The sequence below is a fragment of the Thermosporothrix hazakensis genome (genome assembly GCF_003253565.1).
In the GTDB taxonomy this organism is placed as follows: Bacteria; Chloroflexota; Ktedonobacteria; order Ktedonobacterales; family Ktedonobacteraceae; genus Thermosporothrix; species Thermosporothrix hazakensis.
Map to the genome: position 1 here is coordinate 57,672 of NZ_QKUF01000001.1, position 57,671 is coordinate 115,342.

A 57,671-nucleotide genomic window follows, 5' to 3' on the forward strand; every position below is an offset into this window, starting at 1 on the left:
AAAGCCCAGGCCCACTGGAAGAGCACCAGCACCCGATTACGAAATCCGATCAGATAAATGATATGCACAATCAGCCACAGCAGCCAGCCCGAAAAGCCCGCGAACTGGAGTTTCCCCAGATCCGCGATGCCAAACGAGCGCCCGACCGTTGCCAGACTTCCCTTGTTCCGATAGCGGAAGGGGCCCGGAAAGCGCTGTCCGGTTACTCTCCGCCGAATCACGTCGGCCACATAGCGCCCCTGCTGCATCGCTACTGGCGCGACACCCGGCAGCGGTTTTCCCTTCTGCAAGGCACAGGCCGTATCGCCGATCACAAAGACATTCGGATAATCGGGGAGCGTCAGGTTCGCCAGCACTTTGACGCGTCCGGCACGGTCTACCTCAGCGTTCAGCCACTTGCCAGCAGGCGAGGCTGAGACACCAGCCGTCCAGATCACATTGTGCGAAGGAATGCGCCCGCCGCCTGCAATCACCCCTTCCTCGTCGATCTTCTCGACCGGTGAGCTGGTTCTGACCTCTACCCCCAGATGGGTCAGTGCCTCCTGGGCCCGCTGCGCCAGATGCTCGGGGAAAGCTGGCAGGATACGCGGCAGCGCCTCAAGCAGGAGAATACGTGACTCACGGGGATCGAAATGTCTGAAATCGCCTGCCAGGACTTTGTGCGCCAGCTCAGCAATCGCGCCCGCCATCTCGACCCCGGTCGGTCCACCGCCAACCAGCACAAAGGTCAGCAGCGCCCGCCGTTTCTCCGGGTCGGGTTCCAACTCCGCCGCCTCAAAAGCCAGCAGCAGCCTGCGCCGAATGGAGGTCGCATTCACAATCGTCTTCAGGCCGGACGAGTACGCGCCCCATTCGTCGTGGCCAAAGTAGCTATGCGCCGCCCCGGTCGCGATAATCAGGTAGTCATACGAAATGCGGCGCTCATGGGTAATCACTTCCTGACGTTCAAGATCAACACCCGTAACTTCCGCCATCAACACCTCGGTGTTTCGCTGACGCCTGACCACCGCGCGGATCGGGGCCGAGATATCCGCCGGAGAAAGCACCGCAGTTGCCACCTGATACAGGAGAGGCTGGAAGAGATGATGATTATTGCGGTCGATCACCGTCACATCAACTGGTGCCTTACCAAGCGCACGAGCCGCCTGCAAACCGCCAAAACCAGCCCCGACGATGACGACATGAGGTCTTTTCCTTTGCAACGCTTTCATCATGAACCTCTACGAATTGTCTACGACTACTGCCAGGGGAAATATACCCCCGCTGCTACCTGTCACGCATGATTGCGCCTTGCTGATGACAGCGTACCGGAAGTGATCTCGGGGATTTCAGGCGAAAGCGGGCAATAAAAAACCGCGTCTCCTTTTCTTTCAGGAAGGAAACGCGGCTGCGGGTGGGCCCAGCAGGATTCGAACCTGCGACCAATCGGTTATGAGCCGACTGCTCTAACCGCTGAGCTATAGGCCCGCACTCTCTTCTGCCTCGCCATTGTACCATACTCAGCCCAACTTGGGAAGAGGGTACGGAAGCGAATTTGCCCGAGATACCGAAACAGGCCGCTCATTTGAACAGCCCGTTTCCCCTTCGTCATTGCTCTTCGTCAGGCTTCGATGGTCGTGCCTCTTCTTCTGACACCGACGGAGGCCGCACTTCAGGCTCCTGCTGATGATGGATCTCCATATAGGTTCTCAAAGCGGTTAACGCCTGCTCGCGCGTGATCTGGTCTGCCCGAAACGCATCAAGGATCGCCTCAAGCGTTGTCAGTTGCGGTGCAGATGGCGCGGGCTCCTTGTGGAAGACCAATAAGTGCTCGCGGTATCCTGCCAGGAAGTAGATGCAGAAAAGGATCAAGCCAATGAGAAACGCGGAAAGGCCCGCATGCATGACCTGCGTTCCGTTCTCCAACGCGGAACCAAGCACACTTGAGCCAAAGGCATAGAGCGCCGAAGCCGCGCCAATCACGCCCGCCAGGATACCCGCCCCAAGCAGGAACAGCACCACACCACGCCGTGGCCCCTGCGCGTTCTGGGGATCGCGTCGCACTCGCCACAGCAGGTAGAGATCCAATGGCACAAATGCCAGACCCGCCAGTATTATGGAAAGGCAATTGATCCAGGCTTTGACATCGGCAAGCTGAAGCGCGTTGTAGAGAGTCAGGCCACAGCCAACCCAGAAGGACCCGGCACTGACAATTGTCACGATCGCCACCAGGATCAGACGCCCAACAGGACGCTCAAGCAGCCCTTGCCGCATTCCACGCGCATAGAGCCAGACATAAACGCCCATCACGATCAGCGCCAGTACAAGGTACACCAGAAAGTTATGATTTGCCTCTCTGCCAAAGATCTCCTTAAGTGGCAAGGGGTGCCCGTATAGCGCCGAGAACAGCACATTCCCGAGCATATTCACTCCGTTGAGCAACAGCACTATCCCCCAGGCAAAGCCCAGACCATGCAGCAGAAAACGTGCCACTTTCCCCGTCTCGTTTCGGGTCAGCCAGGCATAAAAGAACCAGCAGGCAAGCGGCCAGAACATACTGACAATGACCCAGAAGAGCTGGTAGGTCTCACAGTACGAGTAACTGCCATAATAAGAACAGAGACGAGTACTGCCCTGCATCCCCATCTCCATCAGGGTACGGACTCCGTTATCCCACGGCCAGCCCACCGTGAGCAGAAGCACTGCTTGTACCCCAAAGAGGTGCAGACGCTCCCAGAAACGAGCGCCATTTGTGGCAGGAAGCGAGTGCTGTCGCTCCCATTGCAGCCAGCCCCAGAGCGCCAGGGTTGAGATTCCAGCCGCCAGCGACCACTGTACACCTGCACCGTTCGTCAAGGTCAGGATCTGGAACGCGAAGAGGAGTGTATAGAAGGCTGTCAGCGCGTTTGCTCCCTGAGCAAGATTCAAGAAGAAGTGTCGAATGGCGCTCCCTCGTGCCTCCGGGTGATTCTGGATATCTCGCCGAATCAGCCAGACATGCAGCACAATGAGCGCACCAGCCAGCACCCAGGAGACAACAGCGAAAATGGTAGCCTGTGTGAACTGCGTGGAGACATTCCCCTCATGAGGCAACACAAAGCGAAAAAGGGCTTCAAGAAACCGCGACGTCGCAAAAACGATATAATCCAATAAAGCAATATAGACCGCATAGAGGTAGACACGATACAAATTCCGAATCATTCCGCCCCTCCTTTCATAGACATCGATATGCACCGCTCTCAGTGTACTCGATCATACGCGCTCTGACATGGGTCATCTGCCCTATAGGCAACAGGCGTAACTCCGGAAGGAGAGGTGACCAGCCGCCCAAAAATATGCTATTTGATGGAATATCTTGAAACAGAGAAAAGCAAAAGAAATCAATCAAAGCAAGGAAGCAGTGCAACCCGATCAGAAGCCAGGATATTGCAGAGATTTTTTGTCGGAAAGGGGGAAAAAGATGGAGCTATGACAAGCGGGGCCCGGTTGTCTCTTTCGTCAGTGCTCAAGCCGCTGATCACGCTCCACACGCGACCTGAGAGCGTAGGGCAGGGCCACGAACCTCAAAAGAACCAGACCATTCCCGGAGGATGAGTTTTTTCCCTATTCTCTGACACTTCTGCTCAAGTATGCTATAATTACAAACAGTCATAAGTGAGGTTCTACTTTTAGAGCCTTATGTTCTTTGTATCAGGCATTATGTTTGTTTATAAACAAAAGCAGACAGGAAACGGAAACAGAGGAGGATAGCGGGCTCATCATCATGTTTCACTGCTGCTCAGCCGGAAGTAGCAACAAACATAAGACTCACTGCCAAATTTCCTCTTTGGTTGTGAAGCACTATACACAACCGCCTCTTGAGGTCAACTCCCCAAACAGGCGAAACCCGCTAGCACTTTTTTCAGCCGCGCTACACGGGATAGGGCGCGGTCTAACGTTTTTCTGAGGGAGATTTTCAGTGGAGAACGAAGTTACAATCCGAATCGGAGGCGAATCGGGTGAAGGTGTTATATCCGGAGGCGACATCCTGGCATTGGCTGCCGCCCGCTGGGGATACCATGTCTATACCTTCAGAACGTTCCCGGCCGAGATTCTCGGCGGCCCCTGTATGTTCCAGGTGCGCATCAGCGATCACCCGGTAAAATCTATGGGTGATTATGCCGACGTGCTCATCTGCTTGAACAAAGAGGCCTATGAACGCAATGTGAGCGATCTGCGCCACGGTGGCGTGCTGGTCTATGATCCAGCAGATTTTACTCCCGAGACAGGCGACTTCATCACCTACGCAATCCCGTTCAACCAGATTGCGCGTAAGGAAGTACAGCTCTTCCAGACCAAGAACGTCGTCATGCTTGGAGCGATCGCGACGCTGTTCGGGCCTCCGATTGAAGCGATTACCCAGGTGGTACAATCCAAGCTGTCTAAGTCGCGCAAAGCCAACCCGGTTCTGATGGAAAAGAACATGCTGGCACTGGACATTGCGCAGAAATACGTGCGGGAAAACATTTCCAAACATGACCCTTATCTGCTAGGCGCAGTCGAGAAGGCAGATCGAGTCGTGCTCAACGGAAATCAGGCAGTTGTCGCGGGCGCACTTGCCGCCAGATGCCGCTTCTTCGCAGGTTATCCAATCACACCCGCCAGCGATATCATGGAAGCGATGGCAAAAGAGCTTCCCCTTGTCGGAGGGACCTTCCTTCAGGCAGAAGACGAGATGGCCGCGCTGGCCGCGGTGCTTGGAGCCTCATTCGGTGGCGCACGCGCCATGACAGCGACCTCCGGCCCTGGTTTCTCGCTGATGACCGAGTTGATCGGCCTTTCCTCAATGGCCGAGCTTCCCGCCGTCATCGTCGACGCCCAGCGGGCTGGTCCAAGTACCGGCATGCCCACAAAAATGGAGCAATCAGACCTGAGCTTTGCCCTGCATGCAGGCCACGGCGATACCCCGCGCATGATCGTGGCACCGGCCGATGTTGCCGACTGCTATGAACTGATGATCCTGGCCTTTAATATGGCAGAGCGCTATCAGATGCCCGTCATTTTCCTGACTGACCAGTCTCTAACGGCCCGCGTTGAGAGCGTTGATAGACATATCTTTAAACCCGGAGAGATCTGGGAGCGCCTCAAACCTGAAGCCACCGAGGAGACAGAGGAAAAGACCCCTGTTGGCGCCCCTGGCTTTGCCCGCTTTGCCTATACTGCCAGCGGTGTTTCACCGATGACCGCGCCCGGAGCCGGAGCCGCCCCCTATGTCGCGACCGGTCTGGAGCACGATGAGTATGGGCACCCTGACTACGAACCAGAAGACCATACAGCCATGATGGAAAAGCGCTTCCGCAAGCTGCTGACTGCCGCCGAGGAGCTGCCCAAACCCGTACGCTATGGCGATGCAGATGCAACCATTGGACTGATCGGGTGGGGCTCAACCGAGGGCACCATTCAGGAGGCAGTGGATCGCGCACGTGCTAAGGGATATAAAGTGGCATCTCTGCATCTCAAGATTCTGTCACCATTGCCTGACCGCACGATCAAAGAGTTCATCCATTCGGTTCAGAAGGTGATTGTGCCCGAGTGTAACTACTCCGGTCAATTGGCGAATCTGCTCGGTGCAAAGTACGGTCTTCAGGCGACCCGCGTGAATAAGTTCGGTGGTATCCCCTTCACCGCTGGCGAAATTCTCCGGGCCATTGAGGAGGTTTGTTAAACAATGACGCAAACGATCATAAATCCCACCCCGAAGGACTATAAAAGCACGGTTAAACCGACATGGTGTCCGGGATGTGGAGACTTTGGTGTGCTGAACGCAACCCTGCGCGGTATTTCTGGCATGAAACTTGCTCCAGATCAGACCGTAGTGGTTTCCGGTATCGGCTGCTCAAGTCGCTTCCCGCACTTCATGAAGACCTTCGGCTTTCACAGCGTCCACGGTCGTGCCCTGCCTGTCGCTCAGGGATTGAAAATGGCGCGCCCGGATCTCACGGTTGTTGCCGTTGGCGGTGATGGAGACTTCTTCAGCATTGGCGCTGGTCATCTGGTTCACGCCGCCCTCCGCAACATTGACATCACAGTCGTCGTGATGGATAACGAGATCTACGGCCTGACCAAAGGGCAAACCTCTCCGACGTCGCCGCATGGCCATGTGACCAAATCGACGCCATACGGCCTGATGGCCTCGCAGTTCAATCCGCTGCTCACCGCACTCTCGCTCAACGTGAGCTTTGTGGCTCGCGGCTATTCCGCCAAGCCCAAAGAGCTGGCAGCATTGATCGAGCAGGGTATTCAGCACAAGGGCTTCTCCTTCATCCATGCGCTTAGCCCCTGCCCGACGTTCTACCATACCTTTGATGCCTGGGATGCCGCTGTTACCCCTGTACCAGAAGACCATGACCCGAGCGACCGTGCAAAGGCAATGGCCCTGGCAATGGAAACAGAAAAGCCATTTATTGGTCTCCTCTACCGTGAAGAGCGTCCGACGATGGACCAGGCAGCGCAACAGCTGGTTGAGAAAGCGAAAGAGTTCGACGTTGAGCAATATATCCAGCGTTTTGCATAGCAGCTAAAGAAATACAAGACGCAGAACAAGAAAGGCCAGCCTCATTCGGGTGAGTGCTGGCCTTTTGTTTTTCAGCATTGAGTATCTGGCTTTTCGAGGCGCAGCGGCTCAACAGAGACCATTCCCCTGTTCGCTAGACAGGGTTCAGGAAGGGAAAGAATAAAATTAGAAGTTTTCCAGTCCGGGTGTGATGGTTGTCATCGCAATTGAATTGATTACAGCCTGAGCGAATTGCTCCCCACACGAGCGACAAAAGGTTCCGCTCTCGTTATGGTAGGTTCCTCCGATAGCCGTCAGCTGCCTCTCCGCGGGCTTCCCGCACCACTCGCAACGGCTGCCGCTTGGGGCAAAATCAACAGAGACTGGACGGCGAAACTCGTTAAACTGCATGAGGTATCCTCCTTTTTTGTGCTGACCAGCGGAACTGTTCAAACACAGGTGAAATTGACAGCACTCAGGGGGATTCTCGTATCCGGGCGGGCTTTCGTGGAACAGCCACGGCGATACGGAATCACAATCACTCGCATCATCGCCATTGAGCAACGCTGCTCCCGCACTGGCAATGCTCTTTTCTCGGAGAAGGAAAGAGAGCCATAGTAGCATGTACAGAAACTATACCATAGATTTGACGAAAATACCAGACCCTGCCATACAAATCCCTACTATTGCATGACACGCCTGTTTCCAGGAAAAAGTTTCAACCCGAAACCTCTGCCCTTTTCCGTTGTCAAAAGCCGGGCTGAACACTCTCTATTGTCAACGCCTTCACGCCTGTTGTGCCGCGTCCTCGGCAGAATCAGAAGACGTTTCTTCGGGCTTCTGAGACTGAGCAAACCTGGGAGATATCCTGTCTCCGATAATCCAGCCTACCACCGCACATATCAGAGTCAGAATCAGCCAGAACAACGACGCGATTTGATAGTTCACTAAAAAGGCACCGGCCAGCACGCCGGCAATAATAATTCCAACAATCGTGCCAATCGTTAACCCGGTCAAACATCCCAGGTGCTTGAGGTTGCGCCCTCGCATTTGGTTCATCATCGCCAGTCACAAAATCCTTACAAAATGATTGATAAGCCTGTATAGGGATGATAGCGCGATCAAACCAGATCGTCAAGGTGAATGCCTTTTCTGCAAGCTCCTTGCAACCGCTCTCTCCTGTGCATACAATGGAAAGAGGAACACAATCGCAACAGATGAAGGTGCTGTAAAGCGGGCAGATTTGAAAGGAGAATCCATGAAAGCTGCACTTTTCCACGAACATGGTGATACAAGCGTGTTGCGCATTGAGGACGTACCGGAACCCACTCCGGGCCCCACAGATGTGATCGTCAAAGTGCATGCCTGTGGCATCAATCGGCTGGATATCTATTCACGCACCGGGCGCACCAAAGTAGCCCCCATGCCCCACATCGCTGGCTCAGAGGTCGCGGGCGAGATTGCGGCGCTGGGCAACGCGGTCAGCGGGCTGCAAATTGGACAGGCTGTCGTTGTTGCGCCCTATCTCTTTTGTGGTGTCTGCGAGTTCTGCCGCTCGGGCGAAGAATGTATCTGCTTGAGAGGCGACATTGTGGGGCTTGGCAACCAGGGCGGCTATGCAGAATATGTACGGGTACCTGCCACAAATATTGTGCCTCTGCCCGAGGGCGTCGATACGCTTTCAGCGGCAGCGGTCGGCCTGGCAGCTATTACCGCCTGGCATATGCTGACGAAACGCGTGACTCTGCACCCCGGGCAGGATGTGCTGATTCTCTCGGGAGGAAGCGGTGTCGGAAGCGCGGCTATCCAATTCGCCAAGCTGAGCGGGGCCCGCGTGATTACCACGGTCAGCACCGAAGAGAAACGCGCCCGGGCCCTTGAACTAGGCGCCGATGAGGTGATTCATTACCATGAGCTGGACTTTCTCAAGGAAGTGCGTCGCCTCACCAATAAGCGTGGCGTAGATGTCGTGATCGAGCACGTCGGCGCGGAAACCTGGGAAAAGAGCGTCGCCTGCCTGAGCCGTAACGGCAAGCTGGTCACCTGCGGCGCGACGACCGGCAACGAGAGCACGCTGAATATCTGGAATCTGTTCGCGAAAGAAATGACGCTGATCGGCTCCTATGGCGGCACCCGGCAAGATCTGGCCGAAGTCCTGAAACTGGTCGCGGCAAAAGTGTTTGAACCGGTGATCGATAGCACCTATCCGCTGGAAGAGATTGCCCGGGCTCACAGCCGCCTGGAAAGCCGCCAGAGCTTTGGGAAGATTCTTGTGACACCCCGAGTATAATAGAAGTGATGCACGCGTGCATCAGCGCACTCCGTATTTGAAAGGAAACGACGTTCATGGTTGATCCAGCAAAGGAAGCAAACGACAGACCAGTTGAGATTGTTGACCCGGCAGAAGAGCCAGAGCACACCGGTTCCAACATCAATATCCTTCTTCCACTGGTCCTGGCACTTGTGGCCCTTGTTGTCTTTCTAGCCCTGCGCCGCGAGTCGGAACAGAGCGAGGAATAATCGTTTCTTCCGTGGCAGGGTTGGCCGCGCTCCGGTCAATCCTGCTTACAGGCGATAGCGCAACACCAGCATATCGAGCATCGGGATCCCATCTTCCACAATTGGCGGCTGGATATAGGCAAAGAAATCCCGGCGCACATGATCCATACGAAAGCCACACTTCTGATAGAACGCGATATTCTCCCATGAGCTATTAGCCGTCCCGACCAGCAGCGAGCCCACCTTACGCCTGCGACCCTCCTCAACCACCTGCGCGATGATCTCCTTACCATAGCCGCGCCCTCGGGCCTCTGGCACCACAGCGACATACTCAATCTCGCTCTCATCCTCCTGCCAGCGCACCGTGACTGCGCCAACGACCTGTTCTCCAACCAGCGCCACCGCAGACATATACGCGGGATTGGTCAGCGTCGTGCGAATGCGCGCATCATCCTCATCGGCATCATGCAGCAACGTTACCAGTAGCTCAATATCATCACTTGCTTGCAAGCGAACTGTCATAGATTGCTCCGATCTCTCAACAATGTTCAGATAGAATTCAGCTCTTTGCTGTACTGTCACACCATAGCATACTCAGGTTCCTCTTGACAGCCTGCTTCAGATATGAGATGGTAGCACTGAAACGTTGTTTCCTGTAGAAGCGGGAAAAGCTGGCATGAAAAACACATATGACACACCCTTCACCCCTCGGATACTGATTGTTGATGACGAGAGCCGCGTGATCAGCGCTCTCCGTCGTGGCCTGAGCTATGAAGGCTATCAGATCTCGTGTGCCTTCACGGGAGAGCAGGCCCTGCACCTGATTCGTTCGCAGACACCAGATCTGGTCATTCTGGATATCATGCTCCCGGACCTCAGCGGGCTTGAGGTCTGTCGGCGCCTGCGCACCGAAAAAAATGACGTCGCGCTTCTGATGCTGTCCGCCCGTGACACTATTCCTGATCGTGTACGCGGGCTGGAACTGGGCGCTGATGATTATCTGGTCAAGCCGTTTGCCCTTGAAGAGCTGTTGGCCAGGGTCAAGGCGCTGTTGCGGCGGAAGCAACCAGCAGGCATCAATCGCGAGCTGCTTCGTTTTGAAGATCTGGAGCTGGACACCGCGACCAGACAGGGACACCGGGGCGGGCGCACCTTCCACCTGAGCACAACAGAGTATGAGCTACTGACGCTCTTTCTGCGCAACCCACACATCGTCTTACCCCGCGGGGTGATTATGCAGCGAATCTGGGGGGACGACTTTGAGGGTGGCCCGAACGTCCTTGAGGTCTACATCCGCCATTTGCGCAACAAGCTGGAACAGAATGGAGAGCCACGCCTGTTGCAGACTGTGCGCGGAACTGGCTATGTGCTGCGTATTCAGGAGCCCTGATGTGTTCAAGGCATCACGTTATGCGTTGCCGCTTCACTGGCGCTTGACATTATTCTACACGCTGATTCTTGTACTTGCGCTCTGGCTCTTCAGCGCCTTCCTGCTGAATCGTACCGAGCAAGAGGGCTACACCAGTATCGATCGAGAGCTACAAACCCGTGCCCTGAGCGTGCGCCTGGGTAAGATGCTCTTTATGCAAGCCACCCCACCCGTTGAAACCATTCCCGCGCTCAATGGTCTGGGAGATGAGGCCATCGCAATCGAGGTCTTGCGCTATGAGCACTCCAGCTTTACGCTGCTTGCAACCACTGCTACCGTCTCCGAGCAGGATATCCTGAACACCGGGATCCAGGCGCAGGCGCCGCCACCGGTTCCCTGGGATGCAGCAAGCGCAAGCCTCGTTGTTCAGGGAAAGGGTGAGCACTGCAATCAGCGAGAGATGGGAGCACTTTGCCGCTACAGCACCATCACCTTTCATAGTGAGCGTATCCGCGTTTTTACCTATAAAAGCCCCGATTCGCTCCATATTATTCAGACCGCCCAAAGCTATCGCCTGCTTGAACGGCGACTGGACGAGCTGCGGCGCATGTATCTGCTACAGGGACTGTTCCTTGTTGGGCTGGCGCTCCTCGGCAATAGCCTGATCGGTCGAGGACTGCTCGGAACCGTGCGCCGCATCACCAACTCAGCCCGCACGATTAGCGAGACACGCGACTTTGGCAAGCGTCTCCCCGAGAGGCCCGGCCTGGTGCGCGATGAGTTCACGACACTCACCGAAACCTTTAACCGCATGCTCGATGCGCTTGAAAGGCTCTATCGCGAGCAGCAACGCTTTATCGCCGATGCCTCCCACGAACTTCGCGCACCAATTACTGCCATTCGCTGCAATCTCGATCTGCTTGCGAAGGCGCGGGATCTGCCGCCAGAGGAGCAACAGGAAGCGCTGGCTGATGTCCAGGCAGAGGCCGAACGGATGAGTCGCCTCGTGAACGACCTTCTCTGGCTGGCGCGTTCGGACAGCCTGGCAGCACCGCCACAGCACCGTCAGGTCAAGCTTGATAGCCTGCTGCTCGACGTTTTTCGCCAGTATCATCGTGTTAAAGAGAGCAACAGGCCGCGCCTGCGTTTACAGGAAACGGAACCGGTGTGTGTCCTGGGCGACGCGGATCAGCTCAAGCAGGCTCTGGTCGCGCTAATAGACAATGCACTGAAATATACACCGCCCGAGGGGATAGTCTCCCTCTCGCTCACCGTGCAGGGACAACAGGCGCTGCTTCGCGTCAGTGATACCGGGCCAGGGATTGCCGCACACGATATTCCTCTGCTCTTTGAGCGCTTCTACCGCACAGCCGAGGCCCGCGCCCACCGGGATGGAAGCGGCCTGGGGCTGGCAATCGTTCAGCGAATCGTGCAGGATCACAAAGGAACAGTAACAGTAGCCAGTGAATGGGGAAAAGGGAGTACCTTTACAATACAGGTACCACTTACAACACCGTGAAATAAGGATAGACAGGTAGCACCATTCTCTCCCATAGTGTCTACATGAAAGCTATCGGGCCTTTCATCTCGCTCTAAATCTCTGGATCCAATTTTACTAATTTACGGCCTGAGTTTGCGTCATATGCCCTCGATATACTATAATCAAAGGAAGGATGGTTGCTTCTTTACTGAAAAAATCATCAGGGAGGTTCGCTATCATTTACACACAGGTGAAAACAAAAACCGATATCCGCTTTAACATGGCACCATCCGAGCGGCACAGATTGGAGAAGTTGCCCTGGCATGCCCCGCTGAGCGAGTGGGATAGTCAGGGTGTAGACCTGCTGATTATTCGGCGGGGCGAGTCCCGGCACCCGGTCGTTTTTGTCGAGTGTCAGGGAATGCGCTATGCCATTAAGGAGACAACCCCTCATATGGCGGAGCGCGAAATCCGCAACCTGCGCGAAATCGAGCGGAGAGGCATTCCAGCCCTCAGCCCGGTTGGAAGCGTGGCCGTTGCCGCACCACCAATTCCGATTGAGATTCCGGGGATCCCGGGCGCCAGAGACTATATCAAAGGGGATAGAGGCTATACTGTAACCCGTCTGGCCCCCCGCGTGATCCCGCATGTGCTGCTCTATCGCTTGCCACTCAAAAAGCGCTCAAAACAGCGGATTCTTTCAGCGGTTGCTGTCCTTATGGTTGAGCTCCATGAGCACGGCATCTACTGGGGAGACCCTTCACTGGCGAACGTCCTGATACGTATTGATGGTCGACGAATTCTCGCGATTCTATCCGATGCAGAGACAGCGGAACTGTTCCCCGATTCGGTCAATGACGAGCTGAGGGAGCAGGATTTAGCCCTGTTCGGGGAGTCTCTGGCCTGGCAGGCGGAAGATCTACGCCAGGCAAAAGGCTTGCCGGAAGACAAGAAAGTGCTGGATGACCGCGATTACCGCTACTTCGAGCGGCGCTATCGCTGGCTCCGGCGCGAACATGCCCGGATTACCCATAGCAAGGGCTTTGACACGCTGCTGCAAGCGCAACGCTTCTTGCGCACCCTCCATCGTTGGGGGTTTTCACTGGCCGAAGCGACGGAACGTGTTTTCAAGCGCTTCCAGGTAACAACCGTTCTGCCCGGCTGGTATCAGCGCAGATTGTATGAGCTGCTTCATATCTCGATGCCGCCTCTGTATGCACCGCGTCTCTATCAGATGATTCTGGGGCATCAGATTATGAGCAGCCAACGCGAGAAACGGCCCATCAGCATCGAAGAAGCTGCACGTGACTGGTACGAACGATATCACTTACCGACGATCCTTATGCTTCGCCGTAACCTGTCCAGTGATCAGGAACCGATGGATGCCTACTTTGACATCATGGATCATAAATGGAAGCTCAGCCAGAAAGCCGGCTATGAGGTTTCCATTGAAGATGCCATTCTTGATTGGTCAATGGAGGCCGCGGAGACAGGCGAGTTAGGCAAAGTTGACCCGGCAAAGATTGCTACATGGTGGCGCGAACGACAACCCGTTGCGAAGGCATTGGAGCCACCTCTGATTGAAAGTGAAGAGCTTGAACCTCTGCTCTCAACCGGGGAAAAGCCACTTGTACGACTCAACGAAGAACAGCTAGAACAGAAGCTCCCGGAAATCCTGGAAAAAGGGAAAAAGGCGCGCTAATCGCCAGTTCAAAGGGACAAAAAAGAGGGAAGGTTTCAAAAAGCCTTCCCTCCATTTGTGTGCAGTCTGGTCGAAGGACCGCTTAGATCTCGCCCTCTTCTTCCAGAGTCAGCGGCTCTTCTTCCGGGGTCTCCATTACCTCGGTCGTCTCAACCCCATCCTCCTCGTTGTTACCGAAGATGGTCATATTGCTGCGGATCTGCTCCTCGAGCGCGGCAGCGACATCGGAATTCTGGCGCAGGAACTCTTTCGCGTTCTCGCGGCCCTGACCCAGGCGGATATCACCGACGGTGAACCATGTACCGCTGCGTTTCACAAGACCCATCTCCAGACCGACATCAAGCAGGCCACCCTCACGAGAGATGCCCTCGCTGTACATAATGTCGAACTCTGCGGACTTGAACGGAGGCGCAACCTTGTTCTTCAGCACGCGCACGCGAGTGCGGTTACCAGTTACTTCCTGCCCCTGCTTGATTGAGTCGATACGGCGGATATCCAGACGCAGCGAGGCATAGAACTTCAGCGCTTTACCACCGGCAGTGGTTTCAGGGTTACCGAACATCACACCGATCTTATCGCGCAACTGGTTCGTAAAGATAACGGCGCAATTGGAATTGCTGATCGCCGCGGTCAGCTTACGAAGCGCCTGGCTCATCAGACGAGCCTGCAAGCCAACGTGGGAGTCACCCATCTCGCCCTCGATTTCCGCGCGTGGCACCAGTGCGGCAACCGAGTCGACCACAATCACATCAACGGCATTACTGCGTACCAGCGAGTCCACAATTTCAAGCGCCTGCTCGCCGGTATCTGGCTGTGAAATGAGCAAGGTCTGTGTATCAACGCCACAGCGAGCCGCATACGTTCGGTCGAACGCATGCTCGGCATCAATAAAGGCCGCATAGCCACCGGCCTTCTGTGCGTTCGCAATGATATGCTGACAGAGCGTGGTTTTACCAGAAGACTCAGGACCATAGATCTCGGTAATACGACCACGCGGCACACCACCAACGCCAATCGCAAGGTCAAGGGCAATAGAGCCGGTCGGGATCACATCTACATGGATCTTCGGGGCGTCACCCATCTTCATAATAGCGCCCTTACCAAAGCGGCGCTCTATCTGCTGCAAAGCCAGCTCTATAGCTTTCTCGCGCTCGGTTTTTCCAGCATCACTCGCGGCGGCATTGCGATCAACAAGAGCTTTCTCTTTCTTACTACTCATCAGCTTCCTCCGCACAGAGGCAAAAAAAGATCCCCTGCACGCCTCCTTTTTTCAATTCAAAACTGTATACAGCGCAATCTTCAGATCGTTTTTCGTCCTCAGATAGATTTCCTCTGGTTACTTCTTTGGCAAGGGAACAAAAGTGGAAATAGCAGCCACTCACAACAACGAACTATTTCCGGGAAAGTAGAACAAGAGTACCATAATAAGGGCAAAGTGTCAAGAAATGATGCCTTCTGTACTCTTATAATACATGAAAAAACAAGACCTGCCCGCTGGATGCCGGGACCTCAGAAGCAAAAACCGTGGAAAAAAAGAAAGGCGACAGAATCAGAGTTCACGTCGCCCTTCAATCGCACGTCCTAACGTGTCTTCGTCAGCGTATTCAAGCGAGCTGCCCATTGAGAGGCCCCTTGCCAGTGTAGTAATGCGCACCTCGGGAACACTCAACTCGGTTTTAATACATCGTTCAATGGCACGTGCAGTATAATCACCCTCGAAGCCGGGGTTTGTAGCAAAAATCACCTCACGGATAGTTCCCCGTTCCAGGCGGCGCAAGAGTTCATCCATACGAATCTCTTTCCGCCCGATCCCATTCATCGGGGAGAGCGCCCCATGCAGCACATGGTACAGGCCCTTGTAGGCTCCCGTTTTCTCCAGCGCAAGCACATCCATCGGTTCTTCAACCACACAGATGGTATCCTGCTCCCGCGCGGGATTACTACAGATGGGACAGGGGTCTTTCTCCGTGATATTAAAACAGCGAGAACAATAGATAATGCTCTCTTTTACGCGCATGATCGCTTCAGCCAGACGACGCGCCTGATCGGTCGGGCAACGCAACACGTGGAAGGTGAGGCGCTGCGCCGTTTTCACGCCGATACCCGGCAGCTTCGCAAACTCCTCAACCAGCGCTGCGACTGGTGGTGCAATATCGCTCATCAGTTCGTTTCTTCCATCCTCGACGCTCGCGTACGAGCGCCGCAACGATCTTTATGAGTTCGTCTTCTGTTGTTTGTCTCCTTCAGCAGCCCGTGGGCGCTGCTCCAAAACCCGCCCTCGTCAAGCAGAGAGCACAGGCTTCAGTATGGAGGTTTCGCAGTGCACCATAACAACGCGTGCTTCGCATGCAAGCGGCGCCACCCCAAAACCTCCATTCCCTGCTTCATCGGGATTGAAGAACAGTTATGAAGCGTTAGAACAGGCCGGGAATCTTGATGCCGCCCGTCGCGCTCGAAACAAGGCGCTGCTGTGCTTCCGTCACGCGATCAAAGGCATCTTTTGCTGCGGCCTTGACCATGACCTCCAGCTCCTCGATGTCTTCGGGTGAGAACGCTTCGGGGTCAATCTTCACCGCCGTGATCTCATATTTTCCGCTCATCGTAATGGTGACAGCGCCACCGCCAGCAGTTCCGGTAAACTGGCTGTTCTCCAGCTCTTCCTGCATCTTCACCAGCTTCTGCTGCATTTTCTGGATCTCACGCATGTTCATAGGACCAAACACTCCTTATTTCAGATAGATATCTTTGATTTCAGCCTTAAATATTCGTACTACCTCTCGCACAACGGGATCCTCTTTCGCTTTGCGTTCCACCTGTTCTCTGCGCGTTTCAGAAGGTGCAGCAGTTGGTGGCTGCGATACGGGTTGGCGGCGCTCCTCCGTACTCGTGAGGGCAGCACTCTTGAGAGCATTGGTACCGTTTGTACTCTCCTGAGTACTATTCTCTCTCACACTCCCATTTCTGGCAAGAGGTTCCTGAACGGGGGGCGGCTGCACAGCCGTTGGTGTCGCCTGAAAAACAGCCAGCGCCTCCGCCAGATCAATTGGCCCATTTCTTCCTGACGAGCCATTCTGCTGCTGAGTGGGCGGCTGAGGCGCGGGACGCTCCGGCTGTGGGATACTGTTTCTGCTGCGGTTGCCGGGTCGCCAATCCTGATCGGGTGGCAACACACGCAAGCGGCACTTCTGCGGCAACTCTATTTCTAATGCCCACTCAATCAGTTGCTTATCTTTATCTTTTAGATTCGTATAGAAGAACGTTTGGGTCGCTTTGATGACCAACAACGGCACATCGGCTGTCGGCTCGATTCCGAGCAGGGTAAAGTATCTCAGGAAGGCCGACACGCGGGCGCCATCTCGTTGTGGCTGTGAGCGCACACGCCGGATAACCAGCTCCCATTTCTCTTTGACCTCATCCAGCGTTATCAGCGGCTCAGCACTCTCTTCAGCGACGGGAGGCGTTTCTTCCTGCTGGACAGGAGGCTCTTCCGGCGCGGGTGGCTCTGGCTGGATGGGAGGAGGAATATTAATCCCTGTCGCGGCGCGAATTGAGGCCTGTTTCCGTTCGACAGGCTGGCTCGGCTGTGACAGATCTGGTGGTGTGACAGGACGTGGCGCGGGCTGACTCGGCTGTGGTGCGACAGGGCGTAGCGCAGGTTGGCTTGCCTGTGGCGCAACAGGGCGTGATGCAGGCTGCGGTACAAGCGCTTCACCGGCCTGAGCACGGCGATGCAGCTCGATACAGGCCAGCAAGGCAAGCTCAATCCCGAGTTGCGGCGTTCCCTGGTTCTTCTGAATCAAGTCATTCTGGGCAAAGATCCGCGAGCACTCCATCAGCTCTTCGAGCGTGAACTGCTGCACCGCCGCCTGAATATCACGAATCTCATCCTCGGTGCTATCCATAATCTCAGCGATGTTCGCCCCGGCCTTACAGAGCATCATCGCCCGCCAGAGCTCAGCAATCTGGCCGTTAATCTGGCGTAGATCGGCCCCGGCCTCGACCAGCTCATGCACCTGATGGAGCGCCGCCGAGCTATCAAGCTGTGCCACGTACTGAATAAACTTCTGAATCGCACGCGGATCGGCGACACCAAGCATTGCCTGCACCTGATCCAGCGTGATCGACTCTCCACTATACGCGATTGCCTGATCGAGCAGGCTCAAGGCATCGCGCATACCACCAGAGGCGGCACGAGCCAGTAATTCAGCGGCTCCGCGCTCAAGCTGGACTTTCTCCTGTTCCGCAACAAAGCACAGATGCTCAACAATCTGGCGCGTGGTGATCCGCTTGAAGTCGTAGCGCTGACAGCGAGACAGGACCGTCGGTAACATCTTATGCACATCAGTTGTCGCCATCACAAAAATAGCGTGGGGGGGCGGCTCTTCCAGCGTCTTGAGCAGGGCATTAAAGGCCTCGGTGGTCAGCATGTGCGCCTCGTCAAGGATGTAGACTTTATAGCGACCACTAGAGGGCGGCACCATCACCTTTTCACGGAGCTCACGAATGCTATCGATACCACGATTGGAGGCAGCGTCGATCTCAACAACGTTGAAAGAGCTCCCATCAGCGATCTCGCGGCAGAGTTGACATTCATTGCAGGGCTCGCCATTGACAGGAGAGAGACAGTTCACGGTTTTCGCGAGCAAGCGTGCGGTACTTGTTTTTCCGGTTCCACGCGGACCGGTGAAGAGATAGGCGTGGGTTAATTTGCCAGCTTTGAGGGCATTCTTGAGTGTGCGAACAACGGCCTCCTGACCGACGAGTTCGGAGAAGGTTTGAGAACGCCACTTACGGTAGAGAGATTGTGAGGCCATAGTACAACTCCCGCCTGTAGTTTCCTCGATACGGCCAAGAAGCGGCCTCCAGAATCAGAAGAAAAAAAGTGTTTCGGACATAGAAAACCGATTTTCACCAGCACCTACCAGTCAGCGTAATCAGGCTCCCCTGCGACACCCAGAGAGGCCCACTTACCGTTGCTTCCTCACGGACCTGGCGGGGTTCGCGAACATCTGCCGCGCAGGACCCAATTACGCAGACCGACAGGCACGGGAGAAAACCGGCCTGCCCCATTGCTTTATCTCCTTTACGGGACGTGTGTATTGTACCCTTCCTTGACCAGTTTGTCAATCACTTTTTGGGGCTTTTTTCCTGGAATTTTTTCCGTTTGGAATTTCTTTTCCAGTTCAGACGGACAAAAAACAGGGAAGAGCGCTCTTCCCTGTCCGATGAGTAGAAAACAAGTGAGAGTCAGAAAGCAATCTCCCGCCTTCGGGATCTCATGGGCAGTGGAACCAGACATCATCCGAAGCGGTTCCGGCATCAGGACAAGAGCTATTCGCCCGCCGGAAAGCGCATCCCGCTCAACCTGATAAAGCATATGTACTACACGTTATGCGCACCCATACAGACTCAAAAGATGCGCGCTCAGTCCCGGCTCTCCGACCTTTTCAGTGAAGTGTGTAATCCAGTATACACCGCAAGACTTTCTCCTGAATTACCCACAGACAAACCCACACACATAGTGGATTTCATAGCAATTCTAGCGGGAATACTGTACAGAACGGGAGTGAAACGCCGGTTCTCTCCGCTTTTTTTGGCTACAAAATCCCTGCCCGTCTGCTTCTCTTACATAAGAGTTCCGCTATGGATGAAAGTTGCACTCGCAAGCATCAACTATCGGACGATAGCCAATCTTCTGGTAGATGCTGTTTGATACGGGGTTCGCCAGATCGGTATACAGACAACACATAGACCAACCACTATCCAGCAAGTGCTGACTCAAGGCGGCAACACAGCGCGAAGCATAGCCATGACCGCGCTCTTCAGGCGGCGTATAGACCATTCCGATTGTGATAGTTTGCTTGAGTGGACGGGTTTTCAGCGCTGTCGAAACCGGTCGGCCATCGGGCAACACCCAGAGGAAGACATCTCCCGCCCTGATGCGTTTCAAGGCCATCTGAACAAATCCCTCCTCACCACGCGGATCATCCGGTAGTGCTTCCCGATGGAAGGCCCCGGCCCACTGCGCCAGTAGCGGGCCATCTTTCTCCGTTGCCTGCCGCAAGGCTCCCGGTCCCGGAGATGGTGGAATGACCTCCGTCAGCCCAAAGAGCCGCTCTCGCATCCCGATCTCATATCCCCGACCGGTAAGCCGCTTCCAGCTTTCCGAGAAGGCCAGCGCAAGCGTGCTCTCCGCGACCACACCCGGAACCGTCCAACCGTGCGCCAGCAGATCGCGAATGATGAGCTCATGAGCCTCGATGTTCTCTGGCTGCTCGCTGGATAAGATGATACGAAATGGCGGCGTCATACAGGCAGCCAGGATCAGGCCCTGCTCATCCTCGACCGAGGCAAGATACACCCTGTCTGCAAAGTCCTGAAACCGCTGGCTGATCCCGAGGATCAGGCTATTCAAGACCTCTTTTCGCTCAAGCACCGGGACCACCTGCTCCAGAAAATCGTGCGCCCGAGGATACACATGAAGTAGTGCCATCTTCTTACCCCTTCTGTTTTTCTTCCTTATCGTACTATATATACCACAACCAGTGACCCTTCAGAGCACTGGAATGGCTTCACAACACCCATCGAAAGACAGCACAGCCAGATACATGGAGTTTCTCGCCCGACAGATATAATGAAGAGGAAGGGTCCATTTGCAGAAAAGGAGGGAGGTTGTTCCTGATATTATGCGTATCGAGTTTGCCATTCAGGGGGGCATCGCCTATTTCCCCGGGCTTCATAAAAAGACCATGATAGATACAACACACATACCCAAAGAGGAGGCAGAGGAGCTAGAGCACACACTTGCTTCCGTCCACTTCTTTGAGCTTCCTGAGCGCATTAATACGCATCCGCCCGGCGCCGCGGACTATCATCAGTACGTTATCACCGTTGAGGATGAGGGCAAAAAGCACACGGTCTCGGTTGCCGGACCTATACAGAACGCGGCGCTTCGCTCACTGATTCACATCTTAAAGGAACACAGTGCTTGAACGAAAGCTCTTCCCGCACATGGGAAGAGCCTTTTTCAAGCTTGAGCGATGGGCGACATAACGCAGCTTAGAGATATTTCTTCACCAGCAGGCTATATTTCTCTTTCACCTCAGCCGGAATTGCGGAACGATCCGTCATAATGGCCGTTGCCAGCGCCTCGGAGCAGCCACAGGTCGCCTGCGCTCGATCGGCAGGGATACGCTGTGCCACATTCTGGAGAATCCGCTGTGCATTCTTGACGTTGGCGGCAAGATTCTGAACCACCATCTCAACCGTGACCGACTCTTCCGCCTCGTGCCAGCAGTCATAATCGGTGACACAGGCGACGGTCGCATAGCACAGTTCGGCCTCGCGTGCCAGCTTGGCTTCTGGAAGTGCCGTCATACCAATGATGTCCATTCCCAGTTTACGATAGGTGTTGGACTCAGCCTTTGTCGAGAACAGCGGTCCCTCCATACAGACATAGGTGCCGCCTGCATGTACGGTAACATCCTTCAATTCACGCGCCGATTCCAGCAGCAGCTTGCTCAGGTGGGGACAGAACGGCTCGGCAAAGGTCGCATGCACTACAAGACCACCCTCGAAGAAGCTGTTCACGCGACTCTTCGTCCGGTCGAAAAGCTGATCGGGAATCACCAGATCGCGGGGTGCATAATCCTCACGCAGGCTTCCCACAGCGCTCACCGAGATCACATATTCAACGCCGAGGCTTTTCAGCGCCCAGATATTCGCTCGCACCGGAATCTCGGTCGGGTTCAGGCGGTGGCCACGCCCGTGGCGAGGCAGAAACGCCATCGAAACGCCGTTGACCTTCCCGATCGTAATCACATCACTGGGATCACCGAACGGAGTGCTGATCTTGACCTCTTCAACCTCGGTCATATGCTCCATTCGATAGAGTCCGCTTCCCCCGATGACACCAATAGTTGCCTGTGGCATAGATCTTTCCTCTCCTCACAGAACAGAAATCGTAGACATAAATAAAAAAGAGCGACGTGGAAAGCGCTCCGAGCAAAAAAAGAGCGTGGAAAGCCACGCCCTTTCTAGGATACCTTGATCCGGATGTAATGACGCTTACCCACCTTGAGAATCGCGCCCGCTTCAGCCGGAACCTGATACTCGACATCGGTGATGCGCGTTGCCTCTCCCTCTTCACCCTTGAGGAAGAGCGAAACGCCGCCCTGCTTAATCAGCTCGCGTGCTTTATTTTTGCTTGCAGCCAACCCGGCAGAAACCATCACATCAACGATCGGTGCAGGCTGGCTCATCTGATAATCGGGAATATCGGTCGGGAGCTTGCGCTGCGAGAACTGCCGAATAAAGGCTTCCTGCGCGTCCTCGGCTGCCTCCTGATTATGGAACTGCGTCACGATCTCGCGGGCCATCCGCAGCTTGACATCGCGCGGGTTCAATGTGCCCTCGGCCATCTTGCAATCAAACTCGTCGAGTTCCTCATCATCAACCTCGGTCAACGCCTCGAAGTAGGAGCGCATGCAGTGATCGGGCAGAGACATCAGTTTTCCGAACATGTCACGGGCGGGCGCCGTAATCGCGATATAGTTATCAAGCGACTTGCCCATCTTTTTGACACCATCAAGGCCAACGATCAGGTTCATGGTGAGGATCTGCTGCGGTTTCTGGCCGAAAATAGGCTGCAACTCGCGTCCAACCAGCAGGTTAAAGGTCTGGTCGGTTCCGCCAAGCTCGACATCAGCATGCAGCGCCACCGAGTCATAGCCCTGCAACAGCGGATACATAAACTCTGACAGATAGATCTCAATGCCACTCTTGTAGCGCTTGGAGAAGTCATCGCGCTCAAGCATCTGCGCCACCGTCTTATAGCTCAAAAGGCGCATAACATCGCTGAGCGTAAACGTATCAAACCACTCGCTCTGGCGGCGGACCTCGGTCTGCTGCGGATCAACAATTTTAAAGAACTGCTCCAGATAGGTTGCAGCGTTCGAGTTCACCTGTTCCTCGGTCAGCGGCTTCCGCGCCTCCAGACGACCACTCGGATCGCCAAGCCGGGCGGTCCAGTCACCGATCACCACCACGGTTTTATGACCGAGCTTCTGGAACTGGCGCAATTTACGAAACACAACGGCGTGACCAATCGTCAGCTCGTAGTGGGTCGGATCAACCCCGAGCTTGACGCGCAGCGGCTCGCCCTTATTCCCCTCAAGAAGCATACGGCGCAGATCGTCTTCTTTCTCGACCAGCGCCACCCCACGCCTGAGCAGGTAATCTATTTCTTTTTGTGATGCTTGTTTAACCGACACCTCTAAACCTCTCAGCCAACGGAATAATGATCTTTTCTTGTGGGCATTGTAACAGAACAGAGGAAAGACGTCGAGAGGATTCTTCAAGATAGCGCTCCTCAACTGCCACTTCTCCTCTCTTGCTCCCTGCTCCTGTAGCAAGTATGCTTTTTTGACATCGCGTGTTTCTTATGCCCAAAATAAAAGAAGGAGCTTTTGTAGGAAGTATTCTGTATAGTCAAGTAAAGTAGGAAAAATGAAAGAGAAGCGCCTTTTTATCTCACCTGCCTGTCTGTTCCTTGTAACCATCCTCCTCCTGCTTGCCGGATGCGCACAGCAGGTCACGCAGCCCGACCCGACACCTCAGGCCAGCACGACCGTCCAGCCTTCCAGTACCGGGCCCGGCAATCATCCCGCCGGAAGCGCTGCCGCCCTTGTCAGTCGCAACGCTCCAGCCTTCACCAACGATGATTGTGAGGGCTCCTATCCAGCCAAACAGGCAGACGACGCCAGCTATGACACCTTCTGGCAGGCCTGTCAGACGCCCGGACCAGACAAGCCTATCTGGCTCGCCTATGACCTCTCCCGGGTTCCAGCGGCCCAGCGCGCCAAACTCCTGCTTGTCTGGTACAACACCCCGACCGGCAACTATAATCATGTCCTCAACGGTTATGAAGGCTACAACAACCCGAAAGACTATGAGATCGAGATCAATCCAGGTGCGGGCGGTGGTCAGCCCCCTGCCGCTCACTGGGAGTCGAAGGCTTCTGTGCAGGGAAACACCTATCACTCACGCCAGCATCTCATTGACATGGGAGCAGCAAACTGGCTTCGCATCCGGGTGAGCGGCTCGGATGGCACCACCGAGAACTATGGGGTCTCGCTGAACATGGATGTCTACGAAGCCAGTAAGGCCATCGCGGACGACTGGATCTTCTACGGCGCCTCGATCTTCATGGAGGCAATGAATCAGGACTCGCGGGCCGGCGTCCCTTCCTTTCAACAGTTGATCCAGCAACAGCGCCCCGATCATTACCCCGTTGCCGAGGGCGGTGGCATTGGCGGCTTCACCACCACCGACGCGCTGCACTACTTTGATAGCTGGCTTCAGATCTTCCCTGGTAAATATGTTGCCCTGGGTTACGGCTCCAATGATGCGCTCAGTTGTTTCGATCCCGAGAAGTTCTATAAGAACTATGAAACGCTGGTCCAGAAGATCACGAACGCGGGCAAGGTGCCGCTGGTGCAGAAGATTCTCTGGGGACCCAATGAGAGTATTCAGCAATGCGCCCCGCCGCTGAACGCGCAGCTTGACCGCCTCTATCGTGAGCACCCCGAGGTCATCGCTGGTCCCGATACCTGGACCTACTTTCAACAACATCCGAACTATATCAGCGACGATGGCATTCACCCCAACGAGGAGGGAAGCGGAGCGCTCCGTAAGCTCTGGGCAGAAACAGCGCTCAAAACCGTCTACAAAGCCTCATAAGCTCGTCCAACCCCCCGAAGGCGTCATGTGAGCAGAACGTGACGCTTCTTTGTATTACCTTGATAGTATTCCTATCAAAGTTTCTAACAGAATTCTTATAAATATCTTACGTCTTTCTAACACGGGATGCGCTATATTACTACCAGAACGAAAACAACGAACGCGGAAACGATCACAACAAAACGGTTTCCACGAAATCGTCTGATCTATAGAAGAAGGAATCTAGAAAGAGCATTTCACCTCGCCCACCCGAGCGAGGCTGAAAGGAGGAACCCATATCATGGCAAACATTACACGCTATAACCCATTCCAGGAATTTGTTTCACTGCGTGAAGCAATGGACCGCCTGTTTGAAGATAGCTTCATCTCTCCGCGCAGCAGCAGCTTCATCGGGCGTGGCGTTCCGGCAAACCTGTATGAGACACCTGAAGAATTCGTCTTACAGGTCCCAATGCCTGGCGTGAACCCCGATGACGTTGAGATCAACGTGCACCAGGACGCCGTGAATATCAAATGGGAGACAAAGAATACGATCCCGGACAACGCGACCGTCCATCTGCGCGGCTGGCAGAGTGCTCAGTACCAGCATTCGTTCAGCCTGCCCGCTCCGATCAACTCGGACAAGACCGAGGCAAGCTACAACGAAGGTATTCTCACCCTGCGGTTCCCGAAGGCGGAACATGCGAAAGCTCGCACAATCAAAGTGAGAAGCGTCAAATAAGCCTCCCGTCAAGCCTGAGTAAAAGTTGAAATAAGCCGAGTGGAGTGGTCTTGATGTGCCACTCCACTTTTTTTGCCTGCTAGAACCAGGCATTTTCAATGGCTGCCTGCACAATACAGGCATAGAGCGCCCCTTCAATGCCGGTACGGCGGTATTTTTCCAGGCAGGCAGCAAGTACCAGCAGGGCTGTCTCGCGCAGGTGTTCCCGCTTGCTATAGACCGCCATCCGCAACAGACATTCAGCCGCCAACGCGTTCTCAGCAAGCGGCTGCTGGCGCACAGTTAGCCTGCCCAGAAGATCCGGCGTCTCAGGATAGTCGTAGAAGAGGCCGGTCGAACGGTCAAGCAGCTCCTGACAGGCGAAGTGCATCAGGGCTATCGCCGTCTCAAGATACCGCTTCTCACCACGTCGCTCATATGCATCCAACAGGGCGCGTGTCATCCAGACCTGATCCGTGAGCTGTCCGGGCAGGCCGGGTTGTCCATCCAGCTCATAGTGATACATGCAGCCAGCGGGATGTAGCACATGCGTGCCCAGGTAATCGAGGATCCGACAGGCCATTTTCTCAAGGGCGGGAGCGTGTAAGACCTCGGCGGCAAGCAATAGCGAAGAACTCATGCGGGCATTCCAGGAGGTATAGACGGTGGTATCAACGCCCGGTGCCTCCCGCGATGCCCGAGAATACAGCCCGGGCTCATAGTACTCTTCGTCGGCGCACTGGCTACCGCTGAATACCCCGCGCTCGGTTTGCCAGAGCGTATTATTCAAGTACATCAACAACTGGCGGATCAGATCGACCCATTCCTGCTGGCCGGTCTCCCGGGCGGTGAGCGCGAGCAGCCGCAGCATAGCCGCGTTCTCTTCCAACATCTTTTCAGTATGGGGATTGCTCCAATCGCCAGCCGCCGAATAGCGGAAGAACCCACCCTCTTCGTAATCCCACAGGCCCCCATCACGCATCTGAATCAATGAATACGTCACACGTTCAAGCAGCTCTGGTTGTTGCTTTCGTCCGAGCATCAGCCAGAGCTCCAACGCTTCAGGATGAGGGAAGCGCAGATGTGGATGCAGCAGAAAGCCGCCATACTCCGGGTCATAGAGATCAAGCAGGACACGAGACGCCTCTTCCGGCAGTCGAAGCAGGGCGGAACGCTCCTCCAGGAGCAGCGCACGCAAGGGCAGCGGTGCAGGCGGCGACACCCGGTGCGCCCGAAGCTGCTGAATCTGGGCAGCAATCTCGGCGCGATGCTCGCTATAATAGCGGCGGATATGGCCGAGGTAATAGAGCATCTGGTGCGGCGGCACATAGACGCCACCCCAGAGGATTTCACCCTCGGCGGAGAGCAGGACGATGCTTGGCCACCCATTCTGATTGTAGCGCTGGTTCACATCGGGGCGCAGGTCGCTATCAACGCGAATCGGGATATAATCGTGATTGAGAATCGCGATCACGCTCGGCTCGGAGAGAGTGGTTTCATCCATAATATGACACCACTGACACCACGACGAGGAAAGCGAGAGAAAAATGGGCTTCCCGGAACGTTCGGCCTCATCAAACGCCTCTTTCCCCCAGAGCCGCCATGCAATCTGGTGGGCTTGATTGGGATGAGGAGAGAAACGCAGGCCCTCAGCCGCCGAGGATTGAGATTGAGACGCGACAACATCGCCGCTCATGCACAAGCCTCCTTCGCATGTAGCATGAATCACACAGGAACGCCTGTCAAGCGAATTCATCATAGAGAACCATGAACTATCCGTAACAACAAGTATATCACACCGAGGAGAGAAAGGATTCTATTCTTACTCCTGCCTGCTCCCTCTTCTCCTGCCCGGGCTAAAAAGGCACAGAAAGCGCAATAAAAAGAGAGCAGATAAGAAGACCGGAAAGAGGTCATGCCGGGAGAAATCCGACATTTTTCCCGCTTTATCAGAGCTTCAAAATCCTTGTCAAGCATCACACGATCTGGTATACTCTCTCCAAGAGGGGTCTCCGGCTGCAAAAGGGGAAAATCTGGCCTGTAAACTGCCCTCGAAGAAAGCGAGCGAGAACAGTACCCCGCTCAATAGAAGAGGCTGGTTTGCATCGAAGGACCGCAAGCAGAGAAGATATTCCCCCGCTCAGGCAATGTCAGACAGGTGATTCTGTAACGACAGGCTGCGTCAGAACGTATTCTAAAACACGGATAGTTTGCTTTGCCGTTGACCTTTTGTTAGAATGATGCAACTGGTCAAACGGTTCTCCGATGAGAGCCGGCGTACCAGCAAGAACCTTGTTTCCCGATAGCCGCTCATCCTGGCGGGCAGAAAAAGAGCGTGGATCTATTGGCGAGAAGCAGGCGTTGCTGGCGACCAGAAGCAGGGTGAAACACCAGAGAAGCAAACAAACAACCCAACAAACACAAGAACAACAAGGTACAAATTTGTTAGTGACAAAAGAGGAGGTTCGGCCTATTAACAGGGACTTTCGTGGAAGCGACCGGCCACGTGAGACACGAGTGAACGAGCGCATTCGTGCTCGGGAGGTACGCTTAATCGACGAGAACGGTGAAATGGTGGGAGTGATGCCCCCAGCACGAGCACTCGATATTGCCCGCGAGAAAAATCTTGACCTCGTTGAAGTAGCTGCGAACAGCAATCCGCCAGTCTGTAAGCTGATGGATTATGGCCGCTTCAAGTATGAACAGGCCAAGAAAGAGAACGAAGCGAAGAAAAATCAGAAGACGGTTACGCTCAAAGAGATTCGGATGCGCCCCCGCACGGATGAACATGACATCCAGGTCAAAACCCGCAAGATTCAGGAATTCCTGGCAGATGGGGACAAGGTCCGGGTGAGCGTTCAGTTCCGTGGCGCAGAAATGCGACACCCGGAACTTGGTCGTAAATTGCTGGATCAGATCGCGGAAAGCCTAAAGGGTACAGCAACTATCGAACGCGCTCCATCTATGGAAGGGCGCATGATGTCCATGATCGTTTCTCGTGCTCCCGGATGGGAACCGCCCAAAAAGCAGGCTGCTCCTCCTTCCAAGAAGCAGTTGAAGGCTGTCGACAACGAACAGAGCGAGAAGCCAGTTGAAGCGGTTCAGCAAGAATCGTAGTACTGCGCTTCCAGATATTGAGCTGTTGTCCACCACACTCTCTCCTTTTGGTATATATGCCGAAAGGCTGATGGGTGTGCAACGCAAAACATGATCAGAAGGGTATAGCTGACAGCGGCTATACCCTCTTTCTTTTCTCTCACTGTTTCCTCTGAATTGACTTTTTTTCTCGCTCTCACTAAGATAACAAAAAGCGATCCAGCAGTTAGCCTGAACTGTATCAAAGATAGATGTAAAAGTAACAGTGCCACACGGAGGCTTTCGGTGAACAACAATAATGATCCCCGCTGGAACTACGATGATCCGCGCTTCTACGAAGGACGCCCGGCGGATCAGGCGCCCAGCCGACCAGCATATGATGATCTCGGGCATCAGGGTCAGATCCCGACCTCTCCTGACCCATTGCCCTATGACAACGTTCCGCCCGATGGCTACGACCTGCGTCAGCATCAGGAAGAGGAACGGAGACTCCGCATTCAACGCACCATCGGCAAAACGCTCGGTATCCTTGCCCTTGTTGCGATCGCCTTCCTCGGAGGCTGGTTCAGTCACGAGTTTTTCAGTGGGCCTCGCTTCGACTCTAACAACCAATCAAAATCGTATCTCGGTCTTATTCAAGAAGCATGGCAACTTATCGACGAAAACTATGTCGACCGCGAAAATGTAAACTATAAGAAAATGGCCTATACTGCTATTGACTCTATGGTGACTTCGCTCAATGACAAGCAACATACCCGCTTCCTCACTCCCGACGACGTCAAGAACGAGAACCAGCAGCTCAGCGGGAAAGTGGTTGGCATCGGCGTCTATGTCCAGCAGGACCCGAACACAAAGAAGGTATTTATCTCAGGCACAATGCCAGATTCACCCGCCGAAAAGGCCGGCCTGAAAGCGAATGATGTCATTGTGGCCGTCGATGGAAAGAGCACACAGGGAAAGGACCTCAGCGAGATCAGTGCGATGATTAAAGGCAAGGAAGGCACCGACGTCACCCTGACCATTCAGCGCCCCGGCGAACAGGGAACAAAGGACTTCAAGATTACCCGCGCCTCAATTACCGTGCCCAACGTGCTTATGTACTACATCCCCGATAGCCATATCGCGCATATTCAGATCGTCCAGTTTACAGATGGCGTGACAAGCCAGCTCAAAGAGGCTGTGAACAAGGCCAAAGCGCAGGGCGCACAGAAGATTGTGCTTGACCTTCGCAACAATCCCGGCGGCTACCTCCGCGAGGCCATTGATACCGCCAGCCTGTTCCTTGAACAGGGCACCATTCTGATTGAACGAGACAAGTCGGGCAACCAGCAAGAATATAAGGCAACCGGTCAGACCCTTGATACCAAAATACCGCTTGTGGTGCTGACCAACAACAATACCGCCAGCGCCGCCGAGATTGTCGCCAGCGCGCTCCGCGATAATGGCCGTGCCACGATCATCGGTGAAAAGACGCTCGGCACCGGAACCGTGCTTCAGCAGTTTGATCTCTCCGATGGCTCGGCGATCCTGCTTGGAATTCGCGAATGGCTCACTCCGAAGGGACAGTTCATCCGTGATCAGGGGGTCCAGCCAGATGTAACGATCAAGCTTGCTCCCAATGTCTCCATTGTCTCGCCAACCGAGGAATCGAGCGAGCATATGAACGAGGCCCAGATTATGGGCAGTCAGGACAAGCAGCTACAGGAAGCAATCAAGTACCTCAAAGCACACTGAGCGCTCCTGCGCGGCGGAGAGACAGCCTACCCGGTTGACTCTCCGCTTTTTTGTGCATCGAGCATCGGCCCTCCGGGAATCGCGTCACGACAGCGCACACAGGTAGGATCAGCACAGGCCGTGATCGACGGATTCCGCCTGATCGCCTCTGATGCTACCTCAAGCGTGGCCCGGGCCGGAAACACCTGCCAGAGGCTTTCCCCCACAGTGCAGGTGGTACGAAACGGCGCAAGGAGCGGGGCAAACGCCTCAAAACCAGTGGAGCAGCTTCCGATTTCCACCATCTGAGGCTTTCCGTGCTCGTCGTTGGCCCATCGCCGAAAGAGTGTCCGACCCGCCTGTTGTTCGGCATAATGCAGAAACGTCATGGATGTCAGCCTCACGCCCATCAACAGAATGGCTCCATCAAGCCCGCAAAGCTCTTTAAAAGGTGCATAGACCGCGAGTGGTTTCTGTGGCGCGATCAACTGTTCCGCCAGCGGTCCGATGGCAACAAAGGAGTTCAGAGGATGCCACCCACGCACGCGCCGCCGCTCCCGCACCATGACAGCAGGAAGCGCCCCCATATCCAGATCTATCGCAGTCGTGTCGGGGCGATAGATCTGGCTTGTAGGCGGAAGCGAAAGCTCCTCCTCACTCCACCCGTTACGCGCTGGATACGCACTATCAGGCGGAGGAGCGGAAAAGGTACGCAGCGAAAAGGAAGGTGCCATCACCGTGCATCCCTCAGCAAGCAGTCCCTCAAGCAGCGTCCTGGCCCCTCCCTCAATATGCCCGAAGGAGCGCAAAGAGGAATGGACACAGAGCGCCTTCCCGGACAAGCCACATTGCTGTACAGCCACACGAATCATACTGAGCGTCACCGGCATCCGTTTTTCCTTTCTGAACAAGCAAGCATCCTTGAAAAGTGGATCGCGATCGACTATAGTGGGAGAAACACTATCCGGGAGTATACCATATTCAGGGAGGAGAACCGATATGCGCCGTTTTGGTCAGGTCATTGGCATCAAGCCTGACAAAATCGAGGAGTATGAGCGCCTGCACGCCGCCACATGGCCCGAGGTGCTGAAAACCATCCACGCATGCAACATCCGCAACTACACCATCTTTCGCCATGAACACCTGCTGTTCGCGTATTTTGAATATATTGGAGACGATTTCGAGGCGGATATGAAGAAGATGGCGGAAGATCCCAAAACAAGGGAGTGGTGGAGCTATACCGACCCCTGTCAGGAACCACTCCCTTCACGCCAACCAGGCGAATGGTGGACCACCATGCGCGAGGTCTTTCATACTGACTAAAAGAAGCAGAGAACGCTTCAGAGCGCTGTGGCCGCCTGATAGTATTTGCTCGTCGGAGGATGTCCCAGGAAGGGCGCAATACTCCGGGTGGCCGCAACCACTTTCTCCAGATTGACCCCCGTCTCAATCCCGAGCCCGTGAAGCATATACAACAGGTCCTCTGTTGCCAGGTTTCCAGCAGCTCCCGGAGCATATGGACAGCCTCCCAGACCACCGGCAGCGCTATCCACCGTTGAAATACCAAGCTGAAGCGCTGTCAGGACGTTTGCCAGCGCAGTGCCTCGTGTATCGTGAAAGTGCACCGCAAGCTTCTCCAGCGGGATACGTCCCTTTGTCACCAGCAGATCAATCACCGTCACCACCTGATCGGGAGTCGCGACACCAATCGTATCGCCAAGCGAGAGCTCACTGATACCCATGTCCAGCAGGCGCAGAGCCACCTCAAGCGTCTGTTCGGGCTTGACCTCACCCTCGTAGGGACACCCGAAGACGGTTGAGATATACCCACGCACGGGGATTTGTTCCCGCTGTGCCGCCTCGACCACCGGGCGAAAGTTTGCCAGACTCTCCGCGATCGTAGCGTTGATGTTATGGCGCGTAAAGCTCTCGCTTGCAGCAGTAAAGACGGCAATCGAGCGTACTCCGGCAGCAAGCGCCCGCTCCATCCCCTTCATATTCGGCACAAGAACCGGATACTCGGTTCCGGGCAGGCGCGTCAGGCTGCTCATCACCTCGGACGCATCGCTTAACTGTGGGATCGCCCGCGGGCTGACAAACGAGGTCGCTTCAACGACCGGTAAACCGGCCTCGGCCAGTTGCTCGATAAAGCGGATCTTCTGGGCAGTGGGGACCTGTCCCTTCTCGTTCTGCAAGCCGTCACGCGGGCCAACCTCTACCACGCGTACCCGGCGTGGCAACGAAGCAAACAACGTGTGCATCCAGCAAACTCCTCTCACTTACAGGAAAGCCGAAAATGTCGGGCGCACCATCGGCTGCTGTCCGACCCCTGTGTCGCTCTGCTTCTCGGAAGCCGGAACGACCGGCACAGTATGAACATCCTGCCCCGGCTGAGACTCAACGGGCTTCTGTTCTCGCTGCACCCGAATCTTCAGGATCCGGCGGCCGCGGGTTGCCAGCACCGTAAAGGTCAGATCCTCGTAGGAGACCACATCGCCTACGCCAGGTATCTTGTCCAGTTGCGCATACACAAAGCCACCAAGCGTCTCATAGTCCTCATTCGAGAGGTGGGTATCCATCAGATCGTTGAAGTCATCAATGCTGAACATCGCATCGAAGATATACTCGTTCTCGCTCACCTTCTCGTAGAGGTTCTCTTCGTGGTCGTACTCGTCTTTGATGTCGCCGACGATCTCTTCCACCAGATCCTCTATCGTCACCAGTCCTGACACCGAGCCATATTCATCAACCACAATCACGATATGGACGCGGTTCTGTCGAATCTCGCTCAGCAGATCATCGAGCTTTTTCGTCTCAGGTACAAAGTATGCCGGGCGTACCAGCGAGCGGATTGAGCGGGTGGTCTGTCCATCACGCAACTGTTTCAATAAATCTTTGGTGTAGAGGATGCCAATGATCTCATCAACGCCTTTGCCAGCATCATAGACCGGGATACGCGAAAAGCCTCCCTGAAGGGCCACGTCCACGGCTTCCAGCACGGTTGTGGTATCGGCCAACGTGACCATATCAATGCGAGGAATCATCACCTCACGGGTGGTCGTATCCGCGAACTCGAAGATGCTATGAATCATCTCCGTCTCATCCTCTTCAAGCACGCCCTCTTCCTCGCCGACAGTCAGCAGCATACGCAGCTCTTCCTCAGTGACGAACGGGCCACTTCGCTTTAAGCGCCCATTGGTCAGGTGCACCAGCAGCCGGGTCACGGAACGCAACAACCAGACAACCGGAGAAAGGAGCCGCGCCAGCAACCGAATAGGCGTGACCAGTATCCGCACCCAACTCATCGGGCTCTGGACGGCGGCGGTCTTGGGGACGATCTCACAGAAGAGCAGGACAATCAGCGCGAGGAGAACCGAGGCAATCAACTGCCCCCACGAGGCAAAGAAATGCAGGGCAAGGAGTGTTGACGCAACAGCGGCAACGATGATCGATACAACATGAACAATGAGCACCGTGGTGAGGAAGGTATTTGGTTCAGCCAGGAGTTGATCTATCTTCAGCGCAGATTGATCGCCTTCCTCAACCAGATTTTTGAGCTTAATACGGCTGATAGAGGTCAAAGCCGTCTCGGCAGCCGAAGCCAATGCACAGAGAAGCAGAGCCACAAGCAAGATGATGAGCTGTGTCCCGAGTTCCCCGTTCCACTGTGGCAACCGAAAATCAAGAATGGCGGCTATACTACCTAGATCGGGGCCGTCCATAGGTCATCAATTACTGCCTTTCACAGCGTGTCAGGGGCAACCGTTGGCACCCCCTGACACAAAAACTATTTATTTCCAGATTCTACAGGAGAATCTTGCTCCGTCCCGGCACTTTCGCGCACGCGAATCAAGCGAGCGGGCACCCCGGCAACCAGCGCGTGTGGTGGCACATCCTGCCGCACAACTGCGCCAGCTCCCGTATATCCATGCTCACCGACCGTGACCGGGGCAACCAGCGTCGTATCACACCCGACAAACGCATGATCACCGATAATGGTCGGATGCTTCTGCTTGCCGTCATAGTTCGATGTAATGACACCGGCGGCGATATTCACCTGTTTACCGACGGTCGCATCACCCACATAGCTGAAATGGTGCATCTGCGTTTCGGGTCCCAGATAGGAGTTCTTGACCTCCGCAAAGTTCCCCATATAGACACCACGTGCCAGATGCGCCCCGGGGCGACAATGGCTGAAAGGACCAACATGTACGCCCTCTTCCAGCGTAGAGGATTCTACGACAGAATTCTGAATGACACAGCGGTCGCCCACAACAGACTGATCGATGGTCGTTGCCGGTCCAATACGGCAGCCCGCACCGATCGTCGTTTCACCGGAAATCATCGTTCCAGGGAGGATCACAGTATCCTGGCCGATCTGCACTCCATCATCGATATAGGTTGAGCTCGGGTCAACAATCGTAACCCCGGCGTACATGTGCTGCTCCAGGATCCGACGGCGCACAAGCTGCTCTGCATAGGCAAGCTGGACGCGATTATTGACACCAATGGTCTCTTCAAGCGTCCCGAGCACGGTCGCGATTTCTCGCCCTTGCTGACTGGCAATGCCAACCAGATCGGTCAAATAATACTCGCCTGACGGATTGCGTGGCAGCGCCTCAAGAGTGGGCCAGAGCCATTCGCGATCAAAGCAATAGACCCCCGAATTGATCTCGTTAATCTTGAGCTGCTCGGGAGTGGCCCGCTTGACCTCAACGATTTCCAGCACACGCCCAGCGGCATCGCGCACGATACGGCCAAAATCGGAGGGACGATCGGTCAAAGCCGTCAAAAACGTCACTGTCGCCTGACGCTGTATATGTTCAGCCACAATCTGTGCCAGAATCTCTGGCCGCACCAGCGGAGTATCACCATAACAGACCAGCACAGTTTGTGGCAGAGGAGCAAGCGAATTCACAACATCCATTGCCATCAGGAGTGCATGCCCGGTTCCCAGTTGCTCTTCTTGTAATGCATAATGGCACTGCTCACCAAAAGCAGCTTCAACCTGCTCACGCTCATGCCCGAGCACAACAACGGGACGATGTGAATGAACAGAATCAGCGAGGGGAGCAAAAGAAGAGGTAGCGGGGATTGACTCAATAGCGTTCAAGACATGACCGAGGAGGGGGCGTCCGGCCAGCCGATGAAGCACTTTCGGTAAACTTGAACGCATCCGGGTTCCTTTTCCTGCGGCAAGAACCACGGTCGCATATGTATTCATCAAACAAATCTCCTCGGGAGATCCCCGGCCTCAGCCGTGGGGAGGAAAGAGGACGTCACCGCCCCTTCCTCGAACCTCCGCTTGCGCGGGTAATGTATGCCTCGTCAAGGTTCTGGAGCGGTTTGTCTGTCCATAGCACAGGCTTCACTATGGGCCGTAGAGGTCAGAGCGGGCAAACACCCTGACGTACCTATCTATTCGCTCCGAACGGAGCCCGATCACTCACACGGAGTGCTGGCTGAGACTGGTCAGGTTCGGGTCTGCTCTTCACAGGCCCCGGTGGGGGTCCCTGACGAGCGAAATATAGACTGCATAAACAACAAATCAGGCATTAGAAGTTCTAATGCCTTACAAAGTGGAAGGAAAAGAAAGTGATGAGGCTGGGGTGCTAGGATTCGAACCTAGGATCGCGGATCCAAAGTCCGCTGCCTTACCGCTTGGCCACACCCCAACGCTGTTTGTTACCAGCCGCGCGAGGTTTCTTCCTCGCACGCAAGTATAGTACACGAAACCGTACGATTTGTCAATAATCCGGACGAGTTTTTTGCCGAAAAACTGGCAGGCAGAAGCCACCTTCCACCATCACACATTCACAGGCGAGAAGTCTAAATCTTGACGGGCCTTGTAAAGCGGTGCTATGCTGCAAATAGAGCAATGACGCACGGCACGCTGTTCCCAGTATCATCGACGAGAGGAACCTAGACAGAATGGCATTGATTGAAAGTCGAATAGATCGCAACAGTAGCGAGTTTCAAGAGAATGCTCGCTCTTTCAGGCAACTGCTCGAACAGTTGCGCGAGCGCACGGAACAGGTGAAACAGGGTGGTGGCCCGGAAGCCATCGAAAAACATCGCAAGCGGAACAAGCTGCTTGCCCGCGAACGCATTCACCTGCTCTGCGATCCCGATACTCCTTTTCTTGAACTGAGCCCTCTGGCCGCCTGGGATATGTATGACAATGACGCTCCCTCGGCGGGCATCGTGACCGGGATCGGAGTTATTGAGGGGCAAGAATGCATGATTGTTGCCAATGATGCAACAGTCAAAGGCGGCACCTATTTCCCGATGACCGTCAAAAAACATCTCCGCGCCCAGGAAATCGCCGAGCAGAACCATCTGCCCTGTATCTATCTGGTCGATTCGGGCGGCGCATACCTTCCCCTTCAGGCTGACGTGTTCCCTGACCGCGACCACTTCGGGCGCATCTTCTATAACCAGGCGCGGATGTCCAGCCAGCGCATTCCACAGATCGCGGTCGTGATGGGCTCCTGTACCGCTGGCGGAGCATATGTTCCGGCCATGAGTGATGAAACGATCATCGTGCGCGGCAACGGCACGATCTTTCTGGGTGGTCCGCCACTGGTCAAAGCCGCAACCGGCGAGGAGGTCACAGCCGAGGAGCTCGGCGGGGCCGATGTGCACTGTCGCACCTCTGGCGTCACCGATCACTACGCGATGAACGACGAGCACGCGCTTGCGCTCTGTCGCAGCATCGTCTCACATCTCTATCGGCGCAAATATATCCCCTGGGAGATCAGGCCACCAGAGCCACCGCGCTATGATCCTGATGAGCTGCTCGGGATTGTGCCCGCCGATAGCCGGAAAAGCTATGATGTCCGTGAGGTGATCGCTCGCCTTGTGGACAGCAGCGACTTCCACGAGTTCAAGGCGCTCTATGGCACAACGCTTGTCTGTGGCTTCGCCCGCATCATGGGCTATCCGGTCGGTATTATCGCCAACAACGGTATCCTCTTCTCGGAAAGCGCCCTCAAGGCCACCCACTTTATCGAGCTTTGCGGGCAGCGTCAGATTCCGCTGGTCTTCTTACAGAACATTACGGGCTTTATGGTCGGCAAGCAATACGAGAATGGCGGCATCGCCAAAGATGGGGCCAAGATGGTCATGGCAGTCGCCAACGCATCCGTCCCGCGCTTTACCGTGATCATCGGCGGCTCGTTCGGCGCTGGCAACTACGGCATGTGTGGTCGCGCCTACTCCCCGCGGCAGCTCTGGATGTGGCCCAACGCCCGTATCTCGGTGATGGGCGGACAGCAGGCTGCAACCGTCCTGGCAACGATCCGCAAGGAAGGACTGGCCGCTCGCGGCAAGACGATGAGCCCCGAAGAAGAGGCCGCCTTTATGCAGCCCATCCTTGAGAAGTATGAGCAGGAGGGCAACCCCTACTACAGCACGGCCCGCCTCTGGGACGATGGGATTATTGACCCACGCGATACCCGCACCGTTCTGGCCCTGGGGATTGCCGCCTCGCTGAACGCGCCCATGCCCGAAACTCCCTTCGGCGTCTTCAGGATGTAGTGACGCTAACGGAATCGCTTGCACGTTCCAATCTTGTATATGCAAAATATATGCAAACTTCGTGCAAGACCCGGGCCAGGAATACGGGAAGGCAGCCCGGCCTGTCTTCCCTCCACACTACGCCCGGTAAAAGGGAAAGTAGATGATTAAAGCGCTCTATTGTGATCGGAAAAGTTCTACGTTTCATGAGCTCCATTCGGTACATGCCGTGAAAGCAAAGTTGCAGGACCCGAATGTCCTGCTCTGGATCGACCTGTGTGACCCGAACGAGGAGGAAATAAAACATCTGGCGACCAGCTTTCGACTGCATCCCCTGGCCGTCGAAGACGCTCTGCAAGAGCATCAGCGCCCGAAAATCGAAGAGTACCAGGATTTCTACTTTATGGTCTTCTATGCCGTTGAACGAGGCTCAAAGCAGAATACAATTGCTTTTCATGAAATCGATATGTTTTTAAACTCGCACTACCTGATTACGGTGCATAAGCTGCCTATTGCCGCGTTTGAGGAGGTTGAGCAGCGCTGGACTCGTAACACCAAACTGCTCGACGCCGGGATTGGCATCCTGCTCTATTCCTTTCTTGATACCGTTGTTGATAGCTATTTTCCGATTATCGACACACTCGTTGACGAGGCAGAGCAGATTGAGGACAACCTGTTTGAGCGCGAACGCCCGAACCGTCACCTTACGATTCGGCTGCTCTCGCTCCGCAAGGAGTTTCTTGAGCTTCGGCGGATTGTCACGCCACAGCGCGATGTCCTGAACACACTGACCAACCGCGACAACCCGCTGCACGAGAATCCTCAGGTTGATGTCTACTTTCGCGATATCTACGACCATATCACGCGGCTTGCCGAGACGATTGACATCTATCGCGATCAGCTCAATAGTGTGATGGATACCAACCTGACCATTGCCTCCAATGAGCTCAATAAGGTGATGCGCACCATGACCGCCGCCTCGATTATTCTGATGGTCGACTCATTAATTGCGGGCATTTATGGCATGAACTTTGATTACATGCCGGAGCTTCACTTTCAATGGGCCTACTTCGTGGTGCTTGGCTTTATGGGCATCCTGACCGCTATTCTGATCGCCATATTCCGTACAATTCACTGGCTTTGAGCAGAACAAGAGAGAGAAGGAAGGAGAAAAGACAACGTATGGCAACCTACCGGCATATTACAGTGACGTATACGCATCAGGGCAGGGTGGCCGTTGTCACATTACAGCGCCCCGAAGTGCGCAACGCCTTCAACGCCGAAATGATGCAGGAGCTGATAGACGCCTTCCAGACGCTGCATCAGTCGTCACAACTGCACGCCGTCGTGCTGACCGGGGCCGGGCCAATCTTCTGCGCCGGAGCTGATATCCGGATGATGCAGGAATCGGTTCACTATAGCGAGGAACAGAACCGCGAAGATGCGCTCCGGCTCTCCGACCTGATGCGCGTCATCAATACCTGCCCCTGCCCGGTCGTGGGACGCGTGAGCGGGGCTGCGATGGGTGGCGGCGTCGGTCTGGTAGCAGTCTGTGATATCGTCATTGCCGCAGCCGACACGCGCTTCGCTCTGAGTGAGGTCAAGCTCGGTATCGCCCCCGCCGCGATCTCACCCTATGTCCTGCGCAAAATTGGCGAAACGCACGCCCGCGCCCTCTTCGTCACCGGGGAACGCTTCACCGCCGAACGCGCTCGTCAGATCGGGCTGGTGCACGTCGTTGTGCCAGCAGAGCAGCTTGATACCGCGCTGGAAAGCACGCTCAAAGAGCTCCTGAGCAGCGCCCCACAGGCTATGCGTGTCTGTAAGACGCTGGCAACAACGGTCGGGCAGATGCCCTCAGAGGAGGCCCGGGAATATACAGCCGCGACGATTGCCCGCCTGCGCACCAGCCCGGAAGGTCAGGAAGGGCTAACAGCATTTCTTGAGAAACGTACACCAAAGTGGACCATGCACGAAGAAGAGAAGATGTAAGTCATGTTCAACACCATTCTGATTGCGAATAGAGGCGAAATCGCGGTTCGGATCATGGCGACCTGCCGCGAAATGGGTATCCGCACCGTCGCGGTCTACTCAGAAGCGGATCGCCAGGCGCGCCATGTTCGCGAGGCCGACGAGGCGTACTGCATCGGAGCAGCGCCAGCCACGCAAAGCTATTTACGGATTGACGCGATTCTTGAGGCCGCCCGGGCCGCTGGCGCTGAGGCTATTCATCCCGGGTACGGCTTCCTCTCCGAAAACGCCGAGTTTGCCGAAGCGTGCGAGCGGGCAGGCATCGTCTTTATCGGCCCTCCCGCCGAGGCGATGCGCCTGATGGGCTCGAAAATCGCGGCAAAAGAGCTTGCACAGCGTGTCGGCGCACCAACCGTGCCCGGCTATAACGGAGCGGAACAGGACGACCAGACACTGCAACGCGAGGCCGAACGCATTGGTTTTCCTCTGCTTATCAAGGCCTCGGCAGGCGGCGGCGGCAAGGGGATGCGCATCGTTGAGAGCGCCGAGGAGTTTCTACCCCGGCTTGCCGGAGCCCGGCGTGAGGCGCTTGCGGCCTTCGGTGATGGTACTGTCTTTCTGGAAAAGCTGCTTGTGCGCCCACGTCATATCGAGATACAGGTGCTTGGCGATCGACACGGCAACCTGATCCATCTGGGTGAACGTGAATGCTCGATTCAGCGTCGCCATCAGAAGATTGTCGAGGAAAGCCCTTCCGTTGCCCTGACCCCGGAACTTCGCGCCGAGATGGGAGCGGCAGCGGTGCGCATTGCGAAGGCGGCGGGCTATATCAATGCAGGCACGCTTGAATTTATGCTGGATGAAGAGCAGCGCTTCTACTTCCTCGAAATGAATACGCGCCTTCAGGTCGAACACCCGGTCACCGAACTCGTCACGGGGCTTGATCTGGTGCGGCATCAGATTTTGATCGCTGCCGGTGAGCCGCTTGCCATCACACAGGAACAGATTGAGCCACGCGGCCACGCTATCGAGGTACGCCTGTACGCCGAAGATCCGGCGCAGAACTTCCTGCCCTCAACCGGCACGCTGGCCCTGTTCGCCGAACCGACAGGCCCGGGCATCCGGGTTGACAGCGGCGTCTCTAGCGGCGATGACATCAGCCAGTATTATGATCCTATGATTGCCAAACTCATCGCCTACGGGGAAAATCGTGCCGCAGCGCTTGCACGCCTGCGCACGGCTCTGGAGCGCTGCGCCGTCCTGGGTGTCACCACCAACCTGCCGCTTCTCTCTACCATTAGCAAGAACCAGGCTTTCCAGCAGGGACAGACCCACACCGGCTTTCTGGATGAACAGGGACTCCTTGAGCCCGCGCCACAGGCAGCGCTTCCCTTCCCGGTCCTTGCTGCGGCGGCGCTCTCCGAGATCGAGCAGCCCATCACAAAAGGCAACCCCTGGCAGACACAGGGCCCGTGGCGTCTACGAGATGAGTGGCGCGAGCTGAGCTACCAGCACGAAGAGCAGGACTATCGGGTGTCGCTGCGCCCGGCACTCCAACAGCCAAATGTGTGGGACATCGCCGTCAATGGAGATGAGCCGCGCTCTATCACTGCGCTCGCTGGATATGATACTCTAGTAGTGATACGCAGTGGCGCACAGCAAGAACGCCTGTATGTTGATTGCCAGCGAGACGCTATCAGCGTGGCCTACAGAGGGCAGGTCTACACGCTCCAGCGCCGTCAGCCCCCTGACATCGAGCACGCGCTACATGGCAGCAGCTCCGCGCATACGCAAAAGGCGCTCAAGGCTCCAATGGCAGGCACGATTATCAAGGTACAGATCGAGGAAGGCGCAACCGTCAAGGCAAATCAGGTGCTTGTCATCCTGACCGCGATGAAGATGGAGCATTCGATTATCGCCCCCTACGAGGGACGCGTGCAACGCATTCACTGCAAAGAAGGTTCCGTCGTCACGGGCGGCTCCATTCTGGTTGAGATGGAATAAGCCACAGCGAGCATGCAGATCAGGAAGCGCTCTGCATGCTCACCTACTCTATTTTCAGGAGAGATCGCTTACCATGCAGATAGGTTTTATCGGTATCGGCGTCATGGGACGGCCCATGACCCTCAATTTGCTCAAGGCCGGGCACCAGGTCACGATTTATGCGCGTCATCCCGAAAAGCCCGAAGTGCAGGAAGTACTTCAGGCAGGCGCGAAGCAAGCTCCCTCACCTCGTGCCGTCGCGATGGCTTCAGAGGTCATGATTACGATGCTGCCCAATTCGCAGCAGGTCGAAGAGGTCGTCAGTGGGTCACAGGGCTTGCTCGAAGGCGCTCGCAAGGATACTATCATCATCGACATGAGTACCATTGCCCCGACAACCAGTCGCAACCTCTACGCGCTCGCGCAGGAGAAAGGCGTACACTTTCTGGATGCACCGGTCAGCGGCGGCTCACAGGGAGCCGTTCAGGGCACCCTCTCAATTATGGTCGGCGGAGAACGCGAGATCTTTGAACGCGCTCTGCCCGTCTTTGAGGCAATGGGCAAAAAAGAGAATATCTTCTACGTTGGGCCAAGTGGCTCGGGCGAGGTCGTGAAGATCCTGAACAATATGCTCTGTGGCACGATTGCCGCCGCTTCCGCCGAGGCGCTGGTGCTTGGCACAAAGGCCGGGGTAGACCTCGACATGATGACCCGCATTATCGGTGTCAGCACGGGCGCAAACTGGCAGCTTGCCAATCAGTTCCCCATGCGAGCCTTCAACGGCAGCTTCGAGCCCGGCTTTATGACCGACCTGTTACATAAAGATCTCGGTCTGGCGCTCGATCTGGCCGCCACCTATGAGACTCCCGTTGCGATGACAGCACTTGCACGCCAGCTCTACGAGATGACCCGCGCCTCTGGCTATGGCAAAAAAGACTACACCTCCTACCTGAAAGTGCTTGAGCAGATGACCGGGGTCGAGGTTCGCAACAAAGAGCAACAATAACATCCCGTTCTAGAAAGCAAAGGCATGGACCTCACATGAGAATCCATGCCTTTCGATATATTCAACTGATCGCCTCTAGAGAGCGATATCAATAAGGCAAAATCATAGCGTGTGCCATTGACATGCCCAGGTAGAGGACCGCAGCCAGCCCGAAGTATAGCACGCTGATAAGAATGCGTGAGCTCAAAGGCACCGCATAATATGACTCGCGATACGCCTGCTCTTCGGGCGTCTGTGCCTTGCCACCTCGTGCAAAGAACTGCCCGGCTGCCATCAAGACGATCACTAGCAGCCAGAATGACGGGTTCCCATGAAACCACTGCCAGATCTGGACCGCCAGCAGGCCAACAAAGCCCAGTACCCAGATCCGCTTATCAATCGCGGCCACCACACGTCCCCCATCCAGCGGCACCACAGGCAGCAGATTGAACAGATTCAGGAAGAAGCCGAAGTATGCAAGCGCCGCCCACAGAGAGCCCGACTCGGGTTGCCACTGCGCGATCAACAGACACACTCCCGCCGAAATCGCGCCCGCGACCGGTCCGGCAATACCTACCTCCGCCTCGTCCTTCGCATTGCGCGGCATCTCTTTCATGATCACCGCCGCGCCAAGCATCGGTACAAAGATCATCGGGCCAATCGGAATCCCCTTGATCTTCATAGCGACAGCATGTCCCATCTCATGGATAAAGAGCAGCGCCACCAACCCCGCGGCAAATTGCCAGCCATAGGCAATCGAATAGATCGCGATGGAGGCCACCGCAGAGAGCCCGGCCCACCCGAATTTCAAGAGGAAAGCCAGTCCCTTAAACTTCAGCAGCCAGGCCCCCACAGAGAGTATGGCAGCTCCCAGGCCAAGAATTCCCCCCCTTTTCTGGCCTCCTTCCGCCGCTGGTTGCTGCTCTTTCACGGGCTCGGCGGTATAGCCCTCCATACATTGCGGACCACGATACTCCTGCATCTCCTGCGGAGGATACGACGACTCCTGATAATAGTCAGGGCGCGTGTAATCCGGCTGCTGCTCCGGAGTATTCTGATAATACACAATGATCCTCTTTTCTACCGCCATATGTCACAGGAAACATCGGCCCTGTGGCTCTGGTCTTAGCCAAGATGAAACAGCGGTGCAAGCAAGGGCCAGATGCTATTGACCCACATCAGTACAACGATCATAAGCGTGATTAAGATAACAGTCGCCCAACAGATAATATTAAAGACGATACCATTCACACGCCGCCCCATCAACCGACGATTATTCACCAACAGGATAATAAAGACCAGCAGAATCGGCAACATCGCCGCATTCACGCTCTGCAAGAACAGCAGCACCTGAATCAATGGTAGTCCCGGGATCAGCGTCACAATCACGCCAAGAATAATGAGACCGGTAAAGATACTCTGGAAGACCGGCGCTTCCTTAAAACTTCGCGAGACACCGCGCTCAAAGCCAAACGCCTCACAGATAGCGTACGAAGTGGAAAGCGGCAAGACCGCCGCCGCCAGCAGCGAGGCACCGAAAAGACCCACACCAAACAGGATGGTAGCATAGGGGCCTGCGAAATCCTTCAGGGCCAGAGCCGCATCAAGCGCCGTCTCAACCGGGGTGTTCGGGTACAGGGTAGCCCCCGTGGTCACAACCACAAAGCAGGCGATCAGAACCGCAAACGCGGTACCACTATACACGTCAACCTGTTCATAAAAATATTCACCGGCATGAATGCCCTTATCGGCGACCGACGCCTGTACAAAGAACTGCATATATGGGCTGATCGTCGTACCGACTAGCGCTACCGCCGCCAGTAGATACGCGGAATTCCCGCTCAACGTGGGCAACACCAGTTCGCGTCCGACCGCACTCCAATCGGGATGCGCCGCAAACGCAGCCGGGATATAGGCCAGAAACCCCAGAGACATCACCAGAAAGATCTTCTCAACCCGGCGATACGACCCCTTGATTACCAGCCACCAGAGCGCGATTGCTGCTACCGGCACTACAACATAGACCCAGGGCGTATGTGGGTCATTAAAAAGCACCTGCACACTCATCGCGATACCCATAAACTCGGATATCGTCACACCTGTATTCGCGATCAGAAGCGCCAGCATGGCAAGCGCCGCCCATCGCACGCCAAACTGTTCACGGATCAGGTCAGCCAGTCCCTTTCCGGTCACAGCCCCCATACGAGCACACATTTCCTGCACAATCGCCAGACAGATTCCCGCAAGGACCAGCGCCCAGAGCAGCGCATAGCCGAAGCTAGCTCCCGATGTCGAGAACGTCGCAATACCACCGGCGTCATTTCCGGCATTTGCCGCAATCAAGCCGGGGCCAAGTACAGTCAGTAGCTTATAGAGAGGAGAAGAACGAAAACGTGACCGCGCATGCTTCTTTCGTTCAGCGCGGTCGCTTTTCGTCTGCTTATCCTTTTGCCGCCATATCTTCATAGGCCGTTCATCAGGGCAAAGCGTCCTAAACGCTCCTCCCCATCCCCCTTGCTTCGTGATCTTTGCATCTGATCTTATCATCCCCACTCGGGCGGTACAAGAGCAGACCCGGTTAATTCTCTCCATGCTCTTCGGAGGGAATTATTGTACTGTCACCACTCCTTCCAATGTTCGACGCAGCAGATCAAGCGCCGAAAGGGCCGCCAGCCTCTTACTGTCTTTGCGTCCGGTTCGCCAACCGGGGCCCATACTGGTCGCGACACCCTCCGGTCCCTCTACGGCAATATAGACCGTTCCAACCGGATTATCATCAACAGGATCAGGGCCAGCCACACCTGTGATTCCGATACCAAACGAGGTCCCAAGCTGAACCCGCACTGCATGCGCCATCGCCCGTGCTGTCTCCTCGCTCACCACCCCGTACTTCTCGATAACGGCCCGAGGCACCCCCATCTGTACCTTGAGATCGGTGCTATAGGTCACAAGACCGCCAATAAAGTGACGCGAGCTGGTAGGAACATCTGTAATCATGCTGGAAAGCAGCCCACCAGTCAATGACTCCATCACACCGAGCGTCTGTTGTCGCGCCTGCAACAACCCTCCGACAACACTTGCCAGCGTATCATTATCAATGCCAAAGACATGCGAGCCGAGCACCTGCCGCGCCTGTAGCTCCATCTCTGAGACCAGCTTTTCCGCTGCTTCAGCAGTAGTAGCCTTCGCACTGATGCGCACATCAACGGCATCTTCTTTTGCATAGGTTGCGACCGTTGGATTGGTGCTGGTCGTCAGCTTGCCGAGCGCCTCTTCTACATTGGATTCGCCCATACCATAGACACGCAAAATCCGCGTGAAGAGAGTCGCCCCCAGATGCGGCTTCAGACGTGGTAGGGCCTCCTCTTCCCACATACGATACATCTCGCGGGGAACCCCCGGCATCGCGATCAGGATACGCCCATCCTTCTGGACAAACCAGCCAGGAGCCGTGCCGACAGGGTTTGGTAGCGCCTGCGCAGACGGAATGAGCGTCGCCTGCTTCACGTTCCGCTCAGGCATGGGCCGATTAGAGCCGTGAAAATGAGCTCGCAGCGTCCGCTCAAGCTCGTGGTCAACCTGCATGGTTTCGCCGAGCAGCGTACTGATCGCCTCACGTGTCAGGTCATCCTCGGTCGGTCCCAGGCCACCGGTCATCACAATCAGATCGGAGCGCTCCCAGGCTCGTTTCAGCGTCTCAACCATGCGTTTGAGGTTATCACCCACCTGCGAGACAAAAAACAGATCAATACCCACGGTCGCCAGACTCCGGGCAAGATATGTTGCATTGGTATCAGTGATATGTCCTAATAAGAGTTCAGTTCCACAAGAAATGATTTCCGCCCGCATAACAGCCCTCCAGAAAGAATAGAATCGAGCGAGAGAGAGAACATCAAATAGGGCCTGAAGCCCCATTCCACCGCCTCGCGCTTTTATCATACCATATACCTGTGCTGTAGCGCTTACAACACAATATATTGTGCTGACATGTTAAAATATTACTATATCTTGTGAAAAGGGCTTGTTTTTGGCAGGCGCGAAGAGTATACTGAGGGGCGTTGCACCGAAAACATCCGACCTGAGTTCGTAACGATACATTCTGACGACACCTGTTTGCAAGCTTAGCAGATCAAAGGTCGTCAGGTCTGGTAAAAGGAGCTTTCATTTTATGGTACATCAGCAGGAGCGCCCGATCCAGCAGTCACCTCAGACGAAACTTGAAGGCATTCGGCAGAAAGTCTTCATGGACCGCTATGCCCTGAAAGGCTCATCTGGCGAGCCCATTGAGCAGGCCCCTGAAGAGATGTGGGCCCGTGTTGCCCGTGGCATTGCAGCCGTTGAACAGACGGAAGAAAAACGCCAGGAGTGGGAGCAGAAATTCTATGACGTCCTCAAAGATTTCCAGTTCGTTCCCGGCGGACGCATTCTGGCAGGCGCTGGCACAGGGCACGAGGTAACAGCATATAACTGCATGCCTCCCGATCAAGAAATTTTGACCGCAGAAGGCTATAAACCCATCGCACAGGTAGCCATAGGTGATCTGGTTGTCACCCATCGCAACCGATTACGCTCCGTTCTCCATAAATTTGAGCGCGAAGCAGCAGAGCCGCTCTATATCATTCGTCCCGCAAAGATCGGCTATGATGATCTACGCGTCACAGGAGAACACAAAGTTTACGCCATCCGCTCTGAATGGGTTCACAAGCACAAATCGAGAGACGGATTGCACCTGCAACATGAACCGGCCTGGATTCCGGCCAAAGAGCTAAAACCCGGCGATTTTCTTGCTGCTGCCTACAACAGTGAAGAACAAAGCCCCGAGCCTCTTTACATCCATGAGTATGCTACAGGCTATAGCGTAGAGGATGGAAAGCTCTTCAAAGCAACGACGCACGGCCATCATGGAGATATATCAGATGGGGATACCCGTTACAAGCTCAACGATCGGCTGGAACTCGATGAGGACTTATGCTACCTCTTTGGCCGCTGGCTTGGGAATGGCAGCATCACGCATCACACAGGAACAGATATTCCATCCGGCATTCAGTTTGTCTTTGGTCTTGATGAACAAAAAGAAGCGGAAGAGATCGCACGTATTATTGTTGCTAAATTTGGTATTGAAGGCTCAATAAAGCTCAGCACTACTGAACGCTGGTATGACCTCCGGGTCAGCTCAATGCCACTGGGAGAGTTCTTCAAGGCTCTTTTCGGAGGTTATAGCTATAAGAAGCATATCCCATCCTGGCTGATGCAGATGCCCGCCCATCTCACCACAAAACTGCTTCACGGGCTCTTTAGTGCCGATGGCTCCATTTCTTCACGAAACAGAAGCGGCCTCGGCCTCGCGAATCGTGTACTTACAGCACAAGTTCATCAATTGCTCCTGAGACTGGGTTATCTGTTTTCAATTCGCGAGAACACGCAGCGCTCAGGGCGTGTACCAACCTATCGGCTGCATGCCACAGTCAATGAGTGTGCTCCTCTCTTTCAAGCATTTTTCGGGCAACAAGCGCCATCATCCGATATCGATCTTACATTCTCCATTGACTATGATGGTCTCAAATGGGTAAGGATCAATGAAATCGCAATTGAGGAATACGAAGGAACAGTCATAGACATCGAGGTCGAAGAAGACCATTCGTTCGTCTCAGCGGGTGTCGTTGTCTCAAACTGTTTCGTGATCCCTCAGCCGGAGGATAGCCGCCAGGGCATTCTTGATAACCTCAAGCTCATGACCGAGATCATGGCTCGCGGCGGTGGTGTGGGCATTAACCTTTCCAGCTTGCGCCCGCGTGGTTCCTATATCAAGACCGTGAACGGGACCGCCTCTGGACCGTGTTCATGGGCCCAACTCTACTCTGTTGCCACAGGAGATGTCATTCAGCAAGGCGGAAGCAGGCGCGGGGCGTTAATGCTCATGCTGGATGACAACCACCCGGATATTGAAGAGTTCATTACCGTCAAAAAAACCCCGGGACTGATCGAGCATGCCAACCTCTCAGTTGCTGTCTCCGATGCGTTTATGCAGGCCGTGCGCGATGACGCTGATTGGCATCTGGTCTGGCAGGGCGAGGTCAAGAAGACGGTCAAGGCCCGCTATCTGTGGGACCTGATCTGCACCTCGGCCTGGGAATCTGCTGAGCCCGGCGTGGTCTTCATGGACCGCTACAACAAAGAATCGAATACATGGTACTTCGAGAACATCCGCTGCGTTAATCCATGCGTGACAGGGGATACGCTGATCTATACAGACAAAGGTCTCATCAGCGCGAAAGAACTGGCAGAGCAAGGCCTTCCAGTTACAGTGGTATCGCCAAATGTGACCATCGAAGAACTGGCACTGGCAGGACGCCCCCATACAGAGGCCCGCGTCACCCACAAACCTGGTAGAACGCTGCGGCAAGCCAGCCATGTCTTTGAGACCGGAGTGAAACCCGTTTATCGTTTGCAGACAAAAGAAGGCTATTCTTTGCGCCTTACCCGCGATCATAAGGTACTTACTTCTACCGGATGGAAGGAAGCTGGTCAACTGACCCCTCAAGATAGCATTGTTCTTCTGCATAGTGAAGGAGCCTTCGGACATAGTGGCAATGAAGATCTCGGGCTTGTCCTTGGCTGGCTGATTGGAGATGGCTATATCAACACGAAGCGGCAGGGTAGTGCAGTGCTTTCCTTCTTTGGCCCGGAGCGAGCAATAGCACCTCGTTTCGCAGAAGCTGTCAATCGCCTTGTCACTGATCGCCAGAACGTTCGTGAATACCCTGTTAGTGTCATTGATATCACATCCCATAACGAGGTTCGCATTGAATCCGCCCGCCTGCTACGCCTGATTGACCCTGAACTACTACATGAGAAGCTTCAGGTTCCCTCTTCGGTCCTGAAAGGGAAACGAGAGATGCAAAAGGGCTTCCTCTCAGCTCTCTTTACAGCAGATGGCTCGGTGCAGGGATCAATTGCCAAAGGATTGAGCGTTCGCCTGACTTCTTGCAGCGAACAGTTGTTACAGGGTGTCCAACGCGTCCTGCTGAACTTTGGCATCTACTCACGCATCTATAAGAATCAGCGTACGACCCGAGCACGCATGTTGCCAGATGGGAAAGGGAACCAGGTAGCTTATAACTGTCAGGCATACCACGAACTGGTAATTAGCAAGGGCAGCCTGCGAACTTTCGCCGATCACATCGGCTTCCTTACCGACGAGAAGCAGCAGCAACTGGAGCAAACACTTGCCAGTTACACCAGCGGCCCATATCAGGAAGCGTTTCTCGCCACATTTGAAAGCCTGATCCCTGATGGCGAAGAAATTGTCTACGATCTGACCGAACCCGAAATGCATCTTTTTACAGCAAATGGTATTATATGCCATAATTGTGGTGAACAAGGCCTGCCGCCTTTCGGCGTTTGTAATCTTGGAGCGCTGAACCTCTCAACGTTCGTCGAAAATGGCAAGATGAACTACGAGCGCCTGGCTGAAACAGCAAAGGTGGCGATCCGCTTCCTGGATAACGTCATTGATTCGACCCACTACTTCTTAGAGGAGAACCGAAAAGCGCAGCAGGAAGGAACACGCCGCACCGGTCTCGGCACGATGGGTCTGGCTGATGCGCTGATTAAAATGAAGATCGCCTACGGCAGCGAAGAATCTCTGCCCGTCATCGAGAAGATCTATCAGACCATCCGCGACGCCTCCTATGAGGCCTCAACCGAGATTGCGGAGGAAAAAGGTCCCTTTGGCAAGTTCGACCGCGAGAAGTATATGCAGGGTCGCTTTATCAAGCGGCTGCCAAAAGCCATTCAGGAGCGCATCAAGCAGCACGGTATTCGCAACGGTGTACTACTGACTCAGGCACCTACCGGCACCACAAGCCTGCTTGCAGGCGTCAGTTCCGGCATTGAACCGGTCTACGACTTCGCCATGATCCGACGTGACCGCACCGGAGAACATATTCTCTACCATCCGCTCCTGCAAGAGTGGCGTGATAAACACCCGAATAAGCCAACTCCGGGCTACTTTGTCTCGTCGAAAGACCTCTCGCCGGAAGAACATGTGCGGGTTCAGGCAATCATTCAGAAGTACACCGATTCCAGCATCAGCAAGACGGTCAACGCGCCCAATGATCATACCATCGATCAGGTGCGCAAGCTCTACCAGCTCGCCTACGATATGGGCTGTAAAGGTGTCACCTACTATCGTGATGGCTCACGTGATGCCGTGCTGACCCGCCTCGAAGACGAGAAAAAGACAGCCATCAAAGAGGTCGAGGAAGTTATTGCCTCTACCCCGATGATCGAGCCTGTGACCTCGATTCAGCAGGGCATCAAACAGCGCCCCGAGGTCATCAACGGCTATACACGACAGGTTCGCGCACCGGAAGGCAAGGTCAACATCACAATCAATAGCGACGACCAGGGACCATTCGAGGTCTTTGTAAACGTCGGCAAGGCAGGAAGCGATATCGCGGCCCTCTCGGAGGCGCTCGGTCGCCTGATCTCGCTGACACTGCAAATCCTCAGCCCGCTCTCACAGGTTGACCGTGCCAAAGCAATCGCAGAGCAGCTTCGCGGTATCGGAGGCAGTCGCACCGTCGGTTTCGGTCCGCAGCAGGTTCGCTCACTACCCGACGCCGTTGCCCGGGCGCTCGAAACCCATATCGAAGAGCTCAGCCGCCAGAACGGTGAGCATTCGGCGGAAGAGCCGCAACCCGAGATCGAGACACCGCAATCCTCCTCGTTCGAGATCACCAATCTCACCGGGAACATCTGCCCGCAGTGTGGCAGTAACGCGATGGTCTATGAAGAAGGCTGCCGCAAGTGCTATAGCTGCGGTCACAGCGAGTGTTAGCCATTTTTTCCGCAATCTCCTGAGAGTGCTCCTCTCGGGAGGTTGCTCCCTCTTCCATCCTACAAAATCCCTTCCTGTTTCTTCGCCTCCACAAGCCATCTTGAGCGATTTTTGAGGAACCAGCATAATGCTTTGAGCTCCCATTGAGGTGTAATATATTACTATACTCTATAGAGAACCATCCACTCAGGTAACACCCGCTTTTGTAAGAACTGGATAGGGAAGAAGATGAAAACACTACTGTTACCGTTCCTACATGATATCGATGTAGGCGCTATCGATCAGGGGTTTGCCCTCGCACGTCATCTTGATTGTCGGTTGGTGGCGCTCTCACTGGTACACCGACCCGAGGACGGAGTGATTCGGCTGGAAGTCATTCAGCAATCAAAGGATTTTCTTGAGTTCCTCTATCGACGTTCCAGGCACTTTCAGATACCACTACAACGCATTGAGTTGCACACACCGAGTCCCCTCAGTAGCATTCGTGCCCTGGCAAGCGAGCTCAATAACGCCAGTATCCTCCTCTTTATGCGCAATGAGAAAGGGGTGCTCCTCGATACAGATACTATTCTGGCCGTGTTGCAGGATCTTCGGTTGCATTTTTATCTCGTGCTGCTCCATAATAAACACGAGGTCATCACAATGCCTCAGGCCGTGCTGAATCTCCTTCAGGATTCCCGCCAGAGCAAAGTGACGCTCACCATCGCCACACAGCAGCCTGTACCACAACCAGAGCTTCCCACCACCCGATATTGAACGGAGTTCGCGGTCATCTGCTTGACACCTCTCCTGGCAACATCGTATGCTGAAATCGAGCTCACTTCCCGAATTGAAGTGCTTGACGATATCGCATAAGGAATGACAGGAGAGCAATTGTAGATATGACCACGAATGTAGCACACGTTCAATTCCACTTTGACCCCCTCTGCCCATTTGCGTGGCGCACCGCCCTATGGATTCGTAACGCCCGTAAGGTACGCCCGATAGAGGTTACATGGCGTTTCTTCAGCCTGGAAGTCGTGAACCGAGCGCCAGATACAGAACCAGATTACGTCAACGGCGCGGGTTGGACGGCTCTACGCACGCTCGCAATGGTCCGTCGCCTTCATGGAAACGAGGGTGTGGAGAAGCTCTATATTGCCCTGGGAAATGCTGCCCACGGTCGCGGGAAACAGCTTGATCGCGGGACCGTCGAGGAAGCCGTTGAAGAGGCAGGTCTGGCGGAGAGAACAGGCGGCTCGTATTTTGTCACCTCTGCTCTGGCCTCCGAAGAAACGATTCTGGATGTGCTGAAAGACCATGAAGAAGCCGCCCAGCGCTATCACGCCTTCGGCGTCCCGACGATCGCCCTCGACGGCTCCGATGTCGGATTCTATGGCCCGGTCATTCAAAACGTACCGAAGGGCGATGAGGCGGGTGAGCTCTGGGACTTTACTGCATGGGCCCTGAAATATCCCAACCTCTTCGAGCTCAAGCGAGATCGAAGCTTTGTTCCTTCGTGGGATCGTATCAGCGCCGAGGACTAACAGCGACGCTTCGGGAGCGGCGCAAGAACCGCTCCCGCTTTTCTGCTCACCGCTGGTACTTCTGCACAAAGCGCTCTATACGTCTGAGGGCCTCTTCCAGCTTGTCATAAGCCGTGCAATAGGCGCAGCGGACATACCCCCTGCCCGCCGCACCGAACGAGCTTCCAGGCACAACTGCAACCTGTTCCTCAAAGAGCAGCTTTTCCGCGAACTCTTCGTCGCTCATACCGATATGGCCGATATAGGGGAAGGCATAGAAGGCACCCTTTGGCTCGCAGCACTTCAGGCCAAGTCGATTGAGTCCGTCAACAAACATGCGTCCACGGCGCTCATACTCGTCATGCATCTGGATAACATCTTCTTCACCATTGCGCAGCGCTTCAATAGCCGCTTCCTGGGGAGCCGTTCCGGCGCACATAATGGTGTACTGGTGGATCTTCAGCATGGCTTCCAGAATAAAAGCCGGAGCCGCCACATAGCCAACGCGCCAGCCAGTCATAGCATAGGCCTTCGAGAAGCCGTCAAGCAGAACTGTGCGCTCACGCATCCCGGGCAACGAGGCAATGCTGACATACTCAGTACCATAGACGAGACGGCTATAAACCTCATCGGAAGCCACCAGTAAATCATGCTCAATTGCCAGCTTCGCGATCTTCTCCAACTCTTCACGCGGAATCACAGCCCCGGTAGGATTATTGGGGTTGCCAAGCAGAATCATCTTCGTTTGCGGCGTAATCGCCTTCGCGATATCTTCAGCTCGGATCGCAAATTGATGCTCGGCGTACGTGGGCACAGGCACCGCCACACCACCGGCGAAGGTAATATCCGCCTCGTACGCAACATAGCCGGGATCTGGCGCAATCACTTCATCGCCCGGATTAATCAACGTACGCATCGCCAGATCAACGCCCTCGCTGACGCCAACCGTGACCAGCAGCTCCGTCGCCGGGTCATAGGACACACCATAGCGGCGCTGCAACATCGCGCTGATCTCCTGCCGCAGCTCAATCATGCCGTAATTGGAGGTATATTGTGTGCGTCCCTCGGCAATAGACCGGATGCCAGCCTGCCGAATGTGTTCAGGGGTGACAAAATCCGGCTCACCAACGCCAAGCGAAATAACTTCCGGCATCGTATTTATGATATCGAAGAATTTTCTGATTCCAGATGGTTTCACCTGACGCACTCGCTGCGCCAGCACTTCACGTTTCAGCGTATCCATATCCACTCGGTTTCTTCCTTTCGTTAGGGCCTGGAGGCCTGCTTGCACTGATACAACTTACGGTGTTGTCACATACAAACTACGACTTTGTAGCCAGAAAATGCGATACAACCACCTTCCACCTGGTGCCTCACAAGCACTACGCACAATGTACCATACTTTCCTATCGACTACAATCAGCCAATCCGATATATTTCACCCGCCAATATGAACCCAAAATAGAGACCAAAAAAGCAGCGACCGCGCACCCGGTGTACGCGGTCATCTCATACCTCATTGCGATCACGCTATAAAGCCAGACTTCGCACCTTCTCGACAATCTCGGGAAGGACTGTCAGCACCTTCTCAACATCCTCTTCGGTGTTGTCCTTGCCCAGTGTCAGGCGCAGACTGCCCCGTGACCATTCGTCCGAAATGCCCATCGCTACCAGGACATGCGATGGATCGACCACCCCGGAGGTACAGGCTGAACCGGTGGAAGCAGCGATGCCGTGCATATCCAGACTCAGCAGGATCGATTCGCCCTCGACGCCCCGAAAACAGAAGCTTGCATTGTTCGCCAGACGCTCGGTTGGGTGGCCAGTCAGCCGCGCGTCGGGGATGCGAAGCACACCCTCGATCAGTCGATCGCGCAACGCCTGCATCCGTTCGACTGCCTGCGGAAATTCACGCTGTGCCAGCTCAAACGCCGTCGCAGCTCCTACGATCCCGGCCACATTCTCGGTTCCGGCACGGCGGCCACGCTCCTGTGAGCCTCCCTGCAACTGCGGCAGAATGCGCACACCCTGACGGACATAGAGAATACCCACACCCTTCGGGCCATAGAACTTGTGTGCCGAAAGCGATAGCATATCCACGTTCAGGGCATGCACATCCAGTGGTAACAATCCCCCGGCCTGCACAGCATCAACATGGAACGCCACTTTGTGCGCACGACAGATCCGCCCGATCTCCGCAATCGGTTGGATGGTTCCCACCTCGTTGTTCGCGTACATCACCGAAACAAGGATCGTCTCATCGGTGATCGCGCGCTCAACATCCTCAGGGTTCACTCGTCCATACTCATCAACTGGCAGATAGGTCGTCTGAAAGCCAAAGCGCTCCAGATAATGACAGGTGTGAAGCACGGCGTGATGCTCTATCGGCGTCGTAATAATATGTTTGCCCTTCTTCTGTGCGGCAAACGCCAGCCCCTTCAAGGCGAGATTATCGCTTTCGGAGCCACACCCGACAAAGGCAATTTCCGCCGCGCGACAGTTCAATAGCTCGGCGACCTGTTCTCGTGAATGATCAATTGCTTGCATCGCATGCCGGCCCAGTGTATAAATACTGCTGGCGTTGCCATACTCGGTTGTCAGATATGGCATCATCGCCTCCAGGACCCGCCGATCCAGGGCAGTTGTTGCGGCATGATCGAGGTAGATAATACGCTCTGGCATAGTCTATTCCTGATGAAAAACTCTCTGACCTGGTGTCATTCTTACACCAACCCACATTATACCATAAACGGCTCAAACGGATTCTCGCTTGCGGAAGAAGGCCTCGTTCATGCTGCCCGTGCGATATCCTTGAAGATCAACCGTGACATAGAGGTAGCCAATCTGCCGTAACTCCTGCGTCACACGGCGGCTGATTTCCTCATCAATCAGGCGCGGGATCTCCGAGCGCTCGACCTCGATGCGCGCCAGCTTCTCATGATGACGCACGCGTACCTGCTTGAACCCCAGTTCATGCAACACCTTTTCCGCCCGATAGATCATGCGTAGCGAGGCCACATCGACCTTCTGCCCGTAGGCGATTCGCGACGAGAAGCAGGCCATCGCAGGCTTATTCCAGACCGGCACATTCAACCATTTCGCGACCGCTCGAATCTCCTGCTTGCCCATCCCAGCTTCTTTCAGGGGACCACGCACGCCAAACTCACGCGCCGCCCGCTGCCCGGGGCGAAAGTCACCCAGATCATCCCGATTCAGGCCATAGGCGATATAGCGCAGGTTTCGCTCCCGGGCAATCGGTTCCAGTCGCGTAAACAGCTCGGTCTTGCAGAAGTAGCAACGCAGCACTGTATTCTCGGTGTAGCGCTCGTCCTCAAGTTCGTGGGTTTCGATCTGGAGCAGCGGAACCCCCATCTGCCGCGCGACCTCGATAGCCGCCTGTGTCTCCTCGGGCCCGTAGGCAGGAGAGGCTGCGATCACGCCTAGCGCCCGCTCCCCGAGTACATCATGCGCCACTTTCAGCAGCAGGGCGCTATCAACCCCACCTGAATAGGCCACCAGCACAGAGCCCATCTCGCGCAAAATGGCCCGCAGGTGCTCATATTTTGCCTGTGTCTCGGCGTCCAATCTTTCCATTCTCCCGGCTCCTGCGAGAAATTTTCTCGTTTCTTTTCAGAATAAACACATAGAGATGCATCTGTCCATCACAATATGCTATAACTCTCTTATTGAGCAATCACGAAGCGAAAGGGACAAGCGTTGTATGTCTACATCCATAGCTGCCGTGATTCTGGCAGCAGGCACATCCAGCCGAATGAGGGCAGGCCAGCACAAACTGTTGCTTCCGCTCGGCGAGCAGCCGGTGCTCGCGCATGTGCTTCGGGCAGTGCTCGCGTCCCGGGCTCGCCCGGTCGTCCTGGTACTTGGCTACCAGGCGCAGCGCATCAAGGAACAGCTTGCACTTTCCCACCCTGATCTGATCGCAGTGGAAAATCCGGCCTATCAGGAGGGAATGAGCACCTCACTGCATGCCGGGCTGCATGCCCTTGAACCGTATCCCGTTGAGGGCGCATGCATTGTCCTGGGAGATCAGCCATTGCTTTCTGCGTCGATTCTGGATACACTTATCGCAGAAAAGCGTACGACTGGCAAGCGCATTATTGCCCCACTCTATGAGGGCAGACGCGGCAATCCAGTCCTCTTTGATGCCAGTCTCTTTCCAGAGCTGCTGTGCGTTCGCGGAGACGAGGGCGGGCGGCAGGTCATTGCCCGGCATGCGGATGAAGTCGCGACTATCGAAGCAGGCACGATCGAGACGGCCACCGACGTCGACACCTGGGAAGCCTATCAACAGGTCGTGACGCTCTGGAATACCAACGACAGGGAATCCTGATGCAAGAAGATACCAAGAAAAAGCAGGCTGCATTCTGGCTCGAATACAGCCAGCATCTTTCCAACGCGATTCGCTATGTCGAGGCACTCTCTGCCGCGGAGAAAGCGGTTGCTCTCGACCCGACAAACACTGAGGCATGGTATGTCAAAGGCACATGCCTTGCGATGCTCAAACGCCAGCAGGAGGCGCTGGCAGACTTCGAGCATGCGCTGAGCCTGAACCCAACCTATGTCCCGGCATGGGACGGCAAAGCCTGGGTGCTCGGCATTCTGGGACGCAAAGCGGAGGCGCTCGCCGCGATCAATCGCGCATTGGAGCTTGACCCCGACTACTTTGCCGCCCAGAAACGCAAGGAACGCCTGGAAGCGCTCTAGACCTTTGCGGGCCGCCGCCAGAGCAGCAGGCCCCCGATCGCCGCACAGGCCGCCGCCGCGCCGAGCAGATACCCGGCCAGCGTGTCGGTCAAAACATGATTGCCGATATAGAACTGCATAAAGCCACCGAAAAAGGCCAGAAACAGGAAGCATCCCGCCAGCAGCTCACGCAGCACAGGCACACGCAGGTGCTTCCAGCAGAGCCAGCAGGCGATCAGGCCAAGAAACATCCAGCGCAAGGCATGCCCGCTCGGATAGCCGCTCTCGCCGGTTATATCTTCGGGTGGTAGTTTGGAAAGATCATCCATCGGTAGGGGCATCTGAGCCACATC

47 protein-coding genes, 2 tRNA genes and 1 other RNA gene (2 of these 50 cut by a window edge) are annotated in these 57,671 nt (G+C 55.2%); 23 read left to right on the top strand and 27 right to left on the bottom strand.

All coding sequences use genetic code 11. From position 1 onward, the window contains the following. From EI42_RS00205 to EI42_RS00215, 3 genes are all read right to left on the bottom strand, one after another. A protein-coding gene (locus EI42_RS00205) for an NAD(P)/FAD-dependent oxidoreductase (RefSeq protein WP_249033437.1) crosses the window boundary here: on the bottom strand, positions 1-1,202 show its 5' portion. Its footprint begins 88 nt before the window's first position; 1,202 of the gene's 1,290 nt are visible here — the first part of the coding sequence; the start codon lies at positions 1,200-1,202; the stop codon falls past the left edge of the window. A gap of 192 nt (positions 1,203-1,394) precedes the next feature. Next, positions 1,395-1,467, bottom strand: a tRNA-Ile gene (locus tag EI42_RS00210). A gap of 120 nt (positions 1,468-1,587) precedes the next feature. Then, positions 1,588-3,180 (bottom strand): DUF5671 domain-containing protein, encoded by a 1,593-nt coding sequence (locus EI42_RS00215; protein WP_111317511.1) that lies wholly within the window; start codon positions 3,178-3,180, stop codon positions 1,588-1,590. A 757-nt stretch (positions 3,181-3,937) separates the two neighbouring features. On the opposite strand from EI42_RS00215, the gene EI42_RS00225 reads away from it, so the two are divergent. After that, positions 3,938-5,683, top strand: a complete 1,746-nt coding sequence (locus tag EI42_RS00225; protein WP_111317513.1) for a 2-oxoacid:acceptor oxidoreductase subunit alpha — start codon at positions 3,938-3,940, stop codon at positions 5,681-5,683. A gap of 3 nt (positions 5,684-5,686) precedes the next feature. Then, positions 5,687-6,532, top strand: a complete 846-nt coding sequence (locus tag EI42_RS00230; protein WP_111317514.1) for a 2-oxoacid:ferredoxin oxidoreductase subunit beta — start codon at positions 5,687-5,689, stop codon at positions 6,530-6,532. 165 nt (positions 6,533-6,697) lie between these two features. Here EI42_RS00230 and EI42_RS31815 read toward each other — a convergent pair whose 3' ends face one another. Together EI42_RS31815 and EI42_RS00240 are read right to left on the bottom strand one after the other, a co-directional pair. Then, complete coding sequence (locus EI42_RS31815) at positions 6,698-6,922, bottom strand: hypothetical protein (RefSeq protein ID WP_137686078.1); 225 nt, start codon at positions 6,920-6,922, stop codon at positions 6,698-6,700. A gap of 375 nt (positions 6,923-7,297) precedes the next feature. Next, complete coding sequence (locus EI42_RS00240) at positions 7,298-7,573, bottom strand: hypothetical protein (RefSeq protein ID WP_111317516.1); 276 nt, start codon at positions 7,571-7,573, stop codon at positions 7,298-7,300. A gap of 196 nt (positions 7,574-7,769) precedes the next feature. Between EI42_RS00240 and EI42_RS00245 the strand changes: the two genes are divergently transcribed. Together EI42_RS00245 and EI42_RS32230 are read left to right on the top strand one after the other, a co-directional pair. After that, complete coding sequence (locus EI42_RS00245) at positions 7,770-8,801, top strand: zinc-binding dehydrogenase (protein WP_111317517.1); 1,032 nt, start codon at positions 7,770-7,772, stop codon at positions 8,799-8,801. Between the two features lie 56 nt (positions 8,802-8,857). After that, positions 8,858-9,031, top strand: a complete 174-nt coding sequence (locus EI42_RS32230) for a hypothetical protein (protein ID WP_170142245.1) — start codon at positions 8,858-8,860, stop codon at positions 9,029-9,031. 45 nt (positions 9,032-9,076) lie between these two features. Here the strand turns inward: EI42_RS32230 and EI42_RS00250 are convergent, their stop codons facing one another. Further along, complete coding sequence (locus EI42_RS00250) at positions 9,077-9,532, bottom strand: GNAT family N-acetyltransferase (RefSeq protein ID WP_137686079.1); 456 nt, start codon at positions 9,530-9,532, stop codon at positions 9,077-9,079. Positions 9,533-9,686: 154 nt separating this feature from the next. On the opposite strand from EI42_RS00250, the gene EI42_RS00255 reads away from it, so the two are divergent. The 3 genes from EI42_RS00255 (at position 9,687) to EI42_RS00265 (ending at position 13,561) form a co-directional block, all read left to right on the top strand. Then, complete coding sequence (locus EI42_RS00255) at positions 9,687-10,400, top strand: response regulator transcription factor (protein WP_111317519.1); 714 nt, start codon at positions 9,687-9,689, stop codon at positions 10,398-10,400. Between the two features lies 1 nt (position 10,401). Next, the gene (locus tag EI42_RS00260) at positions 10,402-11,898 is read left to right on the top strand and encodes a sensor histidine kinase (protein WP_170142246.1); all 1,497 of its coding nucleotides are present in this window, start codon (positions 10,402-10,404) and stop codon (positions 11,896-11,898) included. 241 nt (positions 11,899-12,139) lie between these two features. Further along, on the top strand, positions 12,140-13,561 hold the full coding sequence (locus EI42_RS00265; RefSeq protein ID WP_211325978.1) for a DUF4032 domain-containing protein: 1,422 nt from the start codon (positions 12,140-12,142) through the stop codon (positions 13,559-13,561). 82 nt (positions 13,562-13,643) lie between these two features. Here the strand turns inward: EI42_RS00265 and recA are convergent, their stop codons facing one another. From recA to EI42_RS00300, 6 genes are all read right to left on the bottom strand, one after another. Then, the gene (gene recA, locus EI42_RS00270; protein ID WP_111317522.1) at positions 13,644-14,780 is read right to left on the bottom strand and encodes a recombinase RecA; all 1,137 of its coding nucleotides are present in this window, start codon (positions 14,778-14,780) and stop codon (positions 13,644-13,646) included. Positions 14,781-15,110: 330 nt separating this feature from the next. Then, positions 15,111-15,722: a recombination mediator RecR gene (gene recR / locus EI42_RS00275; protein ID WP_111317523.1), complete on the bottom strand. Its 612-nt coding sequence runs from the start codon at positions 15,720-15,722 to the stop codon at positions 15,111-15,113. 253 nt (positions 15,723-15,975) lie between these two features. Continuing rightward, a complete protein-coding gene (locus EI42_RS00280; RefSeq protein WP_111317524.1) occupies positions 15,976-16,272 on the bottom strand; it encodes a YbaB/EbfC family nucleoid-associated protein in 297 nt (98 codons plus the stop codon). Between the two features lie 15 nt (positions 16,273-16,287). Beyond that, entirely contained in the window at positions 16,288-18,375 is a 2,088-nt protein-coding gene (dnaX, locus tag EI42_RS00285) for a DNA polymerase III subunit gamma/tau (RefSeq protein ID WP_111317525.1), read from the bottom strand. Between the two features lie 115 nt (positions 18,376-18,490). Further along, an RNA gene (gene ffs / locus EI42_RS00290) (signal recognition particle sRNA small type) lies at positions 18,491-18,590 on the bottom strand. 612 nt (positions 18,591-19,202) lie between these two features. Next, on the bottom strand, positions 19,203-20,054 hold the full coding sequence (locus tag EI42_RS00300; RefSeq protein WP_111317527.1) for a GNAT family N-acetyltransferase: 852 nt from the start codon (positions 20,052-20,054) through the stop codon (positions 19,203-19,205). A 160-nt stretch (positions 20,055-20,214) separates the two neighbouring features. On the opposite strand from EI42_RS00300, the gene EI42_RS00305 reads away from it, so the two are divergent. Then, complete coding sequence (locus EI42_RS00305) at positions 20,215-20,553, top strand: protealysin inhibitor emfourin (RefSeq protein WP_137686080.1); 339 nt, start codon at positions 20,215-20,217, stop codon at positions 20,551-20,553. Positions 20,554-20,620: 67 nt separating this feature from the next. On the opposite strand, the gene mtnP is transcribed toward EI42_RS00305, so the two are convergent. Next, on the bottom strand, positions 20,621-21,493 hold the full coding sequence (gene mtnP / locus EI42_RS00310; RefSeq protein ID WP_111317529.1) for an S-methyl-5'-thioadenosine phosphorylase: 873 nt from the start codon (positions 21,491-21,493) through the stop codon (positions 20,621-20,623). Between the two features lie 104 nt (positions 21,494-21,597). Further along, on the bottom strand, positions 21,598-22,833 hold the full coding sequence (gene tyrS, locus EI42_RS00315; RefSeq protein ID WP_170142247.1) for a tyrosine--tRNA ligase: 1,236 nt from the start codon (positions 22,831-22,833) through the stop codon (positions 21,598-21,600). Between the two features lie 235 nt (positions 22,834-23,068). On the opposite strand from tyrS, the gene EI42_RS00320 reads away from it, so the two are divergent. Together EI42_RS00320 and EI42_RS00325 are read left to right on the top strand one after the other, a co-directional pair. Beyond that, on the top strand, positions 23,069-24,301 hold the full coding sequence (locus EI42_RS00320) for an SGNH/GDSL hydrolase family protein (RefSeq protein ID WP_111317530.1): 1,233 nt from the start codon (positions 23,069-23,071) through the stop codon (positions 24,299-24,301). A gap of 280 nt (positions 24,302-24,581) precedes the next feature. Continuing rightward, positions 24,582-25,022, top strand: coding sequence for an Hsp20/alpha crystallin family protein (locus EI42_RS00325; protein WP_111317531.1), 441 nt, complete (start codon positions 24,582-24,584; stop codon positions 25,020-25,022). A gap of 79 nt (positions 25,023-25,101) precedes the next feature. On the opposite strand, the gene EI42_RS00330 is transcribed toward EI42_RS00325, so the two are convergent. Beyond that, the gene (locus EI42_RS00330; protein WP_170142248.1) at positions 25,102-26,697 is read right to left on the bottom strand and encodes a DUF255 domain-containing protein; all 1,596 of its coding nucleotides are present in this window, start codon (positions 26,695-26,697) and stop codon (positions 25,102-25,104) included. A gap of 596 nt (positions 26,698-27,293) precedes the next feature. Here EI42_RS00330 and infC point away from each other — a divergent pair. Then, the gene (gene infC, locus EI42_RS00335) at positions 27,294-28,118 is read left to right on the top strand and encodes a translation initiation factor IF-3 (protein WP_249033438.1); all 825 of its coding nucleotides are present in this window, start codon (positions 27,294-27,296) and stop codon (positions 28,116-28,118) included. Between the two features lie 264 nt (positions 28,119-28,382). Continuing rightward, entirely contained in the window at positions 28,383-29,831 is a 1,449-nt protein-coding gene (locus EI42_RS00340; RefSeq protein WP_111317533.1) for a S41 family peptidase, read from the top strand. 26 nt (positions 29,832-29,857) lie between these two features. Here EI42_RS00340 and EI42_RS00345 read toward each other — a convergent pair whose 3' ends face one another. Next, complete coding sequence (locus tag EI42_RS00345) at positions 29,858-30,721, bottom strand: AAC(3) family N-acetyltransferase (protein ID WP_137686081.1); 864 nt, start codon at positions 30,719-30,721, stop codon at positions 29,858-29,860. Between the two features lie 88 nt (positions 30,722-30,809). Here EI42_RS00345 and EI42_RS00350 point away from each other — a divergent pair, with 88 nt between their 5' ends. Continuing rightward, positions 30,810-31,133, top strand: a complete 324-nt coding sequence (locus EI42_RS00350) for an L-rhamnose mutarotase (RefSeq protein WP_111317535.1) — start codon at positions 30,810-30,812, stop codon at positions 31,131-31,133. 17 nt (positions 31,134-31,150) lie between these two features. On the opposite strand, the gene EI42_RS00355 is transcribed toward EI42_RS00350, so the two are convergent. From EI42_RS00355 to EI42_RS00370, 4 genes are all read right to left on the bottom strand, one after another. Next, entirely contained in the window at positions 31,151-32,071 is a 921-nt protein-coding gene (locus tag EI42_RS00355) for a hydroxymethylglutaryl-CoA lyase (RefSeq protein WP_111317536.1), read from the bottom strand. 18 nt (positions 32,072-32,089) lie between these two features. Continuing rightward, the gene (locus EI42_RS00360; protein WP_111317537.1) at positions 32,090-33,532 is read right to left on the bottom strand and encodes a hemolysin family protein; all 1,443 of its coding nucleotides are present in this window, start codon (positions 33,530-33,532) and stop codon (positions 32,090-32,092) included. A 65-nt stretch (positions 33,533-33,597) separates the two neighbouring features. Next, complete coding sequence (gene glmU / locus EI42_RS00365) at positions 33,598-35,034, bottom strand: bifunctional UDP-N-acetylglucosamine diphosphorylase/glucosamine-1-phosphate N-acetyltransferase GlmU (RefSeq protein WP_111317538.1); 1,437 nt, start codon at positions 35,032-35,034, stop codon at positions 33,598-33,600. A gap of 380 nt (positions 35,035-35,414) precedes the next feature. Further along, a tRNA-Gln gene (locus tag EI42_RS00370) sits at positions 35,415-35,485 on the bottom strand. 256 nt (positions 35,486-35,741) lie between these two features. Between EI42_RS00370 and EI42_RS00375 the strand changes: the two genes are divergently transcribed. From EI42_RS00375 to EI42_RS00395, 5 genes are all read left to right on the top strand, one after another. Continuing rightward, positions 35,742-37,349, top strand: coding sequence for a carboxyl transferase domain-containing protein (locus tag EI42_RS00375; RefSeq protein ID WP_111317539.1), 1,608 nt, complete (start codon positions 35,742-35,744; stop codon positions 37,347-37,349). A gap of 142 nt (positions 37,350-37,491) precedes the next feature. Beyond that, positions 37,492-38,472, top strand: a complete 981-nt coding sequence (gene corA / locus EI42_RS00380) for a magnesium/cobalt transporter CorA (protein WP_111317540.1) — start codon at positions 37,492-37,494, stop codon at positions 38,470-38,472. A gap of 38 nt (positions 38,473-38,510) precedes the next feature. Beyond that, on the top strand, positions 38,511-39,320 hold the full coding sequence (locus EI42_RS00385; protein ID WP_111317541.1) for an enoyl-CoA hydratase/isomerase family protein: 810 nt from the start codon (positions 38,511-38,513) through the stop codon (positions 39,318-39,320). A gap of 3 nt (positions 39,321-39,323) precedes the next feature. Further along, complete coding sequence (locus EI42_RS00390) at positions 39,324-41,303, top strand: acetyl/propionyl/methylcrotonyl-CoA carboxylase subunit alpha (RefSeq protein WP_111317543.1); 1,980 nt, start codon at positions 39,324-39,326, stop codon at positions 41,301-41,303. Positions 41,304-41,376: 73 nt separating this feature from the next. Next, the gene (locus tag EI42_RS00395; protein ID WP_111317545.1) at positions 41,377-42,288 is read left to right on the top strand and encodes an NAD(P)-dependent oxidoreductase; all 912 of its coding nucleotides are present in this window, start codon (positions 41,377-41,379) and stop codon (positions 42,286-42,288) included. Positions 42,289-42,376: 88 nt separating this feature from the next. On the opposite strand, the gene EI42_RS00400 is transcribed toward EI42_RS00395, so the two are convergent. The 3 genes from EI42_RS00400 to EI42_RS00410 all read right to left on the bottom strand — a co-directional run bounded on the left by EI42_RS00400 (position 42,377) and on the right by EI42_RS00410 (position 46,116). After that, entirely contained in the window at positions 42,377-43,333 is a 957-nt protein-coding gene (locus tag EI42_RS00400) for a site-2 protease family protein (RefSeq protein WP_111317547.1), read from the bottom strand. 59 nt (positions 43,334-43,392) lie between these two features. Next, the gene (locus EI42_RS00405; RefSeq protein WP_111317549.1) at positions 43,393-44,733 is read right to left on the bottom strand and encodes an Nramp family divalent metal transporter; all 1,341 of its coding nucleotides are present in this window, start codon (positions 44,731-44,733) and stop codon (positions 43,393-43,395) included. A gap of 141 nt (positions 44,734-44,874) precedes the next feature. After that, the gene (locus EI42_RS00410) at positions 44,875-46,116 is read right to left on the bottom strand and encodes a competence/damage-inducible protein A (RefSeq protein ID WP_170142249.1); all 1,242 of its coding nucleotides are present in this window, start codon (positions 46,114-46,116) and stop codon (positions 44,875-44,877) included. A gap of 319 nt (positions 46,117-46,435) precedes the next feature. Between EI42_RS00410 and EI42_RS00420 the strand changes: the two genes are divergently transcribed. From EI42_RS00420 to EI42_RS00430, 3 genes are all read left to right on the top strand, one after another. Next, positions 46,436-51,109 carry an LAGLIDADG family homing endonuclease gene (locus EI42_RS00420; protein ID WP_170142250.1) on the top strand — a complete coding sequence of 1,558 codons (4,674 nt, stop codon included), beginning with the start codon at positions 46,436-46,438 and terminating at the stop codon, positions 51,107-51,109. Positions 51,110-51,337: 228 nt separating this feature from the next. After that, complete coding sequence (locus EI42_RS00425) at positions 51,338-51,865, top strand: hypothetical protein (protein WP_111317553.1); 528 nt, start codon at positions 51,338-51,340, stop codon at positions 51,863-51,865. Positions 51,866-51,990: 125 nt separating this feature from the next. Continuing rightward, a complete protein-coding gene (locus EI42_RS00430; RefSeq protein ID WP_111317555.1) occupies positions 51,991-52,635 on the top strand; it encodes a mycothiol-dependent nitroreductase Rv2466c family protein in 645 nt (214 codons plus the stop codon). A gap of 46 nt (positions 52,636-52,681) precedes the next feature. On the opposite strand, the gene EI42_RS00435 is transcribed toward EI42_RS00430, so the two are convergent. The 3 genes from EI42_RS00435 to larE form a co-directional block, all read right to left on the bottom strand. After that, positions 52,682-53,857: an aminotransferase class I/II-fold pyridoxal phosphate-dependent enzyme gene (locus EI42_RS00435; protein ID WP_111317557.1), complete on the bottom strand. Its 1,176-nt coding sequence runs from the start codon at positions 53,855-53,857 to the stop codon at positions 52,682-52,684. 287 nt (positions 53,858-54,144) lie between these two features. Then, on the bottom strand, positions 54,145-55,296 hold the full coding sequence (nifS, locus tag EI42_RS00440) for a cysteine desulfurase NifS (RefSeq protein WP_111317559.1): 1,152 nt from the start codon (positions 55,294-55,296) through the stop codon (positions 54,145-54,147). A 72-nt stretch (positions 55,297-55,368) separates the two neighbouring features. Then, entirely contained in the window at positions 55,369-56,208 is an 840-nt protein-coding gene (gene larE / locus EI42_RS00445) for an ATP-dependent sacrificial sulfur transferase LarE (protein ID WP_111317561.1), read from the bottom strand. A 127-nt stretch (positions 56,209-56,335) separates the two neighbouring features. Between larE and EI42_RS00450 the strand changes: the two genes are divergently transcribed. Further along, the gene (locus tag EI42_RS00450) at positions 56,336-56,965 is read left to right on the top strand and encodes a nucleotidyltransferase family protein (protein WP_170142251.1); all 630 of its coding nucleotides are present in this window, start codon (positions 56,336-56,338) and stop codon (positions 56,963-56,965) included. Then, positions 56,965-57,339: a tetratricopeptide repeat protein gene (locus tag EI42_RS00455; protein ID WP_111317563.1), complete on the top strand. Its 375-nt coding sequence runs from the start codon at positions 56,965-56,967 to the stop codon at positions 57,337-57,339. Before EI42_RS00450 ends, EI42_RS00455 begins: the two co-directional genes overlap by 1 nt. Here the strand turns inward: EI42_RS00455 and EI42_RS00460 are convergent. Continuing rightward, positions 57,336-57,671, bottom strand: partial view of a phosphatase PAP2 family protein gene (locus tag EI42_RS00460; RefSeq protein ID WP_111317565.1) — the final stretch only. The gene runs 495 nt beyond the window's last position; the window shows 336 of its 831 coding nt (coding positions 496-831); its start codon lies beyond the right edge, outside the window; the stop codon is at positions 57,336-57,338. The genes EI42_RS00455 and EI42_RS00460 overlap by 4 nt on opposite strands.

Excerpts from the sequence above, each read along its gene's own strand:
- EI42_RS00215 (WP_111317511.1), bottom strand. The coding sequence starts at position 3,180 with ATGATTCGGAATTTGTATCGTGTCTACCTCTATGCGGTCTATATTGCT.
- EI42_RS00230 (WP_111317514.1), top strand. The coding sequence starts at position 5,687 with ATGACGCAAACGATCATAAATCCCACCCCGAAGGACTATAAAAGCACG.
- EI42_RS31815 (WP_137686078.1), bottom strand. The coding sequence starts at position 6,922 with ATGCAGTTTAACGAGTTTCGCCGTCCAGTCTCTGTTGATTTTGCCCCA.
- EI42_RS00240 (WP_111317516.1), bottom strand. The coding sequence starts at position 7,573 with ATGATGAACCAAATGCGAGGGCGCAACCTCAAGCACCTGGGATGTTTG.
- EI42_RS00245 (WP_111317517.1), top strand. The coding sequence starts at position 7,770 with ATGAAAGCTGCACTTTTCCACGAACATGGTGATACAAGCGTGTTGCGC.
- EI42_RS32230 (WP_170142245.1), top strand. The coding sequence starts at position 8,858 with ATGGTTGATCCAGCAAAGGAAGCAAACGACAGACCAGTTGAGATTGTT.
- EI42_RS00250 (WP_137686079.1), bottom strand. The coding sequence starts at position 9,532 with ATGACAGTTCGCTTGCAAGCAAGTGATGATATTGAGCTACTGGTAACG.
- EI42_RS00255 (WP_111317519.1), top strand. The coding sequence starts at position 9,687 with ATGAAAAACACATATGACACACCCTTCACCCCTCGGATACTGATTGTT.
- EI42_RS00265 (WP_211325978.1), top strand. The coding sequence starts at position 12,140 with ATGGCACCATCCGAGCGGCACAGATTGGAGAAGTTGCCCTGGCATGCC.
- recA (WP_111317522.1), bottom strand. The coding sequence starts at position 14,780 with ATGAGTAGTAAGAAAGAGAAAGCTCTTGTTGATCGCAATGCCGCCGCG.
- recR (WP_111317523.1), bottom strand. The coding sequence starts at position 15,722 with ATGAGCGATATTGCACCACCAGTCGCAGCGCTGGTTGAGGAGTTTGCG.
- EI42_RS00280 (WP_111317524.1), bottom strand. The coding sequence starts at position 16,272 with ATGAACATGCGTGAGATCCAGAAAATGCAGCAGAAGCTGGTGAAGATG.
- dnaX (WP_111317525.1), bottom strand. The coding sequence starts at position 18,375 with ATGGCCTCACAATCTCTCTACCGTAAGTGGCGTTCTCAAACCTTCTCC.
- EI42_RS00300 (WP_111317527.1), bottom strand. The coding sequence starts at position 20,054 with ATGGCACTACTTCATGTGTATCCTCGGGCGCACGATTTTCTGGAGCAG.
- mtnP (WP_111317529.1), bottom strand. The coding sequence starts at position 21,493 with ATGCCACAGGCAACTATTGGTGTCATCGGGGGAAGCGGACTCTATCGA.
- EI42_RS00320 (WP_111317530.1), top strand. The coding sequence starts at position 23,069 with ATGAAAGAGAAGCGCCTTTTTATCTCACCTGCCTGTCTGTTCCTTGTA.
- EI42_RS00325 (WP_111317531.1), top strand. The coding sequence starts at position 24,582 with ATGGCAAACATTACACGCTATAACCCATTCCAGGAATTTGTTTCACTG.
- EI42_RS00330 (WP_170142248.1), bottom strand. The coding sequence starts at position 26,697 with ATGAGCGGCGATGTTGTCGCGTCTCAATCTCAATCCTCGGCGGCTGAG.
- EI42_RS00350 (WP_111317535.1), top strand. The coding sequence starts at position 30,810 with ATGCGCCGTTTTGGTCAGGTCATTGGCATCAAGCCTGACAAAATCGAG.
- EI42_RS00355 (WP_111317536.1), bottom strand. The coding sequence starts at position 32,071 with ATGCACACGTTGTTTGCTTCGTTGCCACGCCGGGTACGCGTGGTAGAG.
- EI42_RS00360 (WP_111317537.1), bottom strand. The coding sequence starts at position 33,532 with ATGGACGGCCCCGATCTAGGTAGTATAGCCGCCATTCTTGATTTTCGG.
- glmU (WP_111317538.1), bottom strand. The coding sequence starts at position 35,034 with ATGAATACATATGCGACCGTGGTTCTTGCCGCAGGAAAAGGAACCCGG.
- EI42_RS00375 (WP_111317539.1), top strand. The coding sequence starts at position 35,742 with ATGGCATTGATTGAAAGTCGAATAGATCGCAACAGTAGCGAGTTTCAA.
- corA (WP_111317540.1), top strand. The coding sequence starts at position 37,492 with ATGATTAAAGCGCTCTATTGTGATCGGAAAAGTTCTACGTTTCATGAG.
- EI42_RS00385 (WP_111317541.1), top strand. The coding sequence starts at position 38,511 with ATGGCAACCTACCGGCATATTACAGTGACGTATACGCATCAGGGCAGG.
- EI42_RS00390 (WP_111317543.1), top strand. The coding sequence starts at position 39,324 with ATGTTCAACACCATTCTGATTGCGAATAGAGGCGAAATCGCGGTTCGG.
- EI42_RS00395 (WP_111317545.1), top strand. The coding sequence starts at position 41,377 with ATGCAGATAGGTTTTATCGGTATCGGCGTCATGGGACGGCCCATGACC.
- EI42_RS00405 (WP_111317549.1), bottom strand. The coding sequence starts at position 44,733 with ATGAAGATATGGCGGCAAAAGGATAAGCAGACGAAAAGCGACCGCGCT.
- EI42_RS00410 (WP_170142249.1), bottom strand. The coding sequence starts at position 46,116 with ATGCGGGCGGAAATCATTTCTTGTGGAACTGAACTCTTATTAGGACAT.
- EI42_RS00420 (WP_170142250.1), top strand. The coding sequence starts at position 46,436 with ATGGTACATCAGCAGGAGCGCCCGATCCAGCAGTCACCTCAGACGAAA.
- EI42_RS00425 (WP_111317553.1), top strand. The coding sequence starts at position 51,338 with ATGAAAACACTACTGTTACCGTTCCTACATGATATCGATGTAGGCGCT.
- EI42_RS00430 (WP_111317555.1), top strand. The coding sequence starts at position 51,991 with ATGACCACGAATGTAGCACACGTTCAATTCCACTTTGACCCCCTCTGC.
- EI42_RS00435 (WP_111317557.1), bottom strand. The coding sequence starts at position 53,857 with ATGGATACGCTGAAACGTGAAGTGCTGGCGCAGCGAGTGCGTCAGGTG.
- nifS (WP_111317559.1), bottom strand. The coding sequence starts at position 55,296 with ATGCCAGAGCGTATTATCTACCTCGATCATGCCGCAACAACTGCCCTG.
- larE (WP_111317561.1), bottom strand. The coding sequence starts at position 56,208 with ATGGAAAGATTGGACGCCGAGACACAGGCAAAATATGAGCACCTGCGG.
- EI42_RS00450 (WP_170142251.1), top strand. The coding sequence starts at position 56,336 with ATGTCTACATCCATAGCTGCCGTGATTCTGGCAGCAGGCACATCCAGC.
- EI42_RS00455 (WP_111317563.1), top strand. The coding sequence starts at position 56,965 with ATGCAAGAAGATACCAAGAAAAAGCAGGCTGCATTCTGGCTCGAATAC.